The following is a 46,586-nucleotide window of genomic DNA, read 5'->3' on the forward strand; positions in this document are numbered from 1 at the left end:
GGCGTCCCGCCGCGGAGCACCGGTCCCAGGACCATGCCGCCCTCGGATGCTCGGGTTGCTCGGCCGGCTGCCCGACGACCTGCGACGGCTGCTGCGCGCGTTCGTCGTCGCCGGGCACGTGCTCACCCCGGAACAGCTCGGCCCGCTCGCGGGCCGTCAGACGCTGCCGCCCGCACGGGCCTGGCGCGTGCTCGTCGGGATCGGGCTCGTGCCGGGCCGCGGGCGGTGCGCCGACCCGGGGATCGCGACCTGGGTCCTGGCCGGCATGACCCGCGCCGACCGGGCCGAGCTCTACGGAGCCGCCGCGGAACTCGCGCACCGGTGCGCCTTGCCGGAGGAGGACGTCGCCCGGCTGCTGCTCGGCGCCGGCCCGGCCGGGACCCGGTGGGCGCTCGACGCCCTCCTCGCCGCGGCGAGGAGCGTCGCCGGCCAGGCCGGGGAAGCGGCCCCGTACTACCGTCGCGCGCTCCTCGAACCGCTCGCGGACACCACCCGGGCGCAGCTCACGCTGGAGCTGGCGGCCGCCGACGGCGCGGCCCCGCACACCGGGGAGGTGCGGCTCGCCCGCGCGGCGTTGACGCCGACCGCCGGCCCGCTGCTGGGCGAACGGCTGGCCGCGGCGGACCTGCTCGTCACGCGCTGTGCCCCGGAACGGGCGGCCGGGCTGCTGAACGGGCTCGCCCCGGGGACCGCGACGCCGGATCTCGGCTCCCTGGCCGCGTTGCACTGGCTCGCCACCGATTCGCCGGACGGGGTCCCGGCACTCGGGATCCCGCCGGCGGCCTACGCCGAGGACCGCCTCGACCCCGACCGCGCGGGCGCCGCGGCCTGGCTCACCGCGACCCGGGGCACGGACCCGCGGCGGGCGCGGAAGCTGGCCAGGATCGCGCTTTCGCCGGTCCGGGGCGACACCCGCCTCTACGCGCCGAGGATCGCCGCCGCGTGGACGCTCATGGCCACCGACGACCCCCTGGAAGCGGCGGAGGCCCTCGACGGCGTGCTCGCCGACGCGCGCCGCCGGGGATCGCGGGCCGCGGCCGCGCTGGCCCTGCTCACCCGCGGCCGGCTGAGCCTGCGCCGCGGGCGCGTCCCGGCCGCCGAAGCCGACGCCGAGGCCGCGGTCGAGGGCTACCCGCTCACCCGGTGGCCGCCGCCGATGGCCCGGGCCTGGCTGGGCCTGCAGATCCTGCTCGGCCTGGCCCGCGGCGACCGCGACGCGGCGGAGCGGGCGGCCGCGACCCCGACGCGCGGGACCGCGGCCCGCCGGGGCCGCCACCACCTGGACACGCAGCTGCTGTTCGCCCGCGGCCTGCTCGACTGGACCGGGCAGCGCCCGCGGGCCGCGCTGCACCACTTCCAGGAGTGCGGCCGGATCCTGCTGAGCCGGGGGTGGGTCAACCCGGCGCTGGTGCCCTGGCGGTCGCTCGCCGGCGTCGCCCAGCGCGACCTGGGCCACCCGGAAGCCGCCGAAGAACTGGTCACGGCCGAGTGGGAGCTGGCCAGGGCGTGGGGAACCCGGACCGCGACCGGGCTGACCCACCTGTTCGCGGGCATCGCCCTGCCCGCGGGGAGCGCGTCGTTCCGGCTCACCCGCGCGGTCGAAGCGCTGCGGGACTCGCCGGAGCGGATCTGGTACGTCACCGCGGTGCTCCGGCTCGCCGAGGCGCAGCTCGACGCCGGCCAGCCGGCCGGGGTGTCCGGCCTGCTGCACGAAGCCGGGCGCCTGGCGAAGGCCTACCGGCTCGACGCCCAGTCGGCGCGGGTGCGCGAGCTGACGGCCCGGCTGGCCGCGCAGCCCCGCCCGGCGGGCTCGGCCCAGCGCGCGGATCGCAAGCGGCAGGCCCTGTCGGAGACCTCGGCGCAGGTCGTCGACATGGTGGTGCAGGGGCTGCCGAACGCGGAGATCGCGCGGCGGCTGGCGGTCGGCAAGCGGGCGGTCGAGGTGCGGCTCACCCGGATCTACCGGCACTTCGGCGTCGCCGGGCGCGCCGAGCTGCGGGCGTTGTTCGCGTTGGAGGACGGGGAGTTCGGGACGCCATGCTGATCGAGCGCGACGCCGAGCTGGCGGTGCTGGCCGACCTGCTGGACGCCGGCGGCCGGGGAACCGGCTCGCTGGCGGTGATCGGCGGACGGCTCGGCTGCGGCCGCTCGGCGCTCCTGCACGCCGCGGCCGGGCTCGCCGGGAAGAAGGGGACGCGCGTGCTGCGCGCGTCCGCCGCCCCGACCGAACGCCGCTTCCCGCACGGGGTGGCCCGGCAGCTGCTGGAACCGCTGGTGGCCGAGGGCCGGGACCTGCCGGCCGAGCTGAGCCTGGTCAGCCCGCCCGAGGCGGCGGCTCTCGCGGTGGGACGGCACGCTCTCCTGCACCGGTTGTGGGTGCTGGTCGCCGAAGTCGCCGCGGACCGGCCGGTGGCGCTGCTCGTGGACGACCTGCAGTGGTCCGACGCCGAGTCGCTGGGCTGGCTGGCCCACCTCGTCAACCGGCTGCGGGCGATGCCGCTGGTGGTCGTGGCGACCGTGCTCGACGGCGACGCCGGTGCCGACCGCCCGGTGGTCGGCGACCTGGTGCGCGCGGCGGCCGTGGTCCTGCAGCCCGGGCCGCTGTCCCCGGCGGGGACGCGGGCGTTCCTCGAACGCCACTGCGGTGAGCCGGCCGGCGACCGTCTCGCCACGGCGTGCCGCGAGGTCACCGGCGGCAGCCCGATGTTCCTGGGGGCGCTGGCGGACGCGATGCTCGCCGAGGACCTCCGCCCGGCCGACGGGCAGCTCGCCGAGGTGCTGGCGCTGCGGCCGACCGGCCCGTCCCACCACATCGCCCGCTGCCTGCGCGCCCAGCCGTCCCGGGTGGCGGAGCTGGCGCGGGCGCTGACGTCGTTCGGCGAGCCCGGCGACGCCGCGGCCCTCGGGCGGCTGAGCGGGCTGGACCCGGCGGACCTCGAAGAGGCCGCCGGAGCGTTGCGACGCCTGGGTTTGCTGGCCGCGGACGGGGTCCGGTTCGCCGGAGCCCGGATCGCCGAAGCCGTCGCGGGCACCATGACCGTGTCCGAACAGGACGAGCTGCGGCTGCGCGCGGCCGAGGTGCTCTACACCGACGGCGCGCCCCTGGAGCGCATCGCCCGGGAGCTGCTCGCGACGACCGCCGAACCGGCGCCGTGGGGGACCGAGGTGCTGCGGGGCGCGGCCGCCGCCGCGGCCGACCGGGGCGAGGCCGAGCAGGCGGCCCGGTACCTGCGGCACGCCCTGCTGTACACGACGTCCGAGCGCGGCGTGCTGCTCGCGGACCTCGTCGCGGCCGAACGCGGACGCGACCCCGGCGCCACCACCCGGCACCTCCAGCAAGCGCTTCCCCTGCTGCGGACCGCGGCCGAGCGGGCGGACCTGCTCTGCCGGGTCCCCGCCCTCGCGACCGCGCGCAGCCGCGAGGAAACCGAGCTGCTGCGCGGCACGCTCGTCGAACTGGCCGCGAACGGCGGCGAGGAGGACCTCCGGGCGCGGCTGGAAGCGCGGCTTTGGTTGCACGGGCAGGACAACGCGAGCACGTTCACGGCGGCGGCGGACCGGCTGCGCCGGCTCGGCCCGGACCCGGCACCGGCGGGGCCGGGGCAGCGCGAGCTGGTGGTCGCCCTGCTGCACGCGGCCACGCAAGCCGAGACGGTGCCGCGGCGGGCGGCCGCCGACCTCGCCCACCGGGTCCTCGGCCGGGAACCCGGCGGTCCCGCGCAGATGTTCACCGTGCTGCCGCTGGTGACCGCGGTGCTGGTGGCCGCCGACGCCACCGAAGGCCTGGAGTCGTGGCTGCTGGCGGCCGCCCAGCCCGGCGCGGACGAGCCCGGGCTGGCGGCGCTGCAGGCGTGGACGAACCAGGCGAAGCTGTGGGCGGCGACGGGCAGCCCGGTGCGGGCCAGGGACCGCGCGCTCGAGGCGCTCGACCACGCCGCGCCGGACTGGTCCGCGGTGGTCACCGACTGCGTCGTCCTGCTGGCGCGCCTGGCGATCGAGCTGCGGGACGACGAACTGGCGCTGCGGGCCCGCCAAGCCGCCGCCGACGCGCGGCTGGCACCGTGGGAGCTGTCGATGGTGCACGGCGCGGTGGCGGTGACGGCCGGGGACCTGCCCACGGCGATCGAGTACGTCGAGGACTACGGCCGTCAGGTGAGCCGGGCCGGGCGGACGAACGTGGCGTGGTACCCGTGGCGCCTGCTGGCCGCGACCCTGCACAGCCGCGCCGGCCGGCGCGGGCCCGCCGCGGAGCTGGTCGAGCGGGAGTACGAGCACGCGCAGCGCTGGGGCGCCCCGGCGGCGCTCGGCCGGGCGTTGCGGGCCCGGGCGGCACTGGCGGCCGGGCCACCGGGGATCCGGCTGCTGCACGAGTCGGTGGCGGCACTGGCGACGTCGGGGGACCGGCTGGAACTGGCCAAGTCGCTGATCGCCCTGGGCAGGCGCCCCGGCGTCCCCGACGCGGACGACCACCTCCGCCGCGGCCGCCGGCTGCGCTTGCTGTGCGACCTCCCCGACCCGGCGCCGGGCGAGAACCCGCCCGGCCGCGCGTTCGCGGGCGACCCGGCGTTGACGACGACCGAGCAGCGCATCGTGGAGCGCGTGGCCCGCGGCGGCCGGAACCGCGACATCGCGGCCGAGCTGGGGGTGACGACGCGAGCGGTGGAGAAGCACTTGACGAGCGCGTACCGGAAGCTGCGCATCAAGGGCCGGGCCGAGCTGGTGCGGGGTACGGCGCCGGCTCCCGACCACCACGATCTGGCGGATCCCCGCGCGGGGTGACTGGGGGTGTCGTGAGTGGGAAACAGGGTTCTGGCCCTGTTTCCCACTCACGACCCCGGATCAGAGCAGGGCGAACTTCTGGGCCGCCGAGCTGTTGCAGTCCCAGATCTGCAGCCGCGTCCCGTTGCCCGTCGCGCCGTTCGGCGAGTCGAGGCAGCGGCCGGACTGGGGGTTGCGCAGCGAGCCGTCGGCTTGCTGGGTCCACCCCTGGCCGCCGACGCCGTTGCAGTCCCACAGCTCGACCTGGGCGCCGTTCGCCGTGCCGTTGCCGACGATGTCCAGGCACCGGCCCAGCGTCCGCAGCGCGCCGCCGGACAGGTGGAACCAGTGCTGGTCCACCGCGAACGACTGGCAGTCCCACAGCTGCACGGCCGTCCCGTTCACGCCGTGGTCGTCGCCGGCCACGTCGACGCACTTGCCGCCCGGGCCGGTGATCGGGCCGCCGCCGGTGACCGAAAACTTCTGCGCCGCCGAGCTGTTGCAGTCCCAGATCTGCAGCCGGGTGCCGTTGGCGGTGGCGCCGTTCGGCGAGTCCACGCAGCGGCCGGACTGCGGGTTGCGCAGCGAGCCGTCGGCCTGCTGCACCCACTTCTGGCCGCCCACGCCGTTGCAGTCCCACAGTTCCAGCAGCGCGCCGCCCGCCGTGCCGTTGCCCACGACGTCGAGGCACCTGCCCAAAGTGGACAGTGACGAGTCCGCGTTGTGCGCCCAGTGCTGGTCGGAGGCGTTCGCCTGGCAGTCCCACAGCTGCACGGCGGTGCCGTTGCCACCGGTGTCGTCGCCCGCGACGTCGAGGCACTTGCCGCCGGGGCCGGAAACCGTGGCCGCGTAAGGCGGTGTGCCGGTCGACCCGGAATACCCGACGGAGACCACATTGGCCTGGACGGCGTCGTCCGCCGCGTCGGTCGGGTAGCCGGCGGTCATCACGCCCTCGAAGAACGAGCCGATGGACGCGTTGCTGTTGTCGCCGCCGGTGCCGAGCACGATCGAGCCCTCCTGGTGCATCGGCGTGTACCCGCCCGAGGGCAGCGCGCCGTTGTACCAGGTGGTCAGGCCGCCGCTCTGGGAGTTGCCGCCCTTGAGCGCGAACGTGGTCTGGCCGTTGTTCTTCAGCAGCGCCGTGACGAACGGCGTCGCGTTGCCGCGGTTGGCAGTGTTGGAGCGGTTCCCTTGGAACAGCCCGTTTTCGAGGTCGCCCGCCACCCACGGCCCGATCCCGGTGCACGGCGGGAAGTAGCAGGTGGTGCCGAGGTTGACGGCGTCCATGTGACCGTTGCCGGTGTCGGCGATCTGCGCCTCGACGTTGCCGTAGTCGAAGCAGCAGCCACCGTTGACGTGCGTGCCGCTGGCGACCATGTACATGCCTTCGGGCTGGCCGTTGACCGCGACACCCGCGCCGACGTAGTGCCGGTACCCGGTGCCGGGGGAGACGTAGACGCCGTAGACCTTGTGCCCGCCCGCGGTGACCGGCAGCGCGGACGCGATCGCGGCGACGTCCTGCCCGCCCGCGGTGCCCGGGCCTTCGACCGTGAGGTCGTTGTGGCGGGGGGACTGGTCGTAGATCACCGTGATGGTGCACGTCGTCCCGGCGCAGAAGGAGTCCTGCGCGGCGGCATCGGCGTACCCGCCGGTGGCGAGCAGGCCGATGTTCGTTTCGGCGCGGTCGGAAGCGCGCTGCACGCGGTAGAGGTTGCCGGCGTAGGCCGAATAGAGGGCACGGGTGGTGCTGTGCGCGGCGACGCACTGGGTGCCGGCGGAGCCGTAGATGTCGCACGGCAGGGAGCCGGCGGCCTGGGAGGCGGTGCTCAGGCCGAGCATCGTCACGAGGACGAGCAGGGCCGTGGTGAGGGTGGCGAGGATTTTTCGACCGCGGGGCACGGGAACCTCACTCTCGAAGCCGCAGGCGGCGGCCTGCGCGGATTTTTACAACGTTGTATTTCCGGGAGAGAAGGGGGATGCGGGAGTGCGAATGGGGATGTGGGGAGGGTATGGCCGGGTTCTCGGCCGTGTCAACCGTGCACGTGCGAATGGTCCAGTCCACTGCGGTGCAAGGGTTCGAAACGGTGCGAAACACTTCTCGCAAAAGGATTTCCCGGGCAAATCCGGCGCCGCCGCGGATCAGGTCGGAATCGCCGGGAAGGACACGGCCGCTGCCGGGCCGAGGCTGATCGGCGGACGCTGGTCGGGTGCCGACGGCGAGCCGCGCCCGCACAGGCGCTCGGCGAGGTACCGCACCGTCCACGACGGCCGGGCGCGCAGCCGCGCCGCCGCCGGCCGGATCGCCAGGGGCAGGTACCCGCACCGGCCGGCAACGTCGTGGACGGCGCCGGTGTCGGTGGCGCGCTCGTCGCCGGGGACGCCGGTGGACAACGCGGGCCGGCCGCTGACCCCGGCCGAGCGGCCGTCCTTCAGAGCCAGGTCACGACCTGCACCTGCGCCGGCCTCAGCCAGCGGACGCGGTCGATGTTCACGACCGGGCTGAGCTTGCCTTCCTTGTCGCTGACGCGATCGGTGTGCGCGAAGAGCTCCTCGGTGGCCGCCTCGGCCGGCCAGACGGCCACGGCGGTCGCGTCGCCGAGATCGACGGCAGGCACGCTTCCCCCGGCCACCTGGACGTCCACGGACCGCACGTCCTTCGTGGCCGGCCGGCCGACGACGTTGCGGATGGTGATCCGCGGCGGCATCCGGAGCACGAGGAACCGATACGAGCGAGCGTCGGTTCGTCTCCATTTGGTGGCGTCGATCGGCCCGTTGACACCGTTGGTGTCGAAGCCGCCCCACTCCTTGAACTGCACCTTCTGGAAGCCGATCCGGCTGATGTCGGCGAACCGCGCGAGCGCGACCTTCTCGAAGGGTGTCGCGACCACCGACGGCGAGGGCGTGACGAGAGGGTCGATCCACACGAACTCGTACGTGGATTCGCCGAACCTCGGCGTGCTGTTCCACCGCGCTTCCGTCTCCGACCTGGTGTAGCCGCGCTGCCAGCTCAAACTTTCGAACCTCGCGCTCGCCGTGGTGCCCTCGAGCCCGGCGCCGCCGCCGCTGAACCGGAGCGCCACGAGGAAGCCCAGGGTCGGGTTCTCCTGCTGTTCCTTGGCCAGTTCCGGTTCCCTCGCCGCGAACTGCTCCTGGATCCGCCGGGCGTTGCCCCGCTCGATGAGCGAGTTCAGGGCCACGCTCGCGCCGAGGATCACCAGCGCCGCTCCGGCGCCCGCTCGCTTGGCGAGCGACGTCTGCCCGCCACCCCCCGCGCCGGCTCCCGGCGGCGCCTGCCCACCGGCTATCGGACCGCCGCCGCCACCGGATCCGCTCACGGTCAGCGTGGCGACGCGCCGGAAGTAGCGCACGGGGATCTTCTCGAGGGTGCCGAATTCGGAGTAGCTCTTTCGTGTTCCCATGTCACGGAAGTTCTTTTCGAAGTACTGCTGGTCGATCGTGAGTTCGTACTTGTAGCGGAGGTTCGCGGTGACCGGAGCACCGGTGTGGTCCGCCGCGTCCTGCTGGGAGACGCCCTGGTCGTAGTCCGTCAGGCGCGGGTAGCCGGGTGGGGAGCTGAACGTTTCCCGGTTTTCGAGGTCGCCGTAGTGGTAGAGCCGCACGGTGCCGGTGGTACCGGGGTGCCCGCCCAGCACCGGAGGCGCCGGCGGAGCTTCCGGCGGGTCGCCGTTCGGGGCGCGCTGGATGGCGAGCGCGCCCTGACGTCGCTGCTGGACGACGTGGGCGAGCTCGTGCGCGACGAGGGCGCGGCCGGCCGGGGTGCCGGGCTGGTACCGGCCCGCCGCGAACGCGATGTCGTCACCGACCGTGTACGCCGCCGCGGACATCGACCGGGCCGCCGCGTCGGCGGCCGGCCCGGTGTGGATCCGGACCGGGCCGAAGTCCGGCCCCGGGCCGGGCCCGCCCGGGGCCGACGTGACGTGGTTCGCGACGGCGGCCGCCTCCCGCTCCCCGGCGTCGCCGGGCTCGCTGATCCTCGCCGCGCCCGTTCCGGCGGAGATGCCGTCCGCCACGCCGGCGAACGACTGCTCCATGGTCCGGCGGACGTCGTCCGGCAACGGCGTCCCACCGTCGTGCACAGCGGCGACCGCGGCGTTGCCCACGGCCCTGCGCAGAGCACCCGGGTGATCCGGCGCGGGCGCCCTTCGCGGCGCGCGCTCCGGTTTCGCGGCTTCCGTCGCGCGTTGCCGTTCCGCTGGTTCCCGTTGCGACGAGCCCATCGTCTCCTCCTCCGGTTCCCCGGCCGGCCTGCCGGGGCCGCTTCCGCTCGTCGACGAGGACGGCCGCGCGACGCCGCGGCTGCCGGAGTGGCGGGAGCCGCCCTGGGTGTCACGCTGGCACGGGCCGTCGACAATCCGTCGACAGTCGTCGACCGCTCCTCGGCACCACGGCCGCGACCAGCGGCGCTCCCCGGGGCCGGACGACCCACGCAGTAGGCTGAAGCGAATGAGCGCGGCATCCGGCACGGAGCACTCGATGGTCGAAACCCGGCACCAGACCCGGCTGCTCACCCTGCTGCGGGACGAGGGCCCGATGTCACGGGTCGAGCTGGGGGAGCGGCTGGAGCTGCCGCGGGCCCGGGTCGGAGCCGAGGTGACCCGGCTCGCGGAGGTCGGGCTCGTCGAGACCGCCGGGCCGTCGGCCAGCCGCGGCGGGCGGCGTTCGACGCTGGTCCGGCTCGCGGGCGACCTGCGGGTGCTCTCGGTGGACGTCGGCGCGACGTCGGTCGGCGTGGCGGTCACCGACGCATCGTGTGAGGTGCTCGCGCACGCCGTCGAGGACTGCGACGTCCGGCAGGGGCCGCACCCCGTGCTGCGGCGGGTCGCCGAGCTGGCGGCGAAGATCCGGGACGAGGCGCCCGGCCGGCTGATCGCGGCGGGCATCGGGCTGCCGGGGCCGGTCAGCTTCGCCGAGGGGATGGCGGTCGCGCCGCCGATCATGCCGGGCTGGGACCGGTTCAACGTGCGGGACCACCTGGGCGGGCTCTGGGGCTGCCCGGTCGCGGTGGACAACGACGTCAACGCGATGGCGCTGGGGGAGCGGCACGCGGGTGTCGCGCGGTCGACCGACGACCTGATGTTCGTCAAGATCGGCACCGGGATCGGCTGCGGCATCGTGCTCGGCGGCAAGGTGTACCGCGGGGTCGCCGGCACGGCGGGCGACATCGGGCACATCCGCCTCGACGACTTCGGCCCGACCTGCGCGTGCGGTGAGGTCGGCTGCCTGGAGGCCTACTTCGGCGGTGCCGCGCTGGCCCGCGACGGGCTGGCCCTGGCCCGCAGCGGCCGCTCGGCCCACCTCGCCGAGGTGGCCACCGAACGCGGCGCGGTCACCGCCCGCGACGTCGGCCGCGCGGCCGCGGCGGGCGACTTCGGCGCGGTCAACCTCATCCGCGACGGCGGTCGCCGGCTCGGCCAGGTCGTGGCTTCGCTGGTGAGCTTCCTCAACCCGGGCATGGTCGTGATCGGCGGCGGCGTGGCCCAGCTCGGGCACCAGCTCCTCGCCGAGGTACGCGGCGCGGTCTACCGCCGTTCGCTGCCCCTGGCCACCGGCAACCTCCCGATCGTGCTGTCCGAGCTGGGCGAGACAGCCGGCGTGATCGGGGCCGCCTGGTCCGCGACGGACCGGGCCTTCACGCTCAGCAGCTGACCCCGCGCCACGCTCTCACCCTCGGTCGCCGGACAACTTCCCCTCGTAATGTCGGAATCGGACAGACTTTTGCATCGCCAAACCGAAAGTCTGTCCGGTTTCGCACGTCTATCCGGGTGAAAACCGGACGTAACGCGACTACATCACCTTGACGAGTGATGCGCGCCACCCTACTTTCGCTGGCTGAGAGACAAAGTCCGTGCAGGGCGCAGCAGAAGTGAGAGGCACCGTGGCCATCACCGGAACGAGGCGCGTCGACCCGGCGAGCCCCCGTACGGCGAACCTGGCCGCGGTCCTGCGGGCGCTGCGCGCCGGCCCGCTCTCGCGCACGCAGCTCGCGGCCCGCTGCGGGATCGCGAAGTCGGCGGTTCCCGGTCTGCTCACCGAGCTGGCCGGACGCGGCCTGGTCCGGCCGGCCGGCATCCGGCCCGGCAACGGACGGCCGAGCCGGCTGGTCGAACTGCACGGCGAAGACGCGTACGCACTGGCTCTGGGCATCGAGGCCGATCGGCTCTCGGCGCTGGTCACCGACCTCTCCGGCCGGGTGCTGGCCGAGCGGGCGGAGACCGTCGACGTCGCCGCGCTCGGGCTTCAGAGAGGCATGGACGAGCTCGCCGACCTCGCCCACCGGGTGCTGCCCGGCCCGCCGGTCGGGGTCGCGATCTCGGTGCCCGGGCTGGTCGACTCGGCCGCGGCGGTGCTGCGGCTGGCCCCGGCCCTGCGCTGGCGCGATGCCGAGATCGCCGGCCTGATGGCGGCGCGGCTGAACCTCCCGGCCGACGCCATCGCCGTGGACAACGACGCCAACCTCGGCGCGCTCGCCGAGACGGCCGCCGGCGCCGGCGACCTGTTCTACCTCGGCGGCGGTACCGCGGTCGGCGGTGGGCTCGTCTCCGGTGGCACCATCCTCCGCGGCGCGCGCGGGTTCGCGGGCGAGGTCGGGCACATCGCCGTCGACCCGTCCGGCGAACGCTGCTCGTGCGGCCGGACCGGCTGCCTCGAAACGAAGGCGAACCTGGCGGCCGTCCTGCGGGCGGCGGCACCCCCGGGCGATCCGCTGCACGATCCCGCCCTCGGCGTCGAAGGCCGGGTCGCCCAGCTGAAGCACCGCGTCCGGCAAGGGGACCGGCGCGCGGCCACCGCGGTCCACGACCTCGGCGTCGCCCTCGGCATCGCCCTGTCCACGGTGGTCGACGTGCTCGACCCGGACGTCGTCGTCCTCGGCGGCTACTTCGCCGAGCTCGCGGACTGGCTGGTGGAGCCGATCCGCGTCGAGCTCGCCGTCCGGCCGCTCGGCCACGCCCGGGTGGTGCCGTCCCGGCTCGGCCTCGGGGCCCCGCTCCGGGGGGCCGCGCACCTGGCCGCCGAGCGGCTGTTCGCGAACCCGACGCTCGTCGAGGAGGCCTCGGTATGAGCCTGCTTTCCGTCCGCGGCATCGTGAAGACCTTCCCGGGGGTGCGCGCGCTCGACGGCGTCGACCTCGACGTCGAACCCGGCGAGGTGCACTGCCTGCTCGGGCAGAACGGCGCGGGGAAGTCGACGCTGATCAAGGTCCTCGCCGGGGCGCACCAGCCCGACACGGGGGAGATCACCTGGCAGGGCGAGACCGTGTCGCTCGGTTCGCCGGTCGACGCGCTGCGCCTGGGCGTCGCCACCATGTACCAGGAGCTCGACCTCGTGCCCGGGCTTTCGGTGGCGGACAACATCTTCCTCGGCCACGAACGCGCCCGTTTCGGCTTCACCCGGATCTCGCAGGCCCGCGACGAGGCCGCCCGCCTGATGGCCCGGCTCGGCCACCCGGGCATCCGGCCGTGGCACGAGGTCGGCAAGCTCTCCGCCGCCGGCCAGCAGCTCGTGTCGATGGCCCGCGCGCTGGCGCACGACGCCCGGCTGCTCGTGATGGACGAGCCCACCGCCGCGCTGGCCGGCGAGGAGGTCGACAACCTCTTCCGCATCGTCGGCGAGCTGACCGCCGACGGCGTCGCGGTCGTCTACATCTCGCACCGGCTCGAAGAACTGCGCCGGATCGGGCACCGGGTGACCGTGCTCAAGGACGGCCGGACCGTCGGCACCGGCCTGGACGCCGCCGCGACGCCGACCGCGGACCTCGTCGCGCTGATGGCCGGGCGCAAGGTCGAGACCGTCTTCGGGCCACGCCACGACGGGCACGCCGACCGGACCCGGCAGGCACTCGAAGTCGAGGGGCTGACCCGGGCCGGTGAGTTCGAGGACGTGAGCTTCACCGTGCACGCGGGAGAGGTCGTCGGCATCGCCGGGCTGGTCGGCTCCGGCCGAAGCGAGCTGCTGGAGACGATCTTCGGCGCGCGCAAGGCCGACAGCGGAACCGTTGCCGCGCAGGGGAAACCCCTGCGTTCCGGCAGCGTGCTCGCCGCCGTCAAGGCGGGCGTCGGGCTGGCCCCGGAGGAACGCAAGAGCCAGGGGCTCCTGCTGGACCTGCCGGTGGTCCACAACGTGACGCTGGCCAGCCTCGCCCGCTACGCGAAGTTCGGCTTCACCGAGCGCGGCAAGGAACTCGACGACGCCGGCGCCAGCCTGCGGAGCCTCGACCTCCGGCCCGCCGACCCTCGCCGGATCGTCCGCACGCTTTCCGGTGGGAACCAGCAGAAGGCGGTGCTCGCGCGGTGGCTGGTGCGCGGGTGCAGGGTGCTGCTGCTCGACGAGCCGACGCGCGGGGTCGACGTCGGCGCCCGCGCCGAGCTGTACCGGCTGATCGACGAGCTGGCGGCGACCGGCGTGGCGATCGTGCTGGTGTCCAGCGAGATCCCCGAGGTGCTCGGGCTGTCCGACCGGGTGCTGGTGCTGCGCGAGGGCCGGGTCCTCGCCGACCGGCCGTCCGCCGGCCTGACCGAGGCCGAAGTGCTCGACGTGATTCTGGAGGGGAGCGCGGCATGACCGAAACCCAAGCACCGCCACAGGAAGCGCTTCCCGTCGAACGGAAGCGGTTCGCCTTCCGGGCCGACCCGCGGCTGCTCGGCCTGGCCGGGGTGCTCGTCGTCCTGTGCCTGGTCGGCCAGTTCACCCGGCCCGAGCTGTTCTTCACCGAAAGCAACATCTCCACGATCCTGCGGCTGGCCGCGGCGATCGGCGTGGTCAGCGTCGGGATGACGTTCGTGATCATCAGCGGCGGCATCGACCTGTCCGTCGGCTCGATCGTCGCGCTCTCGAGCGTCTGGCTGACGACGCTGGCCACCCAGTCCTACGGGCCGTGGGTGATGATCCTCTGCGGGCTCGCCGTCGGCCTCGGCTGCGGGCTGGTCAACGGCGTGCTCGTCTCCTACGGCAAGGTCGTGCCGTTCATCGCGACGCTCGCGATGTACGTCTCGGCGCGCGGGCTGGCCGAGCGGATCAGCGGCCGCCGCACGCAGGTGGTCGCCGACCAGGACTTCCTCGCCTTCTTCCGCGGTGCCCTGCTCGGCATCCCGGTGCTGATCTGGCTGTTCGCGCTGGTGTTCGCGGTCGGCTGGGTGGTGCTCAACCGCACCACCTTCGGCCGCCGGACCTACGCGGTCGGCGGCAACATCGAGGCTTCGCGGCTGGCCGGCATCAACGTCAAGCGCCACCTCGCGCTCGTCTACGGCGTGGCCGGGCTGTGCTGCGGGATCGCCGCGCTCATGGTCGTCGCGCGGACGACGGCGGGCGCCTCCACGAACGGCATGTTCTACGAGCTCGACGCCATCGCTGCGGTCGTCATCGGCGGCACGCTGCTCACCGGCGGCCGCGGCTCGCTGATCGGCACCCTCATCGGCGTGCTGATCTTCACGGTGCTGTCCAACCTCTTCACGCTCAACAACCTGGACACCGACATCCAGAACATCGCCAAGGGCGTGATCATCGTGCTCGCCGTGCTCTTGCAGTTCCGGGCCAGGAAAGCCAGGACCGCCCCGTAGACACCACAGTCACCACCGCAACACCGATGGAGGCCGTCATGACCGAACAACCTTTCCTCGGCCGCCGGGGATTCCTGCTGGGCGGGGCCGCCGTCGGCGCCGGCGCGCTGCTGGCCGGCTGCACGTCGAACACGCCGGCGGCGTCGGAGTCCAACGCTCCGGTCGCCAACGCGGGGAACAACGCCCAGCCGGGCAAGCCGGTCACGATCGGCTTCTCCGCGCCGGCCGCCGACCACGGCTGGATCGCGGCGATCACCAAGAACGCCAAGGCGCAGGCGCAGAAGTTCAGCGAGGTGAAGTTCAACGCCACCGAGGGCACCAACGACGTCAACCAGCAGATCTCCCAGGTGGAGACGCTGATCAACGCCAAGGTCGACGTCCTGGTGATCCTGCCCTTCGACGGCAAGGCGCTCACCTCGGTCGGGCAGCAGGCGATGGACGCCGGCATCCCGGTGATCAACCTGGACCGCGTCTTCGACACCCCGCTCGCGTATAGAACGTGGATCGGCGGCGACAACTACCGGATGGGCGTCAACGCGGGCAACTACATCGCCGCGGAGCTCAAGAAGAAGAACGTCGCGAACCCGGTCATCGGCGAGGTCGCCGGGATCGATTCGCTGCCGCTGACCCAGGAACGCAGCAAGGGCTTCGCGGACGCGCTCGGACGGGCCGGGTTCAAGGTCGGCCCGCGCGTCTCGGCGCAGTTCACGTCGGAGTCGGGTGAGCAACAGACCGCGAACCTCCTGCAGGGCGCGCCCAAGCTGGACGCACTGTGGAACCACGACGACGACCAGGGCATCGGCGTCAACGCGGCGATCGACACCGCGGGCCGCAAGGAGTTCATCATGGTCGGCGGCGCCGGCTCGAAGAACATGATGAACCTGATCAAGGCCGACGCTTCGCCGATCAAGGCGACCGTGCTCTACAGCCCGTCGATGGCCTCGACCGCCGTCGCCCTCGCCCGCCTGCTCGGGCAGGGCAAGGGGATCGGCGACCTGGCCGAGCACGACATCCCGGCCGAGATCACGACGTACTCCGCGGTCGTGACGAAGGAGAACGTCGACCAGTACCTCGACGTCGGCTTCGACTCCTGACCCGGTATCCGCAGGCACAGCACCAAGGAGGGGTATGAGCCCGGCACGGGAAACGATCGGGATCGGGATGGTGGGCCACGCGTTCATGGGTGCGGTGCATTCGCACGCCTGGCGCAGCGTCCACCGGTTCTTCGATCCACCGCTGGTGCCGAGACTCGCCGTCCTCGCCGGGCGCGACGAGACCCGGGCCAAGGCAGCGGCGGAAAAGTTCGGCTGGGACGCCGTCGAGACCGACTGGCGGAAGCTGATCGCCCGGGACGACGTCGACCTGGTCGACGTCTGCACGCCGGGGGACAGCCACGCCGAAATCGCGATCGCCGCGCTGGAGGCCGGGAAGCACGTGCTGTGCGAGAAGCCACTGGCCAACTCGGTCGCGGAAGCCGAGGCGATGGCCGAGGCGGCGCGGAAGGCCCGCGACCGCGGGGTCCGGGCCATGGTCGCCTTCAACTACCGCCGGGTGCCCGCGCTCGCGCACGCCAGGAACCTGGTGGCGAGCGGGGCGCTCGGCGAGATCCGGCACGTGCGATCGGTCTACCTGCAGGACTGGCTGTCCGATCCCCAGGCGCCGATGACCTGGCGGCTGCGGCGCGAATCCGCCGGTTCGGGTGCGCTGGGCGACCTCGGCGCGCACATCGTCGACGCCGCCCAGTTCGTCACCGGCGAGGTGATCACGGGCGTCTCGGCGCTGACGAACACCTTCGTGAAGCGGCGGCCGTCGGAGAACGGCGGCACGGACGACGTGACGGTCGACGACACCGCGTTGTTCCTGGCCCGGCTGTCCGGGGGAGCCGTCGCGAGCTTCGAGGCGACCCGGTTCGCGCTCGGGCGCAAGAACGCGATGCGGCTGGAGATCAACGGGTCGAAGGCGAGCCTGGCGTTCGACTTCGAGTCGATGAACGAGCTCCAGTGGTACGAGGGCACCGGCACCGAAGCGGGCTTCCGGCGGATCCTCGTCACCGAGCCGGAGCACCCGTACGTCGGGGTGTGGTGGCCGCCGGGCCACCTCCTCGGCTACGAGCACACGTTCACCCACGAAGTCGCCGACCTCCTCGCGGCCATCGGCGCGGGCACCGATCCCACGCCGGGCTTCGACGACGGCCTGCGCGTCCAGCGGGTGCTCGACGCCGTCGAACAGAGCGCGGCGGCGGAAGCGAAATGGACCGCGGTGGAGGAGACCCGATGAGCCGTCCGGTCACGTTGTTCACCGGCCAGTGGGCGGACCTGCCGTTCACCGAGGTCTGCAAGCTCGCCGCCGACTGGGGTTACGACGGCCTGGAAATCGCCTGCTCGGGCGATCACTTCGAGGTCGACCGGGCACTGTCCGAAGAGGACTACGTGCCCGGCAGGCTGGCGCTGCTGGCCGAGCACGGGCTCAAGGTGTGGGCGATCTCGAACCACCTCGTCGGCCAGGCCGTCTGCGACGACCCGATCGACGCCCGGCACCGCGCGATCCTCCCGTCCCGCATCTGGGGCGACGGCGAACCGGAGGGCGTCCGGCAGCGGGCGGCGGCCGAGATGGCCGACACCGCGCGGGCGGCGGCGAAGCTCGGCGTGGACACCGTCATCGGCTTCACCGGGTCGAAGATCTGGAAGTACGTGGCGATGTTTCCGCCGGTCACGCGCGATGACATCGATGACGGTTACGCGGACTTCGCCCGTCGCTGGCACCCGATCCTCGACGTCTTCGACGAGGTGGGCGTCCGGTTCGCGCACGAGGTCCACCCGTCCGAGATCGCCTACGACTACTGGACGACCAAGCGCGCGCTCGAAGCCGTGGACCACCGGCCCGCGTTCGGGCTGAACTGGGACCCGTCCCACTTCGTCTGGCAGGACCTCGACCCGGTCGGGTTCATCCTCGACTTCGCCGACCGGATCTACCACGTCGACTGCAAGGACACGAGAAAGCGCTTCGACGGCCGCAACGGCCGGCTCGGGTCGCACCTGGCGTGGGCGGATCCCCGCCGCGGCTGGGACTTCGTGTCCGTCGGCCACGGCGACGTCCCGTGGGAGGACTGCTTCCGGGCCCTGAACTCGATCGGCTACACCGGCCCGATCTCGGTGGAGTGGGAAGACGCCGGGATGGACCGGCTCCGAGGCGCGGCAGAGGCGGTGAAGTACCTGCGCGAGCACCTGTTCGACCAGCCGTCGGCGGCTTTCGACGCGGCTTTCAGCAACCAGAAATGAGGGAGTTCCATGTGCGGTGACAGGCCAGAGCAGCACTCCCGACGGACATTCCTGAACGTGGCGACAGCGGCCCTCACGGTGGGCGCGGCGGCCATCGCGTTGCCCGGTACCGCGGACGCCGCCACGGCCCGGCGCCGGATCCCGCTCGACAAGATCAGCATCCAGCTCTACTCCCTGCGGTCGCTCCTGCAGAACGATCCCGAAGGCACGCTGTCCGCGCTGGCCGACATCGGCTACCGGAAGGTCGAGCTGGCCGGCACCTACGGCCGCAGCGCCACCGAGTTCCGCGCCATCCTCGACCGTTGCCACCTCAAGGCCTCCTCGACGCACGTCGGCATCGACGGCGACCTGAACCAGGTCATCGCGGACGCGAAGATCCTCGGCAACCGCTCCGTCGTGGTGCCGTACGCGAACTTCGGCACCATCGCCGAGTGGGAGACCTTCGCGGGCCGGATGAACACCGCGGCCGTCACCTTCAAGAAGGCCGGGCTCAAGCTCGGCTACCACAACCACGACCACGAGTTCCACCCGATCGACGGCGTCCTCCCGTACGACGTCCTCACCGCGAAGACGAACAAGCGTGACGTCCACCTGGAAATCGACCTCTTCTGGGCGGTGAACGGCGGCGCGGACCCGGTCGAGCTGTTCCGCCGCAACTACCCGCGCGTGACCCAGTACCACGTCAAGGACCGGACCGCGGACGGGCAGATGGTCGACCCCGGCGCGGGGGTCATCAACTTCCCGCGCATCTTCGCCGCGTCCTGCCACACCATCGGCGAGTACATCGTCGAGCACGACCAGCCGGCCGACCCGCTGAGCACCGCCAAGGTCGGCTTCGAGTACCTCCGCACCGTTCGGTTCTGACTCCCGGGGGAAAGCACATGCGAGTGTCACGTCGGTCGATGCTGGCCGGAACCGCCGCCGGGGTGCTGGTGCCCGCGATCGGCGTAGGCGCCGATTCGGCGTCGGCGGCGGGTCTGACCCGCAAGATCACGATCTACGCGGAAGCGCTTCCCGGCGGTCTCTACGGCTACGGCCTGGAGCCGGGCAAAGCCACGATTCCCGGGCCGCTGCTGGAGATCTACGAGGCCGACACCCTCGAGATCGAACTGGTCAACCGGACCGACCAGCGGCTGTCGATCCACCCGCACGGCGTCAACTACGACACCGGGTCCGACGGCGCCCCGCTCAACGCGTCGTTCAACAAGCCGGGCGAGACCCGGACCTACACCTGGAAGACGCGGAACCGGTACGAGGCCAGTGGCGGGTTCTGGATGCCGGGCAGCGCCGGCTACTGGCACTACCACGACCACGCGATGGGCACCGACCACGGCACCGGCGGCCTCGCCCGCGGGCTCTACGGCGGGCTGATCGTGCGCAAGCGCGGCGACCTGCTGCCCAGCAGCCAGTACACCGTCGTGTTCAACGACATGATGATCAACCACAAGATGGCCCCGGACACCCCGATGTTCGAAGCGCGGCTCGGCGAGCGCGTCGAATGGGTGTGCATCGGCCACGGCAGCCTGCCGCACACGTTCCACCTGCACGCGCACCGCTGGGCCGACACCCGCACCGGGATGTTGAGCGGCGCCGCCGACAACGCCCAGGTCGTCGACAACAAGAACCTCGACCCCGGCGGCTCGTTCGGCTTCCAGGTGATCGCCGGCGAGGGCGTCGGGCCGGGGGTGTGGATGTACCACTGCCACGTCCAGAGCCACTCCGACGGCGGGATGGTGGGCCTGTTCCTGGTCCGCAACGCCGACGGCAGCCTGCCCGACGGGGCGCAGGAAGCGATCGACCGGTTCAAGGAGCACGGCCACGCCGGGCACGACATGAACCCCGACGGCCGGACACACGCATGAGGAGGGGAGCCATGAAAAGACGATGGTTCGGCAGGCGCGGGGCGCTCGTGCTCGCCATCGGGGCGGTCCTCGCGGCCGGGGCCCCGCTGATCACGATGCCGGTGGCCCAGGCGGCCCCGGCGGCGAACGTCGCGGTGAACGTGCTGGTCTTCCACGGCGCCGCGGCCGACCAGAAGGACCCGGTGCTGCGTGCCGCGGACGCCATCGCGCGGCTGGGCCAGGACAACGGCATCACGGTGACGGCGTCGTCCGATCCCGCGGTGTTCAGCGCGGCGAACCTCGCCAAGTACCGCGGCGTGGTGTTCCTGTCCGCGCAGGGCGTGACGCTCGCGCGTGAGCAGGAAGCCGCGCTGCAGGCCTACATGAAGGCCGGCGGCGGGTTCCTCGGCATCTCCGACGCGGCCCGCGCGCAGGACTCGTCCCAGTGGTTCACCGGCCTGATCGGCGCGCGCCCGGTCGGCGCCCGCCCGACGCCGGAAGCCGTGGCGTCGGTGACCGCGAGCGCGGAGAACCCGCCGAACGAGACCAAGGAGAAGCTGGCCGACAACAACGAGAACACCAAGTGGCTGACGTTCGCCACGACCGGCTGGGCGGCCTACAAGATGGCCACCCCGGTCGCGGTCAGCAGCTACTCGCTGGTGTCGGCGAACGACTTCCCCGGCCGCGACCCGAAGAACTGGACCCTGCAGGGTTCGGCCGACGGGACCACCTGGACCGATCTGGACACGCGCACCAACGAGGTGTTCACCGACCGGTTCCAGACCCGGACGTTCACCTTCGCCAACACGACGGTGTACCCGAACTACCGCCTGAACATCACCGCGAACTCGGGCGAGCCGCTCATCCAGCTCGCCGACCTCAAGCTGTTCAAGGACACCTCGACGACCCCGCCGCCGCCCGAACCGGCGCCGCAGCAGGCCGTCGTCGACGTCCTCGACGCGCAGCACCCGGCCACCGCCGGGCTGCCGCAGAACTGGACGCGCACCGACCGGTGGCTCAACTGGGAGACCAACCCGGTCGGCACCGTCCACACGGTCGCGCAGGTCGAGGAGAAGGGCTACAACCCGGGTGTCGGCGCGAACGGCGCGTTCCACCCGATCTCGTGGTGCCGCGACTACGAAGGCGGCCGCTCCTTCTACACCGGCATGGGCCGCACCGAGGCGTCCTACGGCGAGGACCGCTTCCGCGGCCACCTGCTCGGCGCCCTGCGCTGGACGACCGGCATGGTGCGCGGCGACTGCCAGGCCGGGATCGCCGCGAACTACAAGGTCGAGCGGCTGACCGGCAAGAACGCGGCCGGGCAGCTCGACCAGATCGGCGAGCCGCACGGGCTCACCATCGCCCCGGACGGCAAGGTGTTCTACATCGGCAAGGCGGCCTGCCCGACCGGGCCGGTCGTCAGCTGGGACGACCCGAACGTCGGCCTCGGCTGCGGCACGGTCCACCAGTGGGACCCGGTCACCAAGAAGGTCAAGCTGCTCACGACGTTGCGGGTGATGGGCAACCGGGGCAGCGGGGACGAGCTCGTCAAGAACGAAGAAGGCCTGCTCGGCCTGACGCTCGACCCGAAGTTCGCCGAGAACGGCTACATGTACGCCTACTGGATGCCGCACGAGTCGATCGACCGCGACAAGCGGATCGGCAAGCGCACGGTCTCGCGGTTCACCTACAACGCCACCGCGCAGACGCTCGACCAGGCCACGCGCAAGGACCTGCTGTCCTGGGACGTGCAGATCCACAGCTGCTGCCACGCCGGCGGCGGCATGGCGTTCGACAAGGACGGCAACCTCTACATCGGGTCCGGGGACAACAACTCCTCGGGCGGCTCGAACGGCTACTCGGGCAACAACTGGACGCTCGACTACAAGGGCATCTCGTTCCAGGACGCGCGCCGCACGGCGGGCAACACGAACGACCTGGACGGCAAGATCCTGCGCATCCACCCGGAGGCGAACGGGACGTACACGATCCCGCCGGGCAACCTCTTCCCGAACGGGCCGGCGGACAAGACGCGCCCGGAGATCTACGTGATGGGCGTCCGCAACATCTCGCGGCTGCAGATCGACCCGGTGCACGACTGGATGACCGCGGGCTGGGTCGGCCCCGACGCGTCCTCGCCGAGCCCGGAGCTGGGCCCGGCGAAGTACGAGACGGCGACCATCATCACCGAGGCGGGCAACCACGGCTGGCCGTACTGCATGGGCAACCGGCAGCCCTACCGCGACCGCAGCAGCACGAACGCCGCGGAGCTGACGGGCTGGTACGACTGCGACAACCCGGTGAACACCTCGCCGCGCAACACCGGCCTGGTGAACCTGCCGCCGATCAAGGACAACATGATCTGGTACTCGCCGGACGGCGGCGGCCCGGTCTTCCCGAAGCGGCCGGGCTCGTCCATTCCGACGTACAACGCGGCGGACGCCACCTACACCCAGCCGTACCTGCGGGGCGGCGGCCAGGCGATCATGTCGGGCCCGACCTACCACCGTTCGCTGGTCAACACGAACAGCGGCGTCGCGTGGCCGGCGTACTGGGACAACAAGTGGTTCATCGGCGACGAGTCCAACTCCCAGAACCGGGTCGCGGTGACCGTCGACCCGGCGGGCGTGCCGACGCACCAGCCGCCGGTGTTCGCCGAGACGTTCCGGCAGATCATCCCGGGCGGCTCGGGTGACACCAAGGTGCAGAGCTGGATGGACGCCAAGTTCGGGCCGGACGGCGCGCTGTACGTCCTGGACTACGGCAACGGGTTCTTCTCCCTGGACGCCAACCAGAAGCTGCTGAAGATCAGCTACACCGGCGGTGCGCCGACCCCGGCACCGGCCGCGTCGTCGGTACTGGTGCAGAACAAGGCGCTGACGGCGGCGTTCACCGGCTCGAAGTCCGGCGGCGTGTCCTACCGCTGGGAGTTCGGCGACGGCTCGGTGTCCACCCAGGCGGACCCGCGCCACACCTACCCGCGGACCGGGATCTTCACGGCCAAGCTGACCGTGACCTACGCGAACGGTGAGGCGGTGACCACGCGCACCGCGGTGAACGTCGGGTGTCTCGTGGCCGATCCGGGGCCGGTGGTGACACTGGGCGACGCGATCACGAAGGTGCCGAACCGCAACGCGGGCGGCGGCTGCTCGGTGGACGACTTCATCGACGACGAAAGCACGTGGAGCACGCACGCGGCCTTCGTCAACCACGTCGAGCAGGCCACCGAGACGCTGTCGGACCTCGGGGTGCTGAACGACGCCGAGGTGGCCGAGCTGAACGCGGCGGCCGAGGCGTCGCCGATCGGGAAGCCGGGCACCACCGGCTACGACGCCATCTTCGACGGCACGGCGGCGTCGTTGCGCGGCTGGGAACAGGCACCATCCGGGCAGTTCACGTTGCAGCCCGACGGGTCGATCCGCTCGGCCGGCGGGCTGGGCATGCTCTGGTACGCCCAGCGGCAGTTCACCGACTTCTCGGTGAAGGTGCAGTTCAAGGACATCGCCCCGGACGCGAACCGGGCCAACAGCGGTGTGTTCGTCCGGTTCCCGGATCCGCGGACGCCACTGGCCCAGCGGCCGCCGGGCAGCTGCGGCACGGTCGGGTCGGCGCGGGACTCGCAGGCGTGGGTCGCGATCTACTGCGGCCACGAGATCCAGATCTACGACGGCGACTCCGGTGAGCCGCAGAAGACCGGGTCGGTCTACAACTTCGACCCGCGCCCGCTCGACCAGGCGGGAGCGCGGCCGAAGGGAACGTGGAACGAGTACGAGATCAAGGTCGTCGGGCAGCACTACACGATGATCCGCAACGGCGTGGTGATCAACGAGTTCGACAACACGCCGGGTCAGCAGTCCTCGCGCGCCGGGGACCCGCCGACCGACCTGCGGCAGTTCGTCAGCGGGTTCATCGGGCTGCAGAACCACAGTGACAACGACCTGATCGAGTTCCGCAACATCCGGGTACGGCAGCTGTAGCGCGATGGGGGCCGGGCACGCGCCCGGCCCCCATCCCTCACGGGAAGGTTCCTCCGGCGATGTCCCCACGACCGATCGCAGTGCTGCTGGCCGGTTTCCTGGTCTTGCTCGGCCTGGCCACCCCCGCGGTGGCGGCGCCGGTCCAGACGCTCACCTGGACCGCGAACAACAGCACCACCGCATACGCGTCCGCGCCCACCGGCGCGCTGCCCGGCGAGACCACGATCGTCTTCGAGAACAGCGAAGCCACCGGCAACACGACGGGGATGTCGCACACCCTCACGTTCGACACCTCGACGCCGGGCTACAACCACGACGTCTCGCTGAACGTCCTGGCCAACCCGTTCGACCCGCAGAACGGGCGGCACGAGGCGACCGTGACGCTCACGCCGGGCAAGTACCGGTACTTCTGCACGATCCCCGGCCACACGACGATGGTGGGGGAGTTCGTCGTCTCCGACGGCACCGGCGACACCACCGCGCCGGCGGTGACCGCCGCCGTGACGGGGAACAAGGACCAGTCCGGCAACTACGTCGAGTCGGCCACGGTGACGCTTTCCGCCACCGACGCGGGATCCGGCGTGGCCTCGGTCGAGTACCAGCTCGACGGCGGCACGTGGACCGCCTACACGGCCCCGGTCGTGGTGTCCGCCGTGGGCATGCACATGCTCCACTACCGCGCCACCGATGTCGCCGGGAACACCTCCGAGGAGGGCATGGAGCACTTCACGATCGTCGCGGGGCAGGGCGATACGACCCCGCCCACGGTGACCGCGGCGATCACCGGCCAGCAGGACTCCTCGGGGAACTACGTCGACGTCGCGACGGTCAAGCTGACCGCGACCGACGCCGATTCCGCGGTGGCCTCCGTCGAGTACCAGCTGGACGGCGGGGCGTGGACCGCCTACACCGCCCCGGTCGCGGTGACCGGCGCGGGCGAGCACATGGTCCACTACCGGGCGACCGACACTTCCGGGAACACGTCCCCGGAAGGCATGTCCCACTTCACCGTCGTGAAGAGCGACACCACACCGCCGGTCGTCACGGCTTCCGTGGCCGGCACGAAGGACGCCGACGGCAACTACGTCGGCAAGGCGACCGTCACGGTCGTGGCGTCGGACACCGGGTCCGGGGTCGCCGCGGTCGAGTACCGGGTGGACGGGGGCGCGTGGACCGCCTACAGCGCGCCGGTCGCGGTGACCGCGCCGGGTGCGCACACCGTCGGCTACCGGGCTCGTGACGTCGCGGGGAACTCCTCCGCCGAGGCGAGCGTGTCCTTCACCGTGGTCGCCGGCGGCGACACGACGGCGCCGGTGGTCTCGATGCGGGTGACGGGCGACCAGGACGGGAACTGGGACTTCGTCGGCCGGGCCACCGTGACGCTGCTCGCCGTGGACACGGAGTCGGGGGTGGCCTCGGTCGAGTACAAAGTGGACAGTGGGGTGTGGACGCCGTACACCGCACCGGTGGTGGTGTCCGCGCTGGGCGAGCACACGGTGCGCGCACGGGCCACGGACGTCGCCGGCAACGTCTCGGCGGAGGCGCCGGGGACGTTCACGGTGGTCGCGGCCCCACCGCCGCCGGACGCGTGCCCGGTCTCGGACACCCGCGAGACCGTGGTGATCGGCGAGGTCGACAGCCAGGTCGAGAACATCGACATCGGCAACGGCTGCACGATCAACGACGTCATCGACGAGAACGCGGAGTACGCCTCGCACGACCGGTTCGTCAAGCACGTGAAGGCGGTGACCCAGGAGCTGGTCGCCGACGGCGTGCTGTCGAGCGGGGACCGCAACCGCATCGTGACGGCGGCGATCGAGTCGGACATCGGCGGCGCTCCCACCGCCGGCGCCCGGCCCAACGACGTCAGGAAGCTGCTGTAGCTGCCTGTACTTCGCGCAGGGCCTGCCGGGCGGCGGCACCGAACTCGGTGTCGCCGCCCGGTTCGCACCACCGTTCGTAGGCGAGCGCCATGACGAGCGCGCCGAGCTGCGCGGCCACGCGGGAGGCCGGATCGGGCACGCCGCGGCGTTCGAGGGCTTCGGTCATCGCCGCGGTGAGCCCGAGACCTTTCAGCGCTTCGCGTTCCCGCAGTTCCGGGGTGGTGGCGATGACCGCCCGCCGCCGGGCACCGAACTCGCGGCGTTCGGCGGTGAAGGCTTCGCGGCCGACCGTGTCGAGAGCGTGGGCCACGGCTTCGAGCGGGGTGGCCGCGGCCGGGGCGTCGCCGATCCCGCCGGCGAGCAGCCCGGCCATCGTGTCGCCGCCGAAGAGCACTTCGCGCTTGTCCGGAAAGTGCCGGAAGAACGTGCTCTTGGTCAGCCCGGCGCGTTCGGCGATCTCGATCACGGTGGTGTCTTCGTAGCCCTTCTCCTCGAACAGGTCGAGCGCGGCGACGACGAGCCGTTCCGATGCGTGGGGCTGCCAGCGGGCCATGGACCGAGTGTACGGGACTTGGTCCCGTCACTTCGTGTACGGTGATGGGACAAAGTCCCATCACATCGGAGGTGCTCATGAGCCGCGCTGTCGTCTACGAGAAGTTCGGTGGTCCGGAGATCCTGGAGCTGCGTGAGGTGCCGGAGCCGCACGCGGGCCCGGGCGAGATCCGCGTCCGGGTCGCGGCCGCCGGCCTCAACCCGATGGACTGGGGCCTCGCGTCGCACCCCGACTTGGCCGCGCAGTTCGGTGTCACGGTGCCGTCCGGTTTCGGCTACGACCTGGCGGGCGTCGTCGACGAGGTCGGGCCCGGCGCCACGGGTTTCACGGTGGGCCAACGCGTCTTCGGTGGCGTGATGGCTCGCGCCGCGGCGGATTTCGCGGTGGTGGCCACGCCGGCCGAGACGCTCTGGCCGACCCCGGCGGGCATCACCGACGAGGTGGCGGCGACGCTTCCGGTGGCCGGCCTGACGGCCGCGGCGGCGCTCGCGGCGATCGGCCTCCGGCCGGGTGACACGGTGCTGATCGGCGGCGCGGCGGGCGGAGTGGGCGTGTTCGCCGTCCAGCTGGCGAAGCTCGCGGGGGCCCGGGTGATCGGCACGGCCGGGGAAGGCACGTTCGAGTTCCTGCGACAGCTCGGCGCCACGCCCGTCGCCTACGGCCCCGGACTCGCGGACCGGGTCCGGGACCTGGCCCCGACCGCGGCCACCGACCTGTTCGGCACCGAGACGGCCGAGGCGGCGCTCGCGCTCGGGGTGCCGCCCGAGCGGATCTCGACGGTCGCGGCGGGCCCGAACCCGCCGGGAGGAGTGCACGCGACGGGCGGTGCCGAAGCGGCCCCGGGGGCGATGGCCCGTCTCACGGACGCGATCGTCGCCGGGGAGATCGTCGTGCCGATCGCGGCCGCTTTCCCGATCGAGAAGGTGCGCGAGGCGGTGGAACTGCAGGCGGGCCGGCACGTCCACGGCAAGATCGTGCTGACGCTGTGACCGCTCACGAGGGCAGGGAAGTCCTGATGCCGCCGATGATCAGCTCGAGCCCGGCATCGAAAGCGCGGTCCCGCTCGGCCCTCGGCCACTCGGTCTTGCGGGCCTGCTCTTCGATCGTGTAACCGTTGGCGTAGGCCAAAACGGTGTCGACCGCGACCGCCGCCCCCTCGGCCGGAACGCCCGCACCGGCCAACGCTTCGACCAGGCTGGTGAACACCGCGACGGCCTCGTCGCCCGGGTGGTGGAACCCCGAGATCAGCCGGGCGCCGTCGCGGTGGGCCAGCATCACCTCGCGCAGGCCGGAAGCCGCGCCGCGCAACGACTCCTCCCAGGTGCCTTCTTCCGGTACCGAGGCGGGGCCCACCAGGGAAGCCACCATCGCGTCCAGCAACGCCTGCTTGCTCGGGTAGTGCCGGTACAGCGCACTCGCCCGCACCCCGAGCCGGCTCGCCAGCAGCCGCATCGTGAGGGCGTCCAAGCCGGCCTCGTCCAGCAGCTCGATCGCCGCCTGCAGCACCTCGGTGCGTCGCTGCCCCACGAAGTCCTCCCCGGATCCGGGCTTGACAAGCCTGCTGCGTCTACGTGAACAATGTACACGTGAACGTTGTTCACCTCGGAATGGGGGAGCACGATGAGCAGGATTCTGGTGATCGGGGCCGGTCTCGGCGGGCTGACGCTCGCGCACGCCCTGGTCCGCGCGGGCCTCGACGTCCGCGTCTTCGAGGCCGGCGACGTCGCCGGCGAACGCACCCAGGGCTACCGGATCGCCCTCGCGCCGCCGGCACTGGACGCGCTGCGCGCCGGCCTGCCGCCGCGGCTCTACGACCTGGCCGTGGCCACCAGCGGCAGCCTGACCGGGCCGGGACTGCTCTTCGACGAGCAGCTCACCCTGCTCGGCGACGACCTGCCGGGGCCGGAGGAGAGCCGGGCGTTCGACCGGCAGGTGCTGCGGCAGATCCTGCTCGCCGACCTGGGCGACCGGGTCTCCTTCGGCAAGCGGCTCAGGAGTTTCACCGACGACGAGACCGTCACGGCGTTCTTCGCCGACGGCACGCGAGCCACGGGTGACGTCCTGGTCGGCGCCGACGGCGGGAACTCCGCGGTGCGGCGGCAGCTGGTGCCCGAGGTCCGGCTCGTCGACGCCGACCTGTGCGGCGCGATGGGACGCACGCCCCTCGCCGAGCGTTTCCGCCGGCTCGTCCCGGGCCGCGGAACCATGGTCAAGGGCCCCGAGGTCACGCTGATGCTGGGCCGGATGCGGTTCGACCGCGAGCCGTCCGCAGCGGCCGCCGAACTCGGTTTGTCCCTGCCCCGCCGGGAAAGCTACGTGCGGTGGGTGCTGCTCGTCCCGCCCGCCACCGTGCCGCGTCGGGAGGACGCTCGTGAACTGGTGCTGGACCTGATCGAGGGCTGGCACCCCGATCTCCGGGACCTGGTCCGCGACGCCGACCTCAGCGCCGTCGGCCGCTCGAAGGTCTTCGACCGCCCGATGCCGCCGTGGCCGGTGCGCCGGGTGACGCTGCTGGGGGACGCCGCGCACCAGACGCTGGCCAGCGGCGGCAACGGCGCCATGACCGCGATGCAGGACGCCGTGCGGCTGAGCGCGCGGCTGGCCGAGGCCGAGCGGGGCCGCCAAGACCTGCTTCAGGCGCTGGCGGAGTACCAGCGGGACCTGCTGGACCGCGGGAACGCGGCGGTCGAGGCCGGCAAGCAGGCCCTGCGCAGGTTCGTCCCGGTGGCGGAGGAGACGCGATGACCGGGCAGGTCCGTTCGGCCGACGGCACCACGATCGGCTACCGCAGCTTCGGCCGCGGCCCCGCGCTGATCCTCCTGCACGGCGGAATGCTGGCGTCGCAGGACTTCACGAAGCTCGCCACGGCGCTGGCGACGGACTTCACCGTCCACGTGCCCGACCGGCGCGGCCGCGGCCTGAGCGGTCCGCACGGCGAAGACTTCCGCGTCGGAAAGGAGGTCGAGGACCTGCGGGCGCTGATCACCGCGACCGGCGCGTCACGGCTCTTCGGCCTGAGCACGGGCGCCTTGGTCGTCCTGCGCACGGCGCTGGTCACGCCGGGCGTGGAGCGCATCGCGCTGTACGAGCCGCCGCTGTCCGTCGACGGCTCGGTGCCGACGGGCTGGCTGCCGCGGTTCGACCGCGAGATCGCCGCCGGGAAGACCGCGGCCGCCCTGGTCACCGGGATGAAGGGCCTGGCCACCGAACCGTCGCTGTTCAGCCGGATCCCGCGCTTCGCCCTGGTCCCCGCGCTCTCGGTCGGGGCGCGGCTGCAGGGAAGCGAGTCACCGGTCGCGGCGCTCATCCCCACGCTGCACCACGACATCGAGCTGATCGAGGAGCTGGCCGACACCGCCGGGGATTACGCGAAGCTCGGAACGCGGGTCCTGCTCCTCGGCGGCACCAAGAGCGCGGAGTACCTGAAGGGCGCACTGCGGAAACTCGCCGAGGTGCTCCCGCACGCGCGAAGCCGCGCGCTGGAGGGAGCCGGCCATTCGGGACCGGAGAACGACGGCGTCCCGCTCGCCGTGGCCGGCGAGCTGCGCGAGTTCTTCGGCTACGAATAGGTCCAGTGGCCCAACCAGGATTCGCGCCAGGCCACCGTCAGCTCGCTCACCCCGTCCACACCGGACTGGTCGACGTGCGCCTTCCAGGCCTCTTCCAGCGACGCGCACAGCTTGGACGCGGGCAGCTCGACGCCACCCGAGGAGAACTGGCGCAGGACCGACTTCGGCACCGCCAGCTTCGCCTTGCCCCGCACCACCGACTGCTCGGTCGCACGGCAGATGAGGTACTCGACGGTGGCCAGGTCACCCGCCGAGCCCGGCGTGTCCGGCGACACCGTGGGCGCGACCTGGGCCAGCGCGCGGTAGAGGCAGTCCAGCGGGGCGGCCAGGCCCCGGTGCTGCCGCGCGATCTCCCACGAAACCCACACCGCGACGCAGTCGGGCATCTGGTAGGGCCGGTAGGCGAACGCGGGACCGGTGAACGTCTGGTAGTCGCCGGTCGGGTCCTGGGCGGCCGGGCCCGGCCCGTCGGGGTCGGGCGGCAGGCCGAGCCGCTTGAACAGCTCGCGCAGCAGCTTGTGCGGCCGGGCCGGGGTCGTGGACTCGCCGAGCAGCTTGCCCAGGATGCGGTTCAGCCGGTCGGCGGCCACGCCGTGGATCGCCAGCTGCAGGTGCACGAACGCGACGTCCGACAGCGTCGTGGCCGCGCAGCCGACCACGCCCACCTGGGGGTAGCGCTGCAGGAAGGCGGCGATCGCGTGCGTCGAGCCGATCCGCGCCGGCCCGACGAACGTCACCGGCAGGACCGCGCCGATCCGCTGGCGCGACCGCAGGTCGCCCTTGTACAGCGGGGAGAACTCGCCGTCGGCGTGGTAGACCTCGAACCAGTTGCCCTGCCGGTGCCCCGGCCGGGTGTCGGCGAGCCAGAAGCTGTACCCGTGCTTCTCGCACAGCTCCCGGAACCGGTCGGCCAGCTCGAACCGCGCGGTCGCGGACGCGTCCCGCAGCGCGATCGCGAACCGGACCGCCAGCGACGCGCACGGGGACGCGACCTCCTTACGGGTGCGCAGGTCGTGGTTGCGCGTCTTGACGAGCGTCGGCAGCTGGGCCGGGCACTGCAGCGACAGCAGCGGCGCGTCGACGAGCGAGGCCGCGGCGTCGGAGATCTCCCGCACCAGGTCGCGGATCGCCAGGCCGTGCCACTCGCACACCTCGTGGGCCCCCGGGTCGATCGCGATCAGGCCCTCGAACCGCTGGGCCGACTCGTAGATGAACGTCGGGTTGGGTGAGGTCGTCTGGCGGAACACCCAGCCGCCCGCGTTCTGCTCCGGGCGTTCCGCCGGTTGGTGGCCGTCGACGCGCTCGACCACCTCGGTGCCGTCGAGGGGCTTGCGGGTGCGGGTGCCGATCACGACGCCGGCGCCGTTCGTGGCCGAGCACAGCGTCTCCAGGAAGACCGAGCTTTCGGAGTCCGCGGAGACGAGCTCGCGCAGGTACCCGTGGCGGGCCATCGCGTGGTGCACCTCGAAGTCCACTTTGGTCACCGGCTGCCGCGCGATCTCGAAGCCGGCCCGCGCCAGGTCGGCCACGTTCCGCACGGAGATCCGCTGGTTGCGCACGTTCACCACCCTCCGGACGAGTCGAACCGGACGTCGGCTTCCAGTGGCTTGCGGCGGTCCCAGGCGCCGGAGCCCGCCCACCGCGGCGCCCCGATGCGGGACAGCGGGATCGCCGATTCGCGCCAGGACGCCTGGCCGAACAGCACGAGCGCGGCGAGCACCGGCAGCCCGACCGCGATGGTGAGGGTGACCTGGACGACCTCGCCCCGGCTCTGCGTCGCGACGGCCGCGGCGAACCCGGCGACGGCCGCGATGCTCAGCTGGACGAGCGCCTGCGGCAGCGTCCCGAGGTAGCCGAGCACGGTGCGCCGTGGTGGCAGGGACAGCCGGCTGTAGAGGAAACCCGGCAGCAGCAACAGCATGGTGATCACGGACTGGCCGTCACCGATGTGGCCGAGCGCTTCGGTGGCGGCCCGGCCGTACGGCCACGGGCTGCCGACCAGCATCCAGCCGAGGACGAACGAGACCGTCGCGACGGCCAGCGCGTAGAACGTCACGTTGAGCGGGCCGGACTTCGTGGAGTCCTTGAGCACCAGCGTCGCGCGCACCCGGACGTGGTCGCCGCGCGCGTCGCGGCCGCCGGAACGACGCCAGTACGCCCGCGCTTCGTTGTCGGTGATGCCGTTGACCAGCACGAGGTCCTGCCCGAACTCCCGGTCGGTCAGCTCGCGCGCGGCCTCGCGCAGGTTCGCGGCGGTGAACTCCGGGTGCCGCCGCAGCGAGTTGTCCAGCTCGCCCGCGCCGGTCCGCACCGCCTCGCCGGTGGTGGCCGCGGCGGCGAGCCGGTGGCAGGCCGGGAGGCTGCGCGGGGAGAGTTCCACGCCGGACTGGCCCGCCTCCCACTTGCGGCGGCGGACCAGGTCCGCCAGCCGCCGCAGCACGGTCTGGGCCTGCAGCTCCAGGATCTTGTGCCGGGCACCGTCGGCTTCCTGCAGCGGCGCGGCGTCCTGACGTTCGGCGAGCGAGAGCAGATCCTCGGCCAGGCTCTCCACCTGGTGCTGGTCGGCGTCGGTGGACAGGTACATCCGGGAGATCTCGGCTTCCGGCGCGGTCCCGGCCACCAGGTGGTAGGACTTCAGCGTCGCCGGGATCATGGTCTCGTAGCCGACGACGTAGCCGCGCCGGCTGGAGGCCAGCCGCCGCCACTGCTCCTTCGCGACGGGCTGCCGGGCGTCGACGTTCAGCGGCGTTTCGTAGCTGAGCCGGTGCTCCTCCACCGAGTCGTCCAGCGCCACCACCAGCATGTAGTCGCGCACGGCGACGTTCAGCAGGTACGCGTACTCGACCAGGAGATCCGCGCAGCCTTCGAGGATGTCCAGCGCCAGCTCCCGGCACTGGCGCCCGTACCCGGGAACCGTGCCGCCGGCCGGGGCGAGCGTGAACTCCTCCTCCGGGTGGTTCCGCTCGGTGAGCAGCGTCAGCAGCGCCTGCTGGATGAGCCAGCGCGGTTCGTGCACCTGGAACAGGAAGGTGTTGAGCTCGTGCTTGGCGGTCTGGGCGTTCTCGTCCCCGGCGAGGATCCCGCGCAGCAACCGGTAGAGCCCGGCGGCGACCAGCCGCGACGCCTCGTGCTGGGTGAGCCGCGGCAGCTTCTGGCCCGAGCTGTCGAAGACGTCGATGGGGGAGACGTCCCGGCGCGGCAGCCGGGCCAGCGGCACCCACAGGGACCGCTGCCGCGCCGGTCGCGAAGCCGCCCGCTCGCCGTGCTCCTGGCCGATGAGGTCCTGCAGCTGCGCGGTGGCCTGCCGCTGTCCTTCGTCGAGGAGCTTGAGACTGACGTCGACCTCGGTGCTGCGCCGGGCGGTCCCGTGTTCGACAACGGTCAGCCGCTCGGTGAGCCGGCGCACGTGGTTGAGCCGCAAGGAGGTGTCCAGCAGCGCGAGCCCGACGGCCGCACCCTGCCGCGACAGCCGAGGCGGAGCGCCGGGAATGGGGATCGTCTCGATCGCGTGCCGAAGACTCTCGATGCCGTCCACACCAGTGAGAGTAGGAGGTACGGCGACTTGATACGAGCGAAACGAAGCTATTGACCGAATGGTCGTACTGCTGGCCCCAGCCCACCCTCAGGCGGCGCGGCGCACCTCGTCTCCCTGGTAAGGGCCGGGCTCGTTCGTGGTCTGGCAGGGCGGGCGCCGCGGGTCTCGCGCTGGCGGCCGGACATGGCTTGAGGGGCCGCAGCGAGTCGCCCGACCAGGCCGGCTTGCGTCAGCCGCCTACCCGCCCGCTCTCAGGCGGCGCGGCGCACCTCGTCTTCCTGGTAGGGCCCCGGCTTCGGGCGGACCTTTCCGCCGGGGAACGCCAGCCGCGAGGTTGTGCGGTGCATCGTGCCGAGCTGCTTAAACGGCGGCCCCGTGATGTACGGCAGCCCGTACCGGCGGCAGATCTCGCGGACCCGCGGTGCGATCTCCGAACATCACGACTCGCCCCAGCCCGCTCTCACGCGGCGCGGCGCACCTCGTCTCCCTGGTAAGGCCCCGGCTTCGGACGCACCTTCCCACCAGGGAACGCCAGCCGCAGGATCGTGCGGTGCACCGTGCCCAGCTGCTTCGACAGCGGGCCCGTGTTGTACGGCAGCCCGTAGCGCCGGCAGATCTCGCGGACCCGCGGTGCGATCTCCGCGTACCGGCTGCTGGGCATGTCCGGGAAGAGGTGGTGCTCGACCTGGTACCCGAGGTTGCCGCTCAGCAGGTGGAACAGCGGGGACCCGGTGATGTTCGCCGCGCCGACGAGCTGGCGGACGTACCAGCCGCCGCGGGTTTCGTCGCGGACCTCCTCCTGGCTGAACGTGTACGTCTGGTCCGGGAAGTGGCCGCAGAAGATGATCGAGTGCGCCCACAGGTTGCGGATGATGTTCGCCGTGAAGTCGGCCCAGAACGTCGCGGCGAACGTCGCGCCGCCGTCGCGGCGGGCCGCCGCGAGCTGGGCTCGCACCGCGCCGCGACGACGCCGGCCGCGCGCCCGGTCCGCCACCACCCGGGCTCGCGAACGCGGCTCGGGGTTCGCGAGGCGGCTCACGGCGGTCGCGGCGAGCGCGCTGACCAGCGGCCAGCCGACGTAGTCCTTGAGGATCTGGTCGCGGGCCTTGCCCGAGATGCCCTTGAGGTCGTGCCAGACGTCCTTCATCGGCTTCTCGCCGGCGCGGATGGCTTCGACGTCGAGGTCGTGGACCGCGACGCCCCATTCGAAGAACGCCATCAGCAGCAGGTTGTACAGCGGCTGCGCCAAGTACGCCGGGTGCCACTTCTGGTGCGGGTCGATGCGCATGATCTCGTACCCGAGATCCTTGTCCTTGCCGCGGATGTTCGTGTACGTGTGGTGGATGTAGTTGTGCGAGTGCTTCCACGCCGCGGCCGTCGAAGCGGTGTCCCAGTCCCAAGTGGACGAATGGATGTACGGGTCGTTCATCCAGTCCCACTGGCCGTGCAGGACGTTGTGCCCGATCTCCATGTTCTCCAGGATCTTCGCGATGGCCAGGCAGCCGGTGCCCGCCGTCCAGGCCACCTTGGACCGGGAGCCGAGCAGCAGCGCCCGGCCGGCCACCGCGATCTGCCGGTGCAGCCGGATGACGCCCTTGATGTAGCGGCGGTCGCGCTCGCCGAGGTCGCCGCGGACCTGGTCGTGGATGGCGTCGAACTCGCGGGCGAGTTCGGCGAGCTGGTCCGCGCTCAGATGGGCGAACGGGTGCGTGGTGGCGGTCATGATTTCCTTTCAGAGTTCGACCGTGACCCGGCCTTCGGCGCCGTGCACGCAGGTGCGCACGATCTCGTTGTGCTTCTCGCTGACGACGTTCGTGCGCAGGTCGCGGATCCGGCCCTCCCGGATCGGCAGCACGCACGTGTGGCAGACCCCGACCCGGCAGCCGAACGGCATGTCGACGCCCGCGTTCTCGCCCGCGACGAGGATCGGGGTGCCGGGCGGGCAGTCCGCGTCCAGGTTGCGGTGCGCGAACCGCACGCTCCCGCCCGCGCCCTCGGCGTCCTCGCCGCCGACGATCGGCTGGAACCGTTCGTGGTGCAGCCGGCCCACGTCGCCGTGGCCCTTCCAGTGCTTGTGCAGCGCGTCGAGCAGTTCGCCGGGCCCGCAGGCGTAGGTTTCCCGCTCGCGCCAGTCCGGGCACAGGGCGTCGAGGTCGGCGGGGGTGAACCGGCCGTCCTCGCTGGTGATCCGCAGCTCGAGCCGGAAACCCTCGTGCTGCTTCTCGAGCGCGGCCAGCTCGTCGCCGAAGGTGACGCCGTCCGCCTCCCGTGCCGAGTGCACGTGGACGACGTCGCGCAGGCCGGGCCCGGGCGCGAGGTGGCGCAGCATGCTCATCACCGGCGTGATGCCGCTGCCGGCGGTGACGAACAGCAGGCCGCGGTCCAGCCGGTCCGGCAGGGTGAACGATCCTTCGACCTCCCCGAGCCGCACGACCTCCCCGGGGTGGACGCGCTCGACCAGGAACGGTGAGACGACCCCGCCGTCGACCCGCTTGGGGGTGACCGAGATCAGCCCGTCCGGGCGGTCCGGGCTCGACGTCAGCGAATACGCGCGCCAGTGGTGGACGCCGTCGATGACCACCCCCAGCCGCACGTACTGCCCGGGCCGGTGCCCGACCCAGTCGAAGCCCGGCCGGATCAGCACGGTGGCCGCGCCACCCCGTTCGGGCTCGACGCGCTCGACGCGCCCGCGCAGCTCCCGGGTCGACCACAGGGGGTTGATCAGCTCGAGGTAGTCGTCCGGGCGCAGGGGCGTGAAGAGCCAGCGCACCGCACGCAGTGCCCGGCGCCGCAGCGGCGACGCCGGGGGACGCATTCCCACTTCAGCCATGCTCATTGAGTGTACAGACGTGCACTCAACTCGCAGAGCGAGTGATGTGAAACGTTTAAGTCAGCGGCACGCCGACGAGCCGGTGAGGGCGCAGGACCACCGGCCCGAGCAGGCCGGACGCGAGCGACTGGCCGCGCGCGTTGGCGCCGGTGTTCGTCACGCGCACCCGCACGCGGTTGCGGCCGGGGCGCAGCGCGGCGGTCACGTCGACCCGGTACGGCGGCCACAGCCGGGACCCGCCGGCTTGGCCGTTGACCTCCACTTCGGCCACCTCGTGGACCTCGCCGAGGTCGAGCGTCCACCGCCGGCCGGGGACGGCGGGCACGTCGAACTCCTTTTCGTACCAAGCCGATCCGGAGTACCCGGCGTCGACATCGGTCCACGAGCCGAGCGGGCGGGTGGTGACCGGCGCGCCCGGGCGGTCGAAGCGGAACGTCCAGTCGCCGCTCACCGGGACGGAGGCGAGGGCGTCGGAAACCGTCGCCGCGCCCGAGTAGGTGCGCGCCCCGTCCGTCGCGGTGACGGTGACGCGGCCCGGCCCGCTCGTGCGCACGATCGCGCGGCGGCCGTCGATGCGCTCCACCGGCGCCGACGCGGACACCGCGTGCAGCGGCTCCCGCCCGCCGCGGAAGACCACCAGCACGGCCGCTTTCGGCTCCAGTCGCAGCGGCACCGCCGTGGTGGCGCCGGTTTTCCGCCAGACGCCGGCCGGGGCCGCCGACCCGGTGTCGGGGTCCCACACCTCGGGGGTTCCGGTCGCCGGGAACGTCGCGGTCAGCTCGACGGCGTCGGCGCGCTCGCTCACCACGACGAACGCCTGCTCGCCCCGGTTTTCCAGCCGCAGCAGGCGGATGTCGGTGTGGGGCGGGTCCAAAGCGGCCGCCGCGCCACCGGCGACGACCGCCGCGGCCGCGGCTCCGCCCGGATCGGCCGCCCGGGTGACCGAGCGCGTCGCGAACAGCTCGGCCAGCGCGGCACGCAGGCCCGGATCGTCGCCGCCGGCTTCGCGAGCCGCCGGTGTGCCGGTGACGACCACGACGCCGCCACCGCGAGCGAACCGGATCAGCGTCCGCACCGCGCCGAGGGCCAGGACCGGCGTCTCCGGCACGACGACGATCCGGTACGCCTGCCGCCCGACGACCAGCTTCGGCCCGTTCGGCCGGACGTGGGTCACCAGCGCGGGGTCGGCGTCGAGCGCGCCTTCGTCGAGGAGGTCGAAGTCCACCTGGACGTCTTCGAGCGCGTGCGCGGCGGTCAGGAAGGCCGTGTCGAGCGCGGCCATCGCGGGAGTGTCCTGAGTGGACTCCGCGGCGCGTTGCGGTTGCAGCAGCGCGGTCCGTGCGGCGGCCGGCGCGCGGCAGGCTTCCATCAGCCTGCCGATCCAGTCGTTCAGCGGTGCGGACACCGGCCACCACGGGTTGGCGGGCTGGAACGGCGGCGGGTAGACGATCTGGTTCTCGTCGCTGAACCGCGCGTGCAGCAGCGTGTGGTTGACCCCGCGCACGGCGAAGGCGCCGACGACCTCGCGGACGAACGCCGGGGTCACCGGCCACCCGGTCCCGCCCATGGCCTCGAGGTAGACGCGCTCGAGCCCCAGCTGGTGCGCGGTGCTGGCCGGGAACCGCGACAGCGTCCGGTGGTAACCGCGCTGGTAGTGGTCGAAGATCAGGTCGGTGCCGGGCACCTGCGCCCACTGGTTGTTCGCGTTGAGGTTGCCGGAGCTCTGGAGCTGTTCGCCCGGGCCGTATTCGTCCCACAGCGGGTTGGAGATGAACTCGACGCCGTGGTCGGCCATCCAGGTGCCCTGGGTGCGGTAGTAGGCGGCGGCGAACCGGTTGCTCACCGCCCGCCAGAACAGGCCGCGCAGGCGGAGACCGTCGGTGCCGAGGTCGTCGTGCACCGCGGTCAGCGCGATCCCGGGGAACGTCCCGAGCCGGGCCAGCTCGGCGTCGAGGGTGGGGGACCAGGGGACGGTGTCGAAGGGGCCGTGCGCCGAGGCGAGGTAGGGCTCGTCGTCGGCGAACCCGCGCAGCACCGCGTTCGCCGCCCACGGGAAGCGGCGCAGGTACTCGCCCGGCACGGCGTCGAGGAACAACCGGACGGCTTCGTCGTCGAGGAGGTCGAGGTAGGCGCGGCCGGAGCCGGTGGGCGTGCTCAGCGGGCGGACGGTGAACAGGTCCAGCTGCCACCGGCCCGCCGGCGGCGTCCACGTCCCGCCCGCGCGGGCCTGTTCCGTGAGATCCACCAGCGACCGGGGATCGCCGGAGCCCGCCGGGCGAGCGGTCGCGGCGACCAGGGGCAGGCCGCCGGCGGGCAGGTCGAAGGCGTCGAGCACGGCGGCGGTGTCGAAGGTTTCGTCGTACAGCACCGTTCCGGCGGGGTCGCGGACGGTCAGGCGGTCCCACGAGGACCGCTGGCTCGCCACCGCGCGCACCCCGACGCGGCCGGTCGCGAAGGCGATGTCGGCCGGAGCCTGCGCGGTGCCGTCGAGCGTCACGGTCAGGTGCGTGCCCCGGATCCCCACGGCCAGGACGTGGTCCGCGCTCGCGTCGAAGCCCGGGACCGGGGTGCCGCTCCGGACGAGGGAGAACGCGCCGGCGGTCTGCTGCCAGACGTCGACGGCGCCGTCGGAGCGCAGGTCGGCGAGGACGCCGTCGCCTTCGCTCGCGCTGCGCACCATCAGCCCGGCGGTCGCGCTCTCGACGCGAACCTTCGCCTCGACGTCGTAGTCCTGCCACTGAGCGCCCTCTCTCAGCAGAGTGACGCCGTCGCGGGCGGCGGCGTCGACGAGGAGTCGACCGTCCGAAACGGACAGTCCGCGGCTCACCAGCGGCACCGGAGCGCCGCCGGTGACGGTCAGGACCTGGTGCCCGACGCCCTTGAGCCGCAGATCCGGCCGCGGCGGGTAGACGCGGCCACCGACGGTCCCGCCGTCGACGACGAACCCCCCGGCGCGGCCGCTGGGGAAGTAGTCGTCGTTGAACAGCCAGAGGTGCATGCCGTGGCGCTGGGCTTCGCGGAGGGCGAATTCGATGATGGCGAACCAGTCTTCGCTGAAGAAGGCGGGCTTCAGGGCCGAGGTTTCGAAGGGGAAGAGGAGGACTTCGTACACGCCTTGGCCACGTAGGTCGGCCAGCCCGGCGGCGACGAGGTCCGGGGTGACGGTGCCGTTCCAGAACCACAGCACGGTGGGGCGCGAGTCGGGCCGCGGGTCGGCGAACCGGGCAGCGGGGAAACCGGCGGCTTTCGCTTCGCCGGTTCCGGCTTCGGCCGCGTCGGCGGCGGGGACCCGGATCGCCAGTCCGGTCGCGACGGTCGTCGCCGCGGCGAACGCGAGCAGCTGCCGCCGGGACAGGCCGCCGGCCACGATCCGCACCTCGTCGTGCTCGGGCATGACGCTCCCTCCGCGTGTATTGAAACGATTCAATGAGGAAGTAATTTACGTGACCCGGGTCACGCCCGTCAAGGACCGTTCGGTGGTGAACGCGGGGTACGGTCGCAGCCGTGGACCCTCTGGTGGTGACCTTGGCCGTCGACGAGCGCGCCCAGTCCGCGTGGAACGCCCTGCGGCGCAGGTGGTTCCCGCCCGAGCGGCTGGTCGTCGACGCCCACCTGACCCTGTTCCACGCCCTCCCCGGCGAGCGGTCGGCGACAGTGGTGGCGGACTGCGCCGAGATCGCGCGGGCCACCGCCCCGTTCGCGGTGACGGTGGCCGGAGCGCGATCGCTCGGGCGCGGAGTCGCTCTCGACGTCGGCTCCCCGGAGCTGGGCCGGGTGCACGCGGCGTTGCGGGCTCGATGGTCGGCATGGCTGACGCGACAGGACGCGCAACCGTTCAAGCCACACGTGACGGTGCAGAACAAGGTGGGTCCCGAGGTGGCGGCGGAGACGCTGGCCGCGGTGCGCGCGGACCCCGGTCCGGCCGCGGTGACGGCGACCGGTGTGACCGTCTGGCGCTACCTCGGCGGCCCGTGGGACCTCATCGCGGTGGAGCGGTTCACCGCCTAGTGCGGTGTGTTGCGCGCGTACTCCGTCAGCTCGCCGCGGTTCTGCAGGTTCGACTTCGCCATCAGGCTCGCCACGTGCTTTTCCACCGTGCGCGGCGAAATGTGCAGCCGGCGGGCGATGTCCTTGTTCCCCATGTTGTCCGCCAGCAGCTGCAGCACCTCGTACTCGCGCACCGTCACCCCCGCCGAGCGCAGGGTCGCCGGGAGGCGGTCGGAGCCCGTGCGGCGCTGGCCCACCGGGGCGCCGATCTTGCGCAGCAGGCCGCGGCACGCGCTCGCCACCGCCGTCACCTCGGCCTGGTGGAAGTACTCCTCGGCCTCCTTGAGCCACGTCACCGGGTCACCCCAGCCGTCGGCCGAGGCGGACTCCGCGACCATCCTCAAGCCCAGGTGCCTGCTCACCGGGAACGGGGCCGCCGCCTCGATCGCCGCCGCCACCGCCGAGTCGGCCTGCTCCGGGGAACCCGCGCGGCCGTGGCGGACCGCGTCACCCAGCAGCACGAACTGGCGGTTCCAGCGCATCCCGCTCACCGCCGTCGGAGGCCGGGCCACCTCCGGCTCCGTCCCGTCGAGCGCCTCGATCAGCAGCCGCAGGCCGTGCTGGCCGGCCAGGTGGAAGCGGCTCGGCTGGCGCTCCTCCAGGGACAGCACCTGGGCCAGCTCGCGGCGGGCGCGTTCGGCGTCCTCTTCGAGCAGGGAACAGAACACCTGCGCCAGCCCGACGCTCAGCACCAGCTCCTGCGCCGTCGCGCCGCCCTCGGCGCGGAAGTCCTCGAGCGCGCGTTCCATCCGCGGCCGGTCCGCCTGGTGGGCGGCCACCATCGCGCGCGTCATGTGCGTGTACTGCAGCAGCGCGACCAGGCCGAGCCGGCCGAGCACCGCGAGGTTCTCGTCGAGGATCGTGTCGGCCTGCGCGAACTCGCCGCGCATCGCCGCGTGCACCGCGCGGCTCGCGTCGACCGCGCAGGTGAGCGTGATCGCGCCGGTGCGCTGGGCTTCCGCGCGGGCCAGGTCGAACGTGCGGACGTCGCCCTCGGCGAGCATCCGGTGCCCGCCGAGGCGGACCAGCACCTGGGTGCGCAGGTGGGTCAGCTGGTGCTGTTCGGCCAGCCGCCGCGCCAGCTGCAGGTAGCGCTCGGCTTCGGCCAGGTCCGTCTCCAGCGCCACCATGCCGAGCACCTGCAGCGCCTGGCACGACACGAACGGCACGCCGGCGCGCTCGGCGACCTCCCACGCCTGCTCGGCCAGCTTCCGGGCCCGCTCGGTGTGCGCCGGGCCCGGGATGTCCAGCCACAGCGTCGCTTCGACGGCGTCCAGGCCGGCCTTCTGCTCTTCGGTGATCTCGCCGCCGAGCGGGGCGCGGGCCTGCTCGATCTGGTTGAGGCACTCGTCGTGCCGCCCGCCGATGTAGGCCGCCCACGCCAGCTGGATGTGCAGGTCGACCGCCCGCTCCAGGCGGCCGATCTCGGCGAAGCGGGCGGAGAACTCGACGGCCCGGTCGAACTGCCCGGTCTGCCCGAGCGCGTGCAGCAGCGTCTCCAGCGCGTCGGCCCGGTCGTCGGGGCTCGCCGTGGCCAGGAGGTCGACGGCGCGGGTCAGCATGGTCACCGCCGTGTCGGCCGCGCCGCCGTCGAGCGCCCGGCGGCCGGCCTCGGCGAACAGCCGCCCGGCGCCCGGGTGGTCCATCGCCGTCAGCCGCAGCGCCGCGGCCAGCGCGCACAGCTCGCCGGGCAGCCCGGGGTGCAGGAGCTCGACGGCGTCCGCGGCCCGGCGCGCCAGGGTGGCCTTCGTCGACGGCACGAGCCGGGCCAGCAGGGCCTCGGCGGTGAGCGGGTGGCGGAAGGCGTACCAGCCGGGGGTCGTCTCGTCGGTGGTGACCAGGTGGGCGGCGACACTCGCGCTGATGTGGTTGTGCAGCATGCGGTCGTCCATGTCGGTGACCGCCTGCACCACCGACAGCGGGAACCGCCTGCCCAGCACGGCGGCGACCGAAAGCAGCGTCTCGCCGTCCGTGCCGAGCGCGTCGACGCGGGCGGCGATGCTGCTGATCAGCGCCTCCGGCACGCGGGCCTGCAGCTCCCCGACGACCTGCCAGCCGCTCGCCCCGCCGACGAGCAGGCCGTCGCCGAGCATGCCGTGCAGCAGCTCCTCGACGACGAACGGCACGCCCTCGCTGTTCTGCCACAACAGGTTCGCGACGGCGGCCGGAACCGCGGCCGGCTCGGTCTCCAGGCAGGCGGCCGCGAACTCGCGGGTGCGCTCGGCGTCGAGCCGGGCCAGTTCGAAGGTGTGGCTGGACGAGCGCTGCGCCGCCGCGGTCGCCAGCCGCCGCGCCTCACCCGGTTCGCCGCGCAGCGTGCCGATCAGCATGACCCGGCTCGACGCCAGGTTGTCGACGAGGTATTCGACGATGAAGAGCGTCTCGGCGTCGGCGTTGTGCAGGTCCTCCAGCACGATCAGGCAGCCGCCCTCGCGGCCCGCCACCGACAGCAGCCGGAACACGGCTTCGGCCAGCACGAGCAGGTTCCCGTTGTCGTGCGGCCGGTCGCCGCGGTACCAGTCGGGCACGAGCCGGGCGAGCACGGGGACCAGCGGGTCGAGTTCGGGAGCGGCGGGCGGGAGGCCACCTCGGAAGTGCGAAAGCAGGGCCTCGGCCAGCGGCCGGAACGGCACCATCGGGCCGATGGAGCTGGCTCGTCCGCGTAGCACGGGGAGCCCGGTCGCCAGTGCCCGCGAGGCGATGTCGGCGGCGAGCCGGGATTTCCCGATCCCGCCCTCGCCGACAAGGAAGAAGGCCCCACCGTGGTCGGTGCGGGCCTTCTCCAGAGCCTGGGACAGTGCGCCGAGCTCCCTGTCGCGTCCGATGAGACGCGTCGACCGGATGCCCATCGCGGTCACTATATCCGGAGTGGCCACATCCGGACGTAGGTCGAATTACCGACGCCGGAAACGTCTCACTATTCGGTGAAACCGCCCGTGACGACAGTGATGTCCATCGTGGTCAGGGAGTTCTGGCTGACCCGCGCCGCCTTGCCGGACAGCGCGTGGTTGCGGGCACCGGTGCGGGACGTCCGGGGGAGGGTCAAGGCGCCGATCGGGTTGTCGGTGCCGGCGAAGTCGTGCTCGGTCATGCGGGTGGCTCCACTCTCGGTAGTGCTGGGGTGGGGAGGACTACTGGGGGAAAGCGATGCTGACGGTGAAGACGGGGGTGATGTCCAGGGTGTCGGCGCCGTTGTGGCTCAGCCGCGCGGTCCGGCCGGAGAGGGCGCGGTTGCGGGCGCCGGTCCGGGTCGGCGCCGGGAGGGTGGGGTCGCCGATGGGGTTGTCGGCGCCGATGAAGTCGTGCTCGCTCATGGCGTGTTCTCCGCTTTCGGTCGCAGGTCGAGGCAGGGGGACGGACGTCAGAGGGCGAAGGTGCCGTTGGTGACGACGGTGGGGCCACCGAGCGTCTCGAGGGTCATCCCGGAGAGCCGGGGCCGGGTGCCGGCCAGTGCCTGGTTGCGGATGCCGCAGCGGTTCGCGCGGGGGAGTACCAGGGCACCGACGGTGGCTTCGACGGTCTCGGTGGTGATTTCGGGCATCGTTCGTTCTCTCCTCGGGATGGAACGGGGTGGGGACGGGTGCGGTCAGCGGGTCGGGGGTTGCAGGAGCAGGGCGGACGGGACGCGGGGGCCGAAGCCGAGGCGCAGCAGGCCGTAGCCGATGCCGGCCAGGCCGGTGAGGAGGCCGGGGGACGGGACGCCGTCGGGGGTGCCGCAGCGCGCGCCGTCCTGTTCGACGGCGGTGAGCAGCTGCCCGGTGCGGGTGGCGACGGCGGCGGCGGCGCCCTGGTGGCCGGTCTCGGCGAGGAAGCCGAGCACGTCGGTGATGCCGGCTTCGCCGTGGCAGAGGCTGAGGTCGCGCAGCGGGTCCTGGGCGGCGAGGGCCGCGACCTGCTCGTCGAGGCCGAGCACGGCGGGCTGCCCGGCGTAGGCGAGCACCTGCCCGGCCAGGCCGGAGCACCAGCCGTGCCCGGTGGCGGCCTGGGCGGGGGGCAGGGTCGCGGTTTCGCGCGGGTACCCGGCCAGCGCCCAGTCGACGCCGGCCGCGCCGTGCGCGAACCCCGGGTCGGCGAGGTCGGGGTCGAGGGAGCGGACGGCGAGCTCGGCCGCGTAGGCGTCGGCCAGCAGCGCGGCTTCGCCGGACCCGGTCTGGGTGGCGACCGAGCGCAGCGCGACCAGGCCGCCGGCCAGGCCGGTGGTGTACCGCGGGGACGTCTCGGGCGTCGGGGCCGGCATGACGGCGACCGTGCGGGCGGTCAGGTCGAGCAGGTCCGGCCGGTCGAGCAGCCGGGCGAGCCGGGCTGTCGCGTAGGCGACGCCGCCGAGCCCCAGCAGCCCGCCGGGGCCGGCCGCGGCGGCGAGCTCCGGGTCGGCCTCCAGCGCCGACACCAGCCACGGCAGGCCGGAAAGCGCCTTCCCGGCCAGGTCGCGGTAGCGGTCGATGCCGGTCAGCTCGGCCAGCTGGGCGAGGAACAGCGCCACGCCCGTGTAGCCCTCGCCGAGCCCGGCGCCCATCGGCAGCACGGTCCAGTACTTCTCGTCGACGAGCTCCAGCCCCACCCAGTTGACGCGGCCGCCCGCCGACGACGCGCGGGCGATGATCGCGTCGGCGACGCCGCACGCGGCCGACAGCAGGTGCGCGGGTTCGGGGCTCTTGCTCGGCAGGACGCTGCCGGTGACGCCGGTGCCGGCGTGGGTCTCGGCCGCCGGCCGGGTGGCCAAAGCCGCGGAGATCAGCCACTCCTGGTCGCGCCGGTCGATCGTGGTCATACCGGCGACCTTCGCGCGCACCGTCTCCAGCGGCGCTTCGCCCAGCAGCCCGGGGAGGCGGTTCCCTTCGGCGTCCCAGAGGTCCGCGGACCCGGGGCGGCCGGTGAACATCGGGACGTCGCCCGCCCAGAGATCGGTGAGCTCGGCGGCGACGAGCCCCCGGCGGACCTCGTCGGTGCTGTCGTCGTGCAGCAGCCCGAACGCGTCGTCGCGCGCGTCGGCTCCGGCCAGCAGCGAAGGGTGCGTGGTCTCGTCGAGCAGCCGCGTGTAGAAGCTGGTCGGGCGGACCAGGACGCGGATCCCGGCGCCGGCGCAGCGGTCGAGCAGCCGCCCGAACTCCGCCGCGCCGGCGGAGATGGCGTCGTACCCGGCGCGGAACCCGGCCAGCAGCGCGGCCCCGTGCTCGGCCGGCTCGACGTCGACGCCGCCGAGGGTGGGCCGGTTGACGCCGGTGCCGACGCCGCCGGGCACCCGGGTCAGCCGCATCCGGTCGGTGCCGGCGTCGAGCCAGTCGACGCGGGTCAGCGCCGGGGCCGCCGCGCGGCCGCCGCCGAGGCCGGAGATGTCGACCGCGCCGTGCTCGCCGACGATCATCTGCGGCAGCAGCAAGGTCCGGTGCACCGACCGCGCGAGCAGCTCGGCCGCGGGGTCGACCTCGGTTTCTTCGGCCGGCAGCACCGGCTGGAAGAGCGTCTCGATGTCGATCAGCACGGGCTGGTCGCCGGCGGCGATGATGTTCTCGAAGTGCACGTCGGTGCCGTCGAGGGCGTGCAGCAGGGCGAGCAGCACGCCCTGGCGGCGGTAGAAGCGGTCCACCTCGGTGAGGTCGGCGCACGGCCGGTGCTCGACGAAGCGGAGCCAGCCGTAGCCGGGGCGCACCAGGACGTCGACCGTGCGCAGCTCGAGGCCCGGCACCCGCGGGTTGAGCCAGTCCACCAGGCCGGTGAACGCCGCGTGCAGGTCGAGCGGGCGGGGCTTGTAGATGACGCGCGCGCCGCCGGCGAACCGCAGCTCGCGGACCGAGCGGCCGCGCTGGTGGGCGTCCCCGGTGCCGCCGCTGATCTCGACCAGGAGGCCGGGGTCGGCGCCGGTGAACGCGGTGAGCGCGGCCCGGTCGTCGGCGAAGCGGCCCAGCAGCTCGGTGACCGACTCGATCGCGTGCAGTGACGCCTGCGCGGCGAGCCGGGCGAGCACCGGGTAGCGGTGCAGCAGGTCGGTGATCCCGGCCGGGGTGCCGGTCTGCCGGACGAAGCCGGCGAAGCGTTCTTCCGGAGTTTCCCCCGCAAGGACCTCGGCGCGGCGCGCCCGGCCCAGCTCCAGCACCAGCGTGCGGGCGGCGAGCCCGGCGAGCTGGTGCCCCAGCTGCGCGGCGCAGCGGCCGGCGACCGCGGCGGCGTCGACGGCGGGCGAAGCCGCTGCGGCACCGGCGATCGCGGCGCGGGCCGCGTCGGTGAAGGGGCGGAACACCGAGGCGAACGCCGTACGCCAGTGCGCGGAGCTTTCCCGAGAAGGCTCGGCGGAGCTTTCGTGGGCGAGCGCCGTCTCGGCGAAGGCGGCCCACGCGGGCAGGGAGCTGTCGGTACGGCGTTCCCGCGCGGTCAGCGCCGCGGCCCACCAGGTGGGCGGGAGCGTCGTGGTCGCCGGGTTCGGCTGCGGGGGAATCACGAGATCGAGCATGCCAGCGGGTGACGCGGGTTACATGGGGGTGCTGCGCCCGCATTCCCGCCCGGTATGGGGGCGTCGTAGGGGTTCATGGGGGCACCGGCGGAGAAACGCCTGGTCGCGCTCCACGTACTTAGCCCGGATGGACGTGGCGGTTGCTCCGTTCGACGGGCGGGTCCGGCAGGGGTTGACGCGGTCTTCGGCGCGCTGATCCCCCATGCGGGGCACCCCCGGCCCACCGGACTCCGCGGTCGCGCGCGCGACCGCGTCGCTCGCGCGCGAGGCGGACCGAGGGCCGGGAGCGGCG

32 protein-coding genes are annotated in these 46,586 nt (G+C 72.9%); 17 read left to right on the forward strand and 15 right to left on the reverse strand.

Annotated features, from left to right (window positions below):
* The first annotated feature begins 46 nt into the window (after positions 1-46).
* Positions 47-2,044 (forward strand): LuxR C-terminal-related transcriptional regulator, encoded by a 1,998-nt coding sequence (locus ABZ342_RS40315; RefSeq protein ID WP_360484837.1) that lies wholly within the window; start codon positions 47-49, stop codon positions 2,042-2,044.
* Positions 2,038-4,779 carry a LuxR family transcriptional regulator gene (locus ABZ342_RS40320; protein ID WP_360484840.1) on the forward strand — a complete coding sequence of 914 codons (2,742 nt, stop codon included), beginning with the start codon at positions 2,038-2,040 and terminating at the stop codon, positions 4,777-4,779. Before ABZ342_RS40315 ends, ABZ342_RS40320 begins: the two co-directional genes overlap by 7 nt.
* A 60-nt stretch (positions 4,780-4,839) precedes the next feature.
* Here ABZ342_RS40320 and ABZ342_RS40325 read toward each other — a convergent pair whose 3' ends face one another.
* From ABZ342_RS40325 to ABZ342_RS40335, 3 genes are all read right to left on the reverse strand, one after another.
* The gene (locus tag ABZ342_RS40325) at positions 4,840-6,657 is read right to left on the reverse strand and encodes an arabinofuranosidase catalytic domain-containing protein (protein ID WP_360484843.1); all 1,818 of its coding nucleotides are present in this window, start codon (positions 6,655-6,657) and stop codon (positions 4,840-4,842) included.
* A gap of 240 nt (positions 6,658-6,897) precedes the next feature.
* Positions 6,898-7,149, reverse strand: a complete 252-nt coding sequence (locus tag ABZ342_RS40330) for a hypothetical protein (RefSeq protein WP_360484922.1) — start codon at positions 7,147-7,149, stop codon at positions 6,898-6,900.
* 38 nt (positions 7,150-7,187) lie between these two features.
* The gene (locus ABZ342_RS40335; protein WP_360484846.1) at positions 7,188-8,879 is read right to left on the reverse strand and encodes a DUF4157 domain-containing protein; all 1,692 of its coding nucleotides are present in this window, start codon (positions 8,877-8,879) and stop codon (positions 7,188-7,190) included.
* Between the two features lie 343 nt (positions 8,880-9,222).
* On the opposite strand from ABZ342_RS40335, the gene ABZ342_RS40340 reads away from it, so the two are divergent.
* The 11 genes from ABZ342_RS40340 (at position 9,223) to ABZ342_RS40390 (ending at position 25,312) form a co-directional block, all read left to right on the forward strand.
* Positions 9,223-10,425 carry an ROK family transcriptional regulator gene (locus ABZ342_RS40340; protein WP_360484849.1) on the forward strand — a complete coding sequence of 401 codons (1,203 nt, stop codon included), beginning with the start codon at positions 9,223-9,225 and terminating at the stop codon, positions 10,423-10,425.
* A 229-nt stretch (positions 10,426-10,654) separates the two neighbouring features.
* Positions 10,655-11,839, forward strand: a complete 1,185-nt coding sequence (locus ABZ342_RS40345) for an ROK family protein (RefSeq protein ID WP_360484852.1) — start codon at positions 10,655-10,657, stop codon at positions 11,837-11,839.
* Positions 11,836-13,338 carry a sugar ABC transporter ATP-binding protein gene (locus ABZ342_RS40350; RefSeq protein WP_360484855.1) on the forward strand — a complete coding sequence of 501 codons (1,503 nt, stop codon included), beginning with the start codon at positions 11,836-11,838 and terminating at the stop codon, positions 13,336-13,338. Before ABZ342_RS40345 ends, ABZ342_RS40350 begins: the two co-directional genes overlap by 4 nt.
* Complete coding sequence (locus ABZ342_RS40355) at positions 13,335-14,333, forward strand: ABC transporter permease (protein WP_360484858.1); 999 nt, start codon at positions 13,335-13,337, stop codon at positions 14,331-14,333. The genes ABZ342_RS40350 and ABZ342_RS40355 overlap by 4 nt, the downstream gene beginning before the upstream one ends.
* Before the next feature lie 38 nt (positions 14,334-14,371).
* Positions 14,372-15,427, forward strand: a complete 1,056-nt coding sequence (locus ABZ342_RS40360; RefSeq protein ID WP_360484861.1) for a substrate-binding domain-containing protein — start codon at positions 14,372-14,374, stop codon at positions 15,425-15,427.
* A 34-nt stretch (positions 15,428-15,461) separates the two neighbouring features.
* Positions 15,462-16,610 carry a Gfo/Idh/MocA family oxidoreductase gene (locus tag ABZ342_RS40365; protein WP_155547017.1) on the forward strand — a complete coding sequence of 383 codons (1,149 nt, stop codon included), beginning with the start codon at positions 15,462-15,464 and terminating at the stop codon, positions 16,608-16,610.
* Complete coding sequence (locus ABZ342_RS40370; protein ID WP_360484864.1) at positions 16,607-17,611, forward strand: sugar phosphate isomerase/epimerase family protein; 1,005 nt, start codon at positions 16,607-16,609, stop codon at positions 17,609-17,611. Before ABZ342_RS40365 ends, ABZ342_RS40370 begins: the two co-directional genes overlap by 4 nt.
* A 9-nt stretch (positions 17,612-17,620) precedes the next feature.
* The gene (locus ABZ342_RS40375; protein ID WP_360484867.1) at positions 17,621-18,475 is read left to right on the forward strand and encodes a TIM barrel protein; all 855 of its coding nucleotides are present in this window, start codon (positions 17,621-17,623) and stop codon (positions 18,473-18,475) included.
* 17 nt (positions 18,476-18,492) lie between these two features.
* A complete protein-coding gene (locus ABZ342_RS40380; protein WP_360484870.1) occupies positions 18,493-19,473 on the forward strand; it encodes a multicopper oxidase domain-containing protein in 981 nt (326 codons plus the stop codon).
* Positions 19,470-23,429 carry a ThuA domain-containing protein gene (locus tag ABZ342_RS40385; protein ID WP_360484873.1) on the forward strand — a complete coding sequence of 1,320 codons (3,960 nt, stop codon included), beginning with the start codon at positions 19,470-19,472 and terminating at the stop codon, positions 23,427-23,429. Before ABZ342_RS40380 ends, ABZ342_RS40385 begins: the two co-directional genes overlap by 4 nt.
* 59 nt (positions 23,430-23,488) lie before the next feature.
* Positions 23,489-25,312: a copper-binding protein gene (locus tag ABZ342_RS40390; protein ID WP_360484876.1), complete on the forward strand. Its 1,824-nt coding sequence runs from the start codon at positions 23,489-23,491 to the stop codon at positions 25,310-25,312.
* Here the strand turns inward: ABZ342_RS40390 and ABZ342_RS40395 are convergent.
* A complete protein-coding gene (locus ABZ342_RS40395) occupies positions 25,296-25,865 on the reverse strand; it encodes a helix-turn-helix domain-containing protein (RefSeq protein WP_360484879.1) in 570 nt (189 codons plus the stop codon). The two genes, ABZ342_RS40390 and ABZ342_RS40395, sit on opposite strands and share 17 nt — an antisense overlap.
* Before the next feature lie 77 nt (positions 25,866-25,942).
* On the opposite strand from ABZ342_RS40395, the gene ABZ342_RS40400 reads away from it, so the two are divergent.
* The gene (locus tag ABZ342_RS40400; RefSeq protein WP_360484882.1) at positions 25,943-26,854 is read left to right on the forward strand and encodes an NADP-dependent oxidoreductase; all 912 of its coding nucleotides are present in this window, start codon (positions 25,943-25,945) and stop codon (positions 26,852-26,854) included.
* Positions 26,855-26,858: 4 nt separating this feature from the next.
* On the opposite strand, the gene ABZ342_RS40405 is transcribed toward ABZ342_RS40400, so the two are convergent.
* Positions 26,859-27,392: a TetR/AcrR family transcriptional regulator C-terminal domain-containing protein gene (locus tag ABZ342_RS40405; RefSeq protein ID WP_360484885.1), complete on the reverse strand. Its 534-nt coding sequence runs from the start codon at positions 27,390-27,392 to the stop codon at positions 26,859-26,861.
* A 93-nt stretch (positions 27,393-27,485) separates the two neighbouring features.
* Between ABZ342_RS40405 and ABZ342_RS40410 the strand changes: the two genes are divergently transcribed.
* Positions 27,486-28,610 carry an FAD-dependent oxidoreductase gene (locus tag ABZ342_RS40410; protein WP_360484888.1) on the forward strand — a complete coding sequence of 375 codons (1,125 nt, stop codon included), beginning with the start codon at positions 27,486-27,488 and terminating at the stop codon, positions 28,608-28,610.
* Positions 28,607-29,434 (forward strand): alpha/beta hydrolase, encoded by an 828-nt coding sequence (locus ABZ342_RS40415; protein ID WP_360484891.1) that lies wholly within the window; start codon positions 28,607-28,609, stop codon positions 29,432-29,434. The genes ABZ342_RS40410 and ABZ342_RS40415 overlap by 4 nt, the downstream gene beginning before the upstream one ends.
* On the opposite strand, the gene ABZ342_RS40420 is transcribed toward ABZ342_RS40415, so the two are convergent.
* The 5 genes from ABZ342_RS40420 to ABZ342_RS40440 form a co-directional block, all read right to left on the reverse strand.
* On the reverse strand, positions 29,425-30,993 hold the full coding sequence (locus ABZ342_RS40420; protein WP_360484894.1) for a hypothetical protein: 1,569 nt from the start codon (positions 30,991-30,993) through the stop codon (positions 29,425-29,427). The two genes, ABZ342_RS40415 and ABZ342_RS40420, sit on opposite strands and share 10 nt — an antisense overlap.
* 2 nt (positions 30,994-30,995) lie before the next feature.
* Complete coding sequence (locus ABZ342_RS40425) at positions 30,996-32,969, reverse strand: hypothetical protein (protein ID WP_360484897.1); 1,974 nt, start codon at positions 32,967-32,969, stop codon at positions 30,996-30,998.
* A gap of 460 nt (positions 32,970-33,429) precedes the next feature.
* On the reverse strand, positions 33,430-34,692 hold the full coding sequence (locus tag ABZ342_RS40430) for an acyl-CoA desaturase (RefSeq protein ID WP_360484900.1): 1,263 nt from the start codon (positions 34,690-34,692) through the stop codon (positions 33,430-33,432).
* 9 nt (positions 34,693-34,701) lie between these two features.
* Entirely contained in the window at positions 34,702-35,799 is a 1,098-nt protein-coding gene (locus tag ABZ342_RS40435; RefSeq protein WP_360484903.1) for a ferredoxin reductase, read from the reverse strand.
* 55 nt (positions 35,800-35,854) lie between these two features.
* On the reverse strand, positions 35,855-39,193 hold the full coding sequence (locus ABZ342_RS40440) for a glycosylhydrolase-like jelly roll fold domain-containing protein (RefSeq protein ID WP_360484906.1): 3,339 nt from the start codon (positions 39,191-39,193) through the stop codon (positions 35,855-35,857).
* A gap of 110 nt (positions 39,194-39,303) precedes the next feature.
* Here ABZ342_RS40440 and ABZ342_RS40445 point away from each other — a divergent pair, with 110 nt between their 5' ends.
* Positions 39,304-39,807 carry a 2'-5' RNA ligase family protein gene (locus tag ABZ342_RS40445; protein ID WP_360484909.1) on the forward strand — a complete coding sequence of 168 codons (504 nt, stop codon included), beginning with the start codon at positions 39,304-39,306 and terminating at the stop codon, positions 39,805-39,807.
* Here ABZ342_RS40445 and ABZ342_RS40450 read toward each other — a convergent pair.
* The 5 genes from ABZ342_RS40450 to ABZ342_RS40470 all read right to left on the reverse strand — a co-directional run bounded on the left by ABZ342_RS40450 (position 39,804) and on the right by ABZ342_RS40470 (position 46,282).
* Complete coding sequence (locus ABZ342_RS40450; protein WP_360484912.1) at positions 39,804-42,695, reverse strand: AAA family ATPase; 2,892 nt, start codon at positions 42,693-42,695, stop codon at positions 39,804-39,806. The two genes, ABZ342_RS40445 and ABZ342_RS40450, sit on opposite strands and share 4 nt — an antisense overlap.
* A gap of 68 nt (positions 42,696-42,763) precedes the next feature.
* A complete protein-coding gene (locus ABZ342_RS40455; RefSeq protein ID WP_155547034.1) occupies positions 42,764-42,937 on the reverse strand; it encodes a hypothetical protein in 174 nt (57 codons plus the stop codon).
* 40 nt (positions 42,938-42,977) lie between these two features.
* Positions 42,978-43,160: a hypothetical protein gene (locus tag ABZ342_RS40460; RefSeq protein ID WP_360484915.1), complete on the reverse strand. Its 183-nt coding sequence runs from the start codon at positions 43,158-43,160 to the stop codon at positions 42,978-42,980.
* A gap of 47 nt (positions 43,161-43,207) precedes the next feature.
* Entirely contained in the window at positions 43,208-43,387 is a 180-nt protein-coding gene (locus ABZ342_RS40465) for a hypothetical protein (protein ID WP_155547036.1), read from the reverse strand.
* 45 nt (positions 43,388-43,432) lie between these two features.
* On the reverse strand, positions 43,433-46,282 hold the full coding sequence (locus ABZ342_RS40470; protein ID WP_360484919.1) for a type 2 lanthipeptide synthetase LanM family protein: 2,850 nt from the start codon (positions 46,280-46,282) through the stop codon (positions 43,433-43,435).
* Positions 46,283-46,586 lie beyond the last annotated feature (304 nt).

Source organism: Amycolatopsis sp. NPDC005961 (assembly GCF_040629235.1).
In the GTDB taxonomy this organism is placed as follows: Bacteria; Actinomycetota; Actinomycetes; order Mycobacteriales; family Pseudonocardiaceae; genus Amycolatopsis; species Amycolatopsis camponoti.

Coding starts and splice junctions, on each gene's coding strand:
- ABZ342_RS40410 (WP_360484888.1), top strand. CDS start 27,486: ATGAGCAGGATTCTGGTGATCGGGGCCGGTCTCGGCGGGCTGACGCTC.
- ABZ342_RS40415 (WP_360484891.1), top strand. CDS start 28,607: ATGACCGGGCAGGTCCGTTCGGCCGACGGCACCACGATCGGCTACCGC.
- ABZ342_RS40355 (WP_360484858.1), top strand. CDS start 13,335: ATGACCGAAACCCAAGCACCGCCACAGGAAGCGCTTCCCGTCGAACGG.
- ABZ342_RS40320 (WP_360484840.1), top strand. CDS start 2,038: ATGCTGATCGAGCGCGACGCCGAGCTGGCGGTGCTGGCCGACCTGCTG.
- ABZ342_RS40440 (WP_360484906.1), bottom strand. CDS start 39,193: ATGCCCGAGCACGACGAGGTGCGGATCGTGGCCGGCGGCCTGTCCCGG.
- ABZ342_RS40390 (WP_360484876.1), top strand. CDS start 23,489: ATGTCCCCACGACCGATCGCAGTGCTGCTGGCCGGTTTCCTGGTCTTG.
- ABZ342_RS40370 (WP_360484864.1), top strand. CDS start 16,607: ATGAGCCGTCCGGTCACGTTGTTCACCGGCCAGTGGGCGGACCTGCCG.
- ABZ342_RS40360 (WP_360484861.1), top strand. CDS start 14,372: ATGACCGAACAACCTTTCCTCGGCCGCCGGGGATTCCTGCTGGGCGGG.
- ABZ342_RS40430 (WP_360484900.1), bottom strand. CDS start 34,692: ATGACCGCCACCACGCACCCGTTCGCCCATCTGAGCGCGGACCAGCTC.
- ABZ342_RS40380 (WP_360484870.1), top strand. CDS start 18,493: ATGCGAGTGTCACGTCGGTCGATGCTGGCCGGAACCGCCGCCGGGGTG.
- ABZ342_RS40375 (WP_360484867.1), top strand. CDS start 17,621: ATGTGCGGTGACAGGCCAGAGCAGCACTCCCGACGGACATTCCTGAAC.
- ABZ342_RS40395 (WP_360484879.1), bottom strand. CDS start 25,865: ATGGCCCGCTGGCAGCCCCACGCATCGGAACGGCTCGTCGTCGCCGCG.
- ABZ342_RS40340 (WP_360484849.1), top strand. CDS start 9,223: ATGAGCGCGGCATCCGGCACGGAGCACTCGATGGTCGAAACCCGGCAC.
- ABZ342_RS40385 (WP_360484873.1), top strand. CDS start 19,470: ATGAGGAGGGGAGCCATGAAAAGACGATGGTTCGGCAGGCGCGGGGCG.
- ABZ342_RS40400 (WP_360484882.1), top strand. CDS start 25,943: ATGAGCCGCGCTGTCGTCTACGAGAAGTTCGGTGGTCCGGAGATCCTG.
- ABZ342_RS40450 (WP_360484912.1), bottom strand. CDS start 42,695: ATGGGCATCCGGTCGACGCGTCTCATCGGACGCGACAGGGAGCTCGGC.
- ABZ342_RS40455 (WP_155547034.1), bottom strand. CDS start 42,937: ATGACCGAGCACGACTTCGCCGGCACCGACAACCCGATCGGCGCCTTG.
- ABZ342_RS40315 (WP_360484837.1), top strand. CDS start 47: ATGCTCGGGTTGCTCGGCCGGCTGCCCGACGACCTGCGACGGCTGCTG.
- ABZ342_RS40465 (WP_155547036.1), bottom strand. CDS start 43,387: ATGCCCGAAATCACCACCGAGACCGTCGAAGCCACCGTCGGTGCCCTG.
- ABZ342_RS40365 (WP_155547017.1), top strand. CDS start 15,462: ATGAGCCCGGCACGGGAAACGATCGGGATCGGGATGGTGGGCCACGCG.
- ABZ342_RS40350 (WP_360484855.1), top strand. CDS start 11,836: ATGAGCCTGCTTTCCGTCCGCGGCATCGTGAAGACCTTCCCGGGGGTG.
- ABZ342_RS40435 (WP_360484903.1), bottom strand. CDS start 35,799: ATGGCTGAAGTGGGAATGCGTCCCCCGGCGTCGCCGCTGCGGCGCCGG.
- ABZ342_RS40460 (WP_360484915.1), bottom strand. CDS start 43,160: ATGAGCGAGCACGACTTCATCGGCGCCGACAACCCCATCGGCGACCCC.